Origin of the sequence: Enterobacter sp. C6 (genome assembly GCF_008122455.1) — a bacterium.
In the GTDB taxonomy this organism is placed as follows: domain Bacteria; phylum Pseudomonadota; class Gammaproteobacteria; order Enterobacterales; family Enterobacteriaceae; genus Enterobacter; species Enterobacter pseudoroggenkampii.
Genome location: NZ_QPFW01000225.1, coordinates 1 through 47,140, shown reverse-complemented (window position 1 = coordinate 47,140; position 47,140 = coordinate 1). Strand labels below are relative to the sequence as shown.

Annotated in this window: 47 protein-coding genes; 20 read left to right on the top strand and 27 right to left on the bottom strand. The window is 55.2% G+C overall.

Going from position 1 to position 47,140, the window contains the following annotated elements:
- Both DOU50_RS13425 and queC read left to right on the top strand, forming a co-directional pair.
- The coding region (locus DOU50_RS13425) for an SgrR family transcriptional regulator (protein ID WP_148769551.1) at positions 1–1,639 on the top strand (1,639 nt) is incomplete at its 5' end.
- Positions 1,640–1,705: 66 nt separating this feature from the next.
- Positions 1,706–2,401, top strand: coding sequence for a 7-cyano-7-deazaguanine synthase QueC (queC, locus tag DOU50_RS13420; protein ID WP_032646166.1), 696 nt, complete (start codon positions 1,706–1,708; stop codon positions 2,399–2,401).
- A gap of 2 nt (positions 2,402–2,403) precedes the next feature.
- Here the strand turns inward: queC and DOU50_RS13415 are convergent, their stop codons facing one another.
- From DOU50_RS13415 to bolA, 11 genes are all read right to left on the bottom strand, one after another.
- Complete coding sequence (locus DOU50_RS13415) at positions 2,404–2,733, bottom strand: addiction module antidote protein (RefSeq protein ID WP_024906824.1); 330 nt, start codon at positions 2,731–2,733, stop codon at positions 2,404–2,406.
- Positions 2,720–3,073: a type II toxin-antitoxin system RelE/ParE family toxin gene (locus DOU50_RS13410; protein WP_024906823.1), complete on the bottom strand. Its 354-nt coding sequence runs from the start codon at positions 3,071–3,073 to the stop codon at positions 2,720–2,722. Before DOU50_RS13410 ends, DOU50_RS13415 begins: the two co-directional genes overlap by 14 nt.
- A gap of 47 nt (positions 3,074–3,120) precedes the next feature.
- A complete protein-coding gene (locus DOU50_RS13405; protein ID WP_024906822.1) occupies positions 3,121–3,519 on the bottom strand; it encodes a YbgC/FadM family acyl-CoA thioesterase in 399 nt (132 codons plus the stop codon).
- Between the two features lie 99 nt (positions 3,520–3,618).
- Positions 3,619–3,999: a helix-hairpin-helix domain-containing protein gene (locus DOU50_RS13400; protein ID WP_148769550.1), complete on the bottom strand. Its 381-nt coding sequence runs from the start codon at positions 3,997–3,999 to the stop codon at positions 3,619–3,621.
- Positions 4,000–4,147: 148 nt separating this feature from the next.
- Complete coding sequence (gene ppiD, locus DOU50_RS13390; protein ID WP_148769549.1) at positions 4,148–6,019, bottom strand: peptidylprolyl isomerase; 1,872 nt, start codon at positions 6,017–6,019, stop codon at positions 4,148–4,150.
- A 212-nt stretch (positions 6,020–6,231) separates the two neighbouring features.
- A complete protein-coding gene (hupB, locus tag DOU50_RS13385; RefSeq protein WP_002444653.1) occupies positions 6,232–6,504 on the bottom strand; it encodes a nucleoid-associated protein HU-beta in 273 nt (90 codons plus the stop codon).
- Between the two features lie 210 nt (positions 6,505–6,714).
- On the bottom strand, positions 6,715–9,069 hold the full coding sequence (lon, locus tag DOU50_RS13380; RefSeq protein ID WP_023334706.1) for an endopeptidase La: 2,355 nt from the start codon (positions 9,067–9,069) through the stop codon (positions 6,715–6,717).
- A gap of 182 nt (positions 9,070–9,251) precedes the next feature.
- Positions 9,252–10,526, bottom strand: coding sequence for an ATP-dependent protease ATP-binding subunit ClpX (gene clpX / locus DOU50_RS13375; RefSeq protein WP_024906819.1), 1,275 nt, complete (start codon positions 10,524–10,526; stop codon positions 9,252–9,254).
- Positions 10,527–10,652: 126 nt separating this feature from the next.
- Entirely contained in the window at positions 10,653–11,276 is a 624-nt protein-coding gene (gene clpP / locus DOU50_RS13370; protein ID WP_010428105.1) for an ATP-dependent Clp endopeptidase proteolytic subunit ClpP, read from the bottom strand.
- A gap of 259 nt (positions 11,277–11,535) precedes the next feature.
- Positions 11,536–12,834, bottom strand: coding sequence for a trigger factor (tig, locus tag DOU50_RS13365; protein WP_024906818.1), 1,299 nt, complete (start codon positions 12,832–12,834; stop codon positions 11,536–11,538).
- A 330-nt stretch (positions 12,835–13,164) separates the two neighbouring features.
- On the bottom strand, positions 13,165–13,482 hold the full coding sequence (gene bolA / locus DOU50_RS13355; RefSeq protein WP_021241655.1) for a transcriptional regulator BolA: 318 nt from the start codon (positions 13,480–13,482) through the stop codon (positions 13,165–13,167).
- Between the two features lie 305 nt (positions 13,483–13,787).
- On the opposite strand from bolA, the gene DOU50_RS13350 reads away from it, so the two are divergent.
- From DOU50_RS13350 to DOU50_RS13315, 8 genes are all read left to right on the top strand, one after another.
- Entirely contained in the window at positions 13,788–14,366 is a 579-nt protein-coding gene (locus DOU50_RS13350) for a lipoprotein (RefSeq protein ID WP_023310568.1), read from the top strand.
- A gap of 46 nt (positions 14,367–14,412) precedes the next feature.
- Positions 14,413–15,888, top strand: coding sequence for a muropeptide MFS transporter AmpG (gene ampG / locus DOU50_RS13345; RefSeq protein ID WP_148769548.1), 1,476 nt, complete (start codon positions 14,413–14,415; stop codon positions 15,886–15,888).
- Positions 15,889–16,365: 477 nt separating this feature from the next.
- Positions 16,366–17,313 (top strand): cytochrome o ubiquinol oxidase subunit II, encoded by a 948-nt coding sequence (gene cyoA / locus DOU50_RS13340; RefSeq protein WP_014882770.1) that lies wholly within the window; start codon positions 16,366–16,368, stop codon positions 17,311–17,313.
- Positions 17,314–17,329: 16 nt separating this feature from the next.
- Complete coding sequence (gene cyoB, locus DOU50_RS13335; RefSeq protein WP_014168864.1) at positions 17,330–19,321, top strand: cytochrome o ubiquinol oxidase subunit I; 1,992 nt, start codon at positions 17,330–17,332, stop codon at positions 19,319–19,321.
- A complete protein-coding gene (locus DOU50_RS13330) occupies positions 19,311–19,925 on the top strand; it encodes a cytochrome o ubiquinol oxidase subunit III (RefSeq protein ID WP_023334703.1) in 615 nt (204 codons plus the stop codon). The genes cyoB and DOU50_RS13330 overlap by 11 nt, the downstream gene beginning before the upstream one ends.
- Positions 19,925–20,251, top strand: coding sequence for a cytochrome o ubiquinol oxidase subunit IV (locus tag DOU50_RS13325; RefSeq protein WP_006176899.1), 327 nt, complete (start codon positions 19,925–19,927; stop codon positions 20,249–20,251). Before DOU50_RS13330 ends, DOU50_RS13325 begins: the two co-directional genes overlap by 1 nt.
- 11 nt (positions 20,252–20,262) lie before the next feature.
- Positions 20,263–21,150 carry a heme o synthase gene (gene cyoE / locus DOU50_RS13320; RefSeq protein ID WP_013095848.1) on the top strand — a complete coding sequence of 296 codons (888 nt, stop codon included), beginning with the start codon at positions 20,263–20,265 and terminating at the stop codon, positions 21,148–21,150.
- Between the two features lie 149 nt (positions 21,151–21,299).
- On the top strand, positions 21,300–22,661 hold the full coding sequence (locus DOU50_RS13315; protein WP_148769547.1) for an MFS transporter: 1,362 nt from the start codon (positions 21,300–21,302) through the stop codon (positions 22,659–22,661).
- 31 nt (positions 22,662–22,692) lie between these two features.
- On the opposite strand, the gene DOU50_RS13310 is transcribed toward DOU50_RS13315, so the two are convergent.
- Entirely contained in the window at positions 22,693–23,184 is a 492-nt protein-coding gene (locus tag DOU50_RS13310) for a YajQ family cyclic di-GMP-binding protein (protein WP_023334701.1), read from the bottom strand.
- Positions 23,185–23,305: 121 nt separating this feature from the next.
- On the opposite strand from DOU50_RS13310, the gene panE reads away from it, so the two are divergent.
- The gene (gene panE / locus DOU50_RS13305) at positions 23,306–24,217 is read left to right on the top strand and encodes a 2-dehydropantoate 2-reductase (protein WP_148769546.1); all 912 of its coding nucleotides are present in this window, start codon (positions 23,306–23,308) and stop codon (positions 24,215–24,217) included.
- Positions 24,180–24,770, top strand: a complete 591-nt coding sequence (gene yajL / locus DOU50_RS13300) for a protein deglycase YajL (RefSeq protein ID WP_148769545.1) — start codon at positions 24,180–24,182, stop codon at positions 24,768–24,770. Before panE ends, yajL begins: the two co-directional genes overlap by 38 nt.
- Positions 24,771–24,839: 69 nt before the next feature.
- On the opposite strand, the gene thiI is transcribed toward yajL, so the two are convergent.
- Complete coding sequence (gene thiI, locus DOU50_RS13295) at positions 24,840–26,288, bottom strand: tRNA uracil 4-sulfurtransferase ThiI (RefSeq protein ID WP_024906813.1); 1,449 nt, start codon at positions 26,286–26,288, stop codon at positions 24,840–24,842.
- 191 nt (positions 26,289–26,479) lie between these two features.
- Here thiI and xseB point away from each other — a divergent pair, with 191 nt between their 5' ends.
- The 4 genes from xseB to DOU50_RS13275 all read left to right on the top strand — a co-directional run bounded on the left by xseB (position 26,480) and on the right by DOU50_RS13275 (position 30,548).
- The gene (gene xseB, locus DOU50_RS13290) at positions 26,480–26,722 is read left to right on the top strand and encodes an exodeoxyribonuclease VII small subunit (RefSeq protein ID WP_008503331.1); all 243 of its coding nucleotides are present in this window, start codon (positions 26,480–26,482) and stop codon (positions 26,720–26,722) included.
- The gene (gene ispA / locus DOU50_RS13285; protein ID WP_008503332.1) at positions 26,723–27,622 is read left to right on the top strand and encodes a (2E,6E)-farnesyl diphosphate synthase; all 900 of its coding nucleotides are present in this window, start codon (positions 26,723–26,725) and stop codon (positions 27,620–27,622) included.
- Positions 27,623–27,646: 24 nt separating this feature from the next.
- On the top strand, positions 27,647–29,509 hold the full coding sequence (dxs, locus tag DOU50_RS13280; protein ID WP_024906812.1) for a 1-deoxy-D-xylulose-5-phosphate synthase: 1,863 nt from the start codon (positions 27,647–27,649) through the stop codon (positions 29,507–29,509).
- Positions 29,510–29,573: 64 nt separating this feature from the next.
- Positions 29,574–30,548: an aldo/keto reductase gene (locus DOU50_RS13275; RefSeq protein ID WP_148769544.1), complete on the top strand. Its 975-nt coding sequence runs from the start codon at positions 29,574–29,576 to the stop codon at positions 30,546–30,548.
- Positions 30,549–30,602: 54 nt separating this feature from the next.
- Here DOU50_RS13275 and thiL read toward each other — a convergent pair whose 3' ends face one another.
- From thiL to nrdR, 5 genes are all read right to left on the bottom strand, one after another.
- A complete protein-coding gene (thiL, locus tag DOU50_RS13270; RefSeq protein ID WP_048992548.1) occupies positions 30,603–31,574 on the bottom strand; it encodes a thiamine-phosphate kinase in 972 nt (323 codons plus the stop codon).
- Positions 31,575–31,651: 77 nt separating this feature from the next.
- A complete protein-coding gene (gene nusB / locus DOU50_RS13265) occupies positions 31,652–32,071 on the bottom strand; it encodes a transcription antitermination factor NusB (RefSeq protein ID WP_024906809.1) in 420 nt (139 codons plus the stop codon).
- A gap of 21 nt (positions 32,072–32,092) precedes the next feature.
- A complete protein-coding gene (gene ribE, locus DOU50_RS13260; protein WP_006176874.1) occupies positions 32,093–32,563 on the bottom strand; it encodes a 6,7-dimethyl-8-ribityllumazine synthase in 471 nt (156 codons plus the stop codon).
- An 87-nt stretch (positions 32,564–32,650) separates the two neighbouring features.
- Positions 32,651–33,754, bottom strand: a complete 1,104-nt coding sequence (gene ribD / locus DOU50_RS13255; RefSeq protein WP_148769543.1) for a bifunctional diaminohydroxyphosphoribosylaminopyrimidine deaminase/5-amino-6-(5-phosphoribosylamino)uracil reductase RibD — start codon at positions 33,752–33,754, stop codon at positions 32,651–32,653.
- A 4-nt stretch (positions 33,755–33,758) separates the two neighbouring features.
- Complete coding sequence (gene nrdR, locus DOU50_RS13250; RefSeq protein WP_008503337.1) at positions 33,759–34,208, bottom strand: transcriptional regulator NrdR; 450 nt, start codon at positions 34,206–34,208, stop codon at positions 33,759–33,761.
- Between the two features lie 152 nt (positions 34,209–34,360).
- On the opposite strand from nrdR, the gene DOU50_RS13245 reads away from it, so the two are divergent.
- Together DOU50_RS13245 and DOU50_RS13240 are read left to right on the top strand one after the other, a co-directional pair.
- Positions 34,361–34,900: a DUF3251 domain-containing protein gene (locus DOU50_RS13245; RefSeq protein WP_024906807.1), complete on the top strand. Its 540-nt coding sequence runs from the start codon at positions 34,361–34,363 to the stop codon at positions 34,898–34,900.
- A 267-nt stretch (positions 34,901–35,167) separates the two neighbouring features.
- A complete protein-coding gene (locus DOU50_RS13240) occupies positions 35,168–36,031 on the top strand; it encodes a nucleoside-specific channel-forming protein Tsx (RefSeq protein WP_024906806.1) in 864 nt (287 codons plus the stop codon).
- 88 nt (positions 36,032–36,119) lie between these two features.
- Here DOU50_RS13240 and DOU50_RS13235 read toward each other — a convergent pair whose 3' ends face one another.
- From DOU50_RS13235 to queA, 7 genes are all read right to left on the bottom strand, one after another.
- Positions 36,120–36,800 (bottom strand): helix-turn-helix transcriptional regulator, encoded by a 681-nt coding sequence (locus DOU50_RS13235; RefSeq protein ID WP_048992545.1) that lies wholly within the window; start codon positions 36,798–36,800, stop codon positions 36,120–36,122.
- 14 nt (positions 36,801–36,814) lie between these two features.
- On the bottom strand, positions 36,815–37,180 hold the full coding sequence (locus DOU50_RS13230; RefSeq protein WP_032646150.1) for a VOC family protein: 366 nt from the start codon (positions 37,178–37,180) through the stop codon (positions 36,815–36,817).
- A 142-nt stretch (positions 37,181–37,322) separates the two neighbouring features.
- Complete coding sequence (gene secF, locus DOU50_RS13225) at positions 37,323–38,294, bottom strand: protein translocase subunit SecF (RefSeq protein ID WP_024906803.1); 972 nt, start codon at positions 38,292–38,294, stop codon at positions 37,323–37,325.
- Positions 38,295–38,304: 10 nt separating this feature from the next.
- Positions 38,305–40,152, bottom strand: coding sequence for a protein translocase subunit SecD (gene secD / locus DOU50_RS13220; RefSeq protein WP_071995326.1), 1,848 nt, complete (start codon positions 40,150–40,152; stop codon positions 38,305–38,307).
- A 27-nt stretch (positions 40,153–40,179) separates the two neighbouring features.
- Complete coding sequence (gene yajC / locus DOU50_RS13215) at positions 40,180–40,512, bottom strand: preprotein translocase subunit YajC (protein ID WP_003859109.1); 333 nt, start codon at positions 40,510–40,512, stop codon at positions 40,180–40,182.
- A gap of 22 nt (positions 40,513–40,534) precedes the next feature.
- Positions 40,535–41,662, bottom strand: a complete 1,128-nt coding sequence (gene tgt / locus DOU50_RS13210) for a tRNA guanosine(34) transglycosylase Tgt (protein ID WP_003859110.1) — start codon at positions 41,660–41,662, stop codon at positions 40,535–40,537.
- Positions 41,663–41,715: 53 nt separating this feature from the next.
- Positions 41,716–42,786 carry a tRNA preQ1(34) S-adenosylmethionine ribosyltransferase-isomerase QueA gene (gene queA, locus DOU50_RS13205; protein ID WP_148769542.1) on the bottom strand — a complete coding sequence of 357 codons (1,071 nt, stop codon included), beginning with the start codon at positions 42,784–42,786 and terminating at the stop codon, positions 41,716–41,718.
- Positions 42,787–42,878: 92 nt separating this feature from the next.
- Between queA and acpH the strand changes: the two genes are divergently transcribed.
- Both acpH and DOU50_RS13195 read left to right on the top strand, forming a co-directional pair.
- Entirely contained in the window at positions 42,879–43,460 is a 582-nt protein-coding gene (acpH, locus tag DOU50_RS13200) for an ACP phosphodiesterase (protein WP_024906800.1), read from the top strand.
- A 127-nt stretch (positions 43,461–43,587) separates the two neighbouring features.
- A complete protein-coding gene (locus DOU50_RS13195) occupies positions 43,588–44,190 on the top strand; it encodes a peroxiredoxin (RefSeq protein ID WP_014168840.1) in 603 nt (200 codons plus the stop codon).
- A 43-nt stretch (positions 44,191–44,233) separates the two neighbouring features.
- On the opposite strand, the gene DOU50_RS13190 is transcribed toward DOU50_RS13195, so the two are convergent.
- Positions 44,234–45,619, bottom strand: a complete 1,386-nt coding sequence (locus DOU50_RS13190; protein WP_148769541.1) for a DUF3999 domain-containing protein — start codon at positions 45,617–45,619, stop codon at positions 44,234–44,236.
- The coding region (locus DOU50_RS13185; protein WP_148769540.1) for a DUF2339 domain-containing protein at positions 45,616–47,140 on the bottom strand (1,525 nt) is incomplete at its 5' end. The genes DOU50_RS13190 and DOU50_RS13185, both read right to left, overlap by 4 nt.

Here is a 47,140-nt window from a genome sequence, read left to right as displayed (position 1 = left end):
GCAACAGGTCACCATCAGCGAGCTGGCCGCCCGCTGTTTTTGTAGCGAACGGCATGTCCGAACGCTGCTGCGTCAGGCCCAGGAGGCGGGCTGGCTGAGCTGGCGAGCGCAGTCTGGCCGCGGTAAGCGGGGTGAGCTTACGTTCCATGTCACGCCGGAGTCACTGCGCAATGCGATGATGGAGGAGGCGCTGAAGAGCGGGCAGCAGCATAACGCGCTGGAACTGGCCCAACTTGCCCCCGCAGAATTACGATCGTTGCTGCATCCGTTTTTAGGCGGGCAGTGGCAAAACGACACGCCGACGCTGCGCATCCCCTATTACCGCTCACTGGATCCGCTTCAGCCGGGTTTTTTACCCGGTCGGGCGGAGCAGCATCTTGCGGGACAGGTATTCTCCGGACTGACGCGATTTCACGGCGACAGCAGTGAACCCACGGGCGATCTCGCTCATCACTGGGAGGTGTCGACGGACGGTTTGCGCTGGCATTTTTATATACGTTCCACCTTACACTGGCATAACGGCGATAAGGTCGAAACCGGACAGCTTCAGCAAAGCCTGAATGCACTTTTTGCCTTACCCGCCCTGCGTAAACTGTTCCAGAGCGTCCTGCGCATTGACGTCACCCATCCCCAGTGTCTGACATTCACACTGCACCAGCCGGATTACTGGCTGGCACACCGCCTGGCCACCTACTGTAGCCGGCTTGCACATCCCGAACAGCCCCTGACGGGCTGCGGCCCCTTCAGACTCAGCGTGTATGAGCCGGATCTGGTTCGTCTGGAAAGCCACGACCAGTACCATCTCAGCCACCCGCTGCTTAAGGCTATCGAATACTGGATCACACCGTCGCTGTTTGACTATGGGCTGGGTACCAGCTGTCGCCATCCGGTGCAGATCGCCATTGGCGAGCCGGATGAGCTGGAGAGTCTGCGCCTGGTGACGAACAGCACCAGTCTGGGCTTTTGTTATCTCACCCTGAAGCAAAGCCCGCGTCTGAGTGAAATGCAGGCACGACGGCTCATTAACATCATTCATCTCTCATCGCTTCTGCACACGCTTCCGCTCAACGAAGGGCTGATTACCCCAACAGAGGAGTTACTGCCAGGATGGGCAATCCCTCAGTGGTCGGATTTAACTCATGTCTCTCTGCCGACTAAGTTAACCCTGATTTACCATTTACCGGTTGAGTTGCACACGATGGCGCGTCAGCTAAAACAGTATCTTGCGCAGCAGGGCTGCGAGCTAACGGTTATCTTTCACGACGCAAAAACCTGGGACGGATGCCAGCAACTGGCGGACGCGGACCTCATGATGGGTGACAGGCTGATTGGCGAAGCGCCGGAATATACGCTTGAACAGTGGCTGCGCTGTGATGCCCTATGGCCACATGTGCTTAGCGCACCGCAATATGCTCATCTGCAGGCCACCCTGGATGCCGTACAGACCCTGGCCGACGAGCAGGCCAGACATGCCGGGCTCAGGGCCATTTTCTCCCGGCTCATGGAAAAGGCGGTGATCACCCCACTGTTCAATTATCAATACCAGATCAGCGCCCCGCCGGGAGTTAACGGCATACGCCTCAATACCCGCGGCTGGTTTGACTTTACCGAAGCCTGGCTGCCCGCCCCTAAATCGTGAAGAAGCTGGTCGCCGTCGTGGTCTGACGGTAACATAACGTTTTTACCGTAACAGTTGAGATGATTTATGAAACGTGCCGTCGTCGTGTTCAGCGGAGGACAAGACTCTACTACCTGCCTGGTTCAGGCTCTTCATCAGTACGATGAAGTTCACTGTGTGACTTTCGATTATGGTCAGCGTCATCGCGCTGAAATCGACGTTGCCCGTGAACTTGCCCTGAAACTGGGCGCACGCGCGCACAAGGTGCTGGACGTTACGCTGTTAAATGAACTGGCCGTAAGCAGCCTCACCCGGGACAGTATTCCCGTCCCGGACTACGAACCTGATGCCAGCGGCATTCCGAATACCTTCGTGCCGGGTCGTAATATCCTCTTCCTGACCCTGACGGCGATCTACGCCTACCAGGTAAAAGCCGAAGCGGTGATCACAGGCGTGTGCGAGACCGACTTCTCCGGCTACCCGGACTGTCGTGATGAGTTCGTGAAAGCGTTAAACCACGCCGTCAATCTGGGGATGGCGAAAGAGACGCGCTTTGAAACCCCGCTGATGTGGCTGGATAAAGCCGAAACCTGGGCGCTGGCGGACTACTGGGGCAAGCTGGACCTCGTTCGCAGCGAAACGCTCACCTGCTATAACGGTATCAAAGGCGACGGTTGCGGCCAGTGCGCGGCCTGTAATCTTCGCGCTAACGGGCTGAACCACTATCTTGCCGATAAAGTCGGCGTGATGGCCGCGATGCAGAAAAAGACCGGGCTTAAATAGGGCTATTTGACCGTGCTGTCGAACAGTTTCACACCGGCAGCACGGGTGACTTTCATCAGCGTTGTCAGCGTTGGGTTGCCGTTGTCTGATAAGGTTCGGTATAGCTGCTGGCGGGACAGACCTGCTTTGGTAGAAATTTCTCCGATACCGCCTCGCGCTTCGATGACCTGACGGAGTGCAATGAGATAAGCAGGGATCCCCTGGTCTTCATAGATCTCTTCCAGGGCCGTTTGCAGATAACGCTGAGCGTAGGAAGGATTCTCTCGCAGCATTTTCACAACAGCATCATGGTGGTTAACGGAGCTCGAATATTTTCGTTCAGCGGCACTCATTGGAATGTCCTTTTGTTTGATGATCTTTCCAGTAATCTACTGCCAGTTGGATATCTGCTTTTTGGCTCTTTTTGTCACCACCGATCAGTAACAATAAAACCTGCCGATTCTCTACTGAAAAATAGATTCTGTAGCCGGGGCCACTGTCGACTCGCATCTCCCAAACACCTTCCCTGAGATACCTGTAATCGCCAAAATTACGTTTTATCGCACGGTTAATCCGCATAAGGATCCGGAAAACCATATCCGGATCCTTTCGATTCATTCTGGCTACCCACTCTTCAAACGGCACTTTTCCGTCACGGGTCCGGTAACGTTCAACAACGTAGTCCCTGTCCATTATTCTATCCCTGAAAAACCCTTTTGTCTTTTATAAAAGACAAATTCCTACGCGATCATCAACTCCAGCTTTTCCCGCAGTTCCCCTTCCAGCGGCAGCGCTTTCTGCGTTTTCAGATCGATACAGACAAAAGTAATCAGCGCATCAGCCACCACCTGCCCTTCAGGATCGAGCGTCACCACCTGGCTTAGCACCCCGCTTTTGCCGTTGATCTGCTGCACCTGGCTGGTCACCGTGAGCACATCGCCCAGCACGGCCGGACGCCGGTAGTTGATATTGATATTGACGACCACAAACGCGATGTTGTGCGCGGTCAGCCACTGAAAACTTTCGCTATTTTCCAGCCCGTCCCAGCGCGCTTCTTCAAGAAACTCAAGATAGCGAGCGTTGTTCACATGCTGGTAAACGTCGAGATGAAAACCGCGTACTTTGATTTTTGTCTGCATAGCGCAATTGCCTTTACTGTTATTGTAGGATGAGAGGTCATAACTGGTATGACCTCTTTATCCTGGCAAAATTTTGCCGCAGTGCAAGAAATTGCGTAATTACAGCGTCAGGTGTGAGAGGTTGCGCTCAACCAGTGCGCCCCCCATGCCCGGAACCTGTTTGAGATCGTCGACCGTTTTGAAAGGACCATACTCTTCGCGGTAGCTGACGATGGCCTGCGCTTTTTTCAGGCCGACGCCATTCATCACGCGGGCCAGATCTTCCGCCGAGGCCGAATTGATACTCACCCGCGTACCGTCATCATCCGCATTTTTACCGGCGTCAGTCGCTTTGGTTTGCCCTTGCACCGGCGTCGCTGCGTCGGATTTGCTCTGTGTCGTCTGTTGTTTGGCGGCAGGCGTCGCCGCCAGCGCCCCCGCGCTCATCCCGGTGGTGGCAATAGCCAGCGTAATTAACAGTGCTTTGATTCCACATTTCATGCTGTTATCTCCTTGTTTGTTGACAGCCACGTCACGATAGCCGCCAGATAAACCCGGCACAAACAGTAGATTGCAGAAATGGAAAAGGCCGCGAAAGCGGCCTTTAGTTATTGCAGAGCGTTACGAAAATCTGCGAGCAGACACGTAATTACTGCTGCTGAGTCATCACATCACCCAGCTTGATTTTGGCTTCTTTACGCAGGTTGCTCATCATGGCTTCGAAGGCAATCTGAGCATTGTTCTGGGTAATCCCCTGAACCATCGCTTTCTTCTGCGCGTCTGGCAGGGTGCCGGCTTTCACTTCATCCAGCGCCAGCAGAACGACGTTACCCTGCGCATCGGTGGTGGTACCGAAGCTTGGCTTATCCTTCGCAGGCAGAGTCAGAGCAAACGCGGCCTGGCTGATTGGGTCCTGGCCGGTACGGCTCAGCGTTTTCGCTTCACCGAAGCTCAGGCCAGCCGCTTTCAGCGCGTCTTCTTTACCCGCTTTCAAATCAGACAGAATCTTTTCAGCATCCAGTTTCGCCTGCTGTTCCGCTTTGTTGTGCTTAACCTGGGCAACGACCTGATCCTTCACGTCCGCCAGCGGTTTGACCGCTTCTGGCTTGTGCTCGCTGACGCGCAACACAAACGCACGATCGCCGTCGACGGTAATGATGTCAGAGTTACTGCCCGGCGTGCCGTTCTCGCCCACCAGACCACCATTGAAGATGGCATCGGAAACCGGTTTAAAGTTCAGCTCTTCCGGCAGGTTGTCACGACCAAACCAGCCCGTCTCAACCGCCTTCACACCCGCCGCCTGCTCAGCACCCGCCAGAGATTCGTTGTCGTTGCTGGCAGCATCGCTCACCTTCTGCTGCAGCGCGTAGTAGGCATCCAGCGCTTTTTCCTGTTTCACTTTCGCCGCGATATCGTCGCGAACCTCAGCCAGAGGCTTGGTTTTCGCCGCGGTGATGTCGTCCAGACGCACGACCAGGAAACCAACGGAAGACTTAATGACGCCAGAAAGTTGACCTTTCTCTTTCAGACCGGCATTTTTCAGCTCATCCGGTGTGGTCGCGTCTTCCAGCCATCCCATATCACCGCCGTTTTTCGCAGAGATAATGTCGGTGGATTTCGCTTTCGCAACGGTCGCGAAATCAGCGCCTTTATTCAGCTCTTCCAGTACCGCTTTGGCATCAGCCTCGGTCTTCGTCTGAATCACGCTGTAGCGGTTACGCTGCGGCTGAGTGAACTGATCCTGATGCTGGTCGTAGTAAGACTGGATTTCCGCATCAGACGCGGTTTCCTGCAGCGCGGCAGCATCCAGCTTGATGTAGCTCACACGGAACTGCTCTGGAGAAACAAAGGAATTCTTGTTCTGCTCGTAGTAAGCGTTAACGTCAGCGTCGCTCACCTGCTGTTTCGCCGCCAGGGCGTTCACATCAATAGTCGCTTCGCGTACAACGCGCTGCTGCGCCACCAGCGCGGCCAGTTCGTCCGTTTCACCTTTGAGCATGAAATCGGTGCCCACAACGGCATTGATGAGCTGCTGGGTGGTCAGCTGATTACGCAGAGCCTGCGCGTACTGATCGGCCGTCATCCCCATCTGGTTGACGATGCTGTTATAACGCGCGTTGTCGAATTTACCGTTAGACTGGAAAGCCTGGGTGGAGAAGATGGCTTTTTTCACCTGCTCATCGCTGATGCCAAGGCCCAGTTTTTTGGCATACTGATCCAGAAGCGCTTCGTCGATAAGACGGTTCAGTGTCTGTTGGCGCAGGGTCTTCATGTACCCTTCGTTCGCCGCCAGTTCAGAGAATTGGTCGCCCAGCTGTTGCTGCATACGGTTACGTTCACCGGCAAAAGCATTCTCGAACTGACCACGGCTGATCTCCTGGCCATTCACTTTTGCGGCATAGTTTGCGCCACCGCCAATAAGGTAACTGCTCACGCCGGTCAATATGAACGACACGATAATGATACCGAAAATAATCTTGAGCACGAGACTGTTAGCAGCCGTGCGTAAGCTGTCCATCATGGTGTAACAACACTCCGCTGTAGGTGACTGGTTACCTGACGCTGACGGAAAATCCTGCCCGTCGCGCGTGAAGGTGTATTGTGACAAGAAAACGGGGCGATTGTCAGCCCACAACTCGCATAAACTCGCACAAATCAGGTCTGGACAAACAAAAAAGGCACATCAAATGATGCGCCCTTGTACTTTCCGGCTTCCCTGAAACGGGAAAGCAATCAGTTTACTGCGTCTTTCAGCGCTTTACCTGCACGGAAACCCGGCACTTTAGCAGCAGCAATGGTGATCTCTTTACCGGTCTGAGGGTTGCGGCCAGTACGGGCAGCACGCTCTTTAACAGCAAAAGTACCGAAGCCTACCAGTGCAACGTCGTCCCCAGCCTGCAGAGATTCAGTAACAGAAGCAATTAATGCATCTAAGGCACGTCCAGCTGCAGCTTTAGAAATATCAGCACCAGCAGCAATTTTGTCAATCAGTTGAGATTTATTCACTGTTCTCTTCCTCTCTTTATAATTTATATCGCGCCTGAATCCTTCACAACGCGACCGCGCAGCAGTTATATCAGGCCTGCCATGACCTTACAACACCCGTTGTTGATGGCTGACCTAATCAGCAATCTAAATTAGCTATACAAAAAAAGGCTGGCAAGTGCGAAATGACTTACCAGCCTTGTTTTTATTGACGCTCTTTGCGCGAGGTCACTATTTTGCGGTTACAACCTGCATTCCGGAGGGTTCATTCTGCAGTGCGAGACTGAGAACTTCCTCAATTCGCTTCACAGGATGAATCTGCAGATCGGCAATCACGTTGTCCGGAATCTCTTCCAGATCGCGTTTATTTTCGTAAGGGATCAATACGGTTTTGATCCCACCGCGGTGCGCCGCCAGCAGTTTTTCTTTTAAACCACCAATCGGCAGAACCTGACCACGCAGCGTGATTTCACCGGTCATTGCCACATCAGCACGCACCGGGTTCCCTGTCAGACAGGAAACCAGAGCGGTACACATGGCAATACCCGCGCTTGGACCATCTTTCGGCGTCGCCCCTTCAGGTACGTGCACGTGGATGTCGCGTTTTTCGTAGAAATCAGGGTTGATACCCAGTTTCTCCGCACGCGCACGAACCACGGTCAACGCCGCCTGGATGGACTCCTGCATCACTTCACCCAGCGAGCCGGTGTAGGTCAGTTTGCCTTTACCTGGCACACAGGCGGTTTCGATGGTCAGCAGATCGCCACCCACTTCCGTCCATGCCAGGCCAGTCACCTGACCAACGCGGTTTTCGTTGTCCGCGCGACCGTAGTCGAAGCGCTGGACGCCCAGGTACGCATGCAGATTATCGCCGTTAATCACAATGTGTTTCAGGCTCTTATCCAGCAGCAGCTGTTTCACCGCCTTACGGCACAGTTTAGAGATTTCACGCTCAAGACTACGCACGCCCGCTTCACGGGTGTAGTAGCGAATGATGCCGATAATCGCGCTGTCCTCGACGGTCAGCTCGTTGGCTTTCAGCGCGTTACGCTCGATCTGTTTCGGCAGCAGGTGCTGCTTAGCAATGTTCAGCTTCTCATCTTCGGTATAACCGGAGAGACGGATCACTTCCATACGGTCCAGCAGCGGGGCCGGAATGTTCATAGAGTTGGAGGTCGCCACGAACATCACATCGCTCAGGTCGTAGTCCACTTCCAGGTAGTGATCGCTGAACGCCACGTTCTGTTCTGGATCAAGCACTTCCAGAAGTGCAGACGCTGGGTCGCCACGCATGTCCGACGACATCTTATCGATCTCATCAAGCAGGAACAGCGGGTTTTTAACCCCCACTTTCGCCATCTTCTGGATCAGTTTACCCGGCATAGAACCGATGTAGGTACGGCGGTGACCGCGGATTTCCGCCTCATCGCGTACGCCACCCAGCGCCATACGGATATACTTACGTCCGGTCGCTTTGGCGATGGACTGACCCAGAGAGGTTTTACCCACCCCCGGCGGTCCGACCAGGCACAGAATTGGACCTTTGATTTTGTTTACACGGCTCTGTACCGCGAGGTACTCAAGAATGCGGTCTTTCACGCGTTCCAGGCCGTAGTGGTCGGTATCCAGGATTTCCTGCGCCTGACGCAGGTCTTTTTTGACCTTGCTGCGGGCGTTCCACGGAACCTGCACCATCCACTCAATGTAGCCGCGTACAACGGTCGCTTCAGCCGACATTGGAGACATCATTTTCAGCTTCTGCAGTTCTGCTTCGGCTTTCTCTTTCGCCTCTTTCGGCATCTTCGCCGCGTCGATCTTACGCTTCAGCGCTTCGTTTTCGTCCGGCGCGTCGTCCATCTCGCCCAGCTCTTTCTGAATGGCCTTCATTTGCTCATTCAGATAGTACTCACGCTGGGATTTCTCCATCTGCTTTTTCACGCGGTTGCGAATACGCTTCTCAACCTGCAGCAGATCGATTTCGGACTCCATCATCGCCATCAGGTATTCCAGACGTTCGTTAACGTCGGACATTTCCAGCACGGACTGTTTGTCAGCCAGCTTCAGCGGCATATGGGCAGCGATGGTGTCCGCCAGACGTGCAGGATCGTCGATGCTGTTCAGCGACGTCAGCACTTCTGGTGGGATTTTCTTGTTCAGCTTGATATAGCCTTCAAACTGGCTAATCGCGGTGCGCACCAGCACTTCCTGCTCGCGCTCATCAAGCTCAGGCGAATCAAGGTACTCTGCCTTCGCAGAGAAGTGCTCGCCGTCGTCTGACAGAGTGGTAATACGCGCACGCTGCAGCCCTTCTACCAGCACCTTCACGGTGCCGTCAGGCAGCTTCAGCATCTGCAAAATAGAGGCCACGGTCCCGACGGTGAAAAGATCGTTTACACCCGGCTCATCCGTTGATGCTTCTTTCTGCGCCACCAGCATGATTTTTTTATCATGATCCATAGCGGCTTCGAGGCAACGGATAGATTTTTCCCGCCCTACAAATAAGGGTATGACCATGTGCGGATAAACCACCACATCGCGCAACGGCAATACGGGGATTTCAATGCGTTCAGAACGCTCAGGATTCATAGAGCTCTCTCTTAGTTAGTGTCCGCCAGGTAAGCTGGTCATGTCACTGTGCTTCACATAACCATTAACATGTATCCAGTATATGGGGATGTTTCCCACACATTCAACGCTATGAATACGGAAAAAGTAAAGGGGAGATAAAATCCCCCCTTTTTGATTAACTGCTTGTATGATTTGGTGAATTATTCGCCAGATGCCTGCTGTGCTTCCGGTTTGCCGTAAATCAGCAGCGGCTTGGTTTGACCGCTGATGACGGACTCGTCAATCACCACTTTCTCAACGTCTTCCATCGATGGCAGATCGTACATGGTGTCGAGCAGTGCCGCTTCAACGATAGAACGCAGGCCACGGGCACCGGTTTTACGGATCATCGCTTTCTTGGCAATGGCATCCAGCGCTTCGTCGCGGAATTCCAGGTCAACGCCTTCCAGATTGAACAGCGCCTGATACTGCTTGGTCAGCGCATTTTTTGGCTCTTTCAGGATCTGGATCAGCGCGTCTTCACTCAGCTCATTCAGCGTTGCCACAACCGGCAGACGGCCGATGAATTCAGGGATCAGACCGAATTTGATCAGATCTTCTGGTTCAACCTGAGACAGCAGTTCACCTTCGTTTGGTTTTTCCGACGTCGATTTCACCGTTGCGCCAAAACCAATGCCAGAGCCGGTTTCAACACGGTGGGAGATGACTTTATCCAGACCAGCAAACGCACCGCCACAGATGAACAGGATCTTAGAGGTATCAACCTGCAGGAACTCCTGCTGAGGATGTTTACGACCCCCCTGTGGCGGAACAGCGGCAACCGTACCTTCGATCAGCTTCAGCAGTGCCTGCTGTACGCCTTCACCCGATACGTCACGGGTAATGGACGGGTTGTCGGATTTACGGGAGATCTTGTCGATCTCATCGATGTAAACAATCCCGCGCTGGGCTTTCTGTACGTCGTAATCGCATTTCTGCAGCAGTTTCTGGATGATGTTTTCAACATCCTCACCCACATAACCGGCCTCGGTCAGGGTGGTGGCATCCGCCATCGTGAACGGAACATCAAGCAGACGCGCCAGGGTTTCAGCCAGCAGCGTTTTACCGGAACCGGTTGGGCCGATCAGCAGAATGTTACTTTTACCCAGTTCTACGCCATTGCTGGTGTCGCCGTTACGCAGACGTTTGTAGTGATTATAGACCGCTACCGCCAGCACTTTCTTGGCCTGCTCCTGCCCGATGACGTAGTCGTCAAGGTGATGACGAATTTCATGCGGCGTTGGCAGCGCGCTGCGCTCACGGTGCGGTGCGACTTCTTTAATCTCTTCGCGAATGATGTCGTTACATAAATCGACACATTCGTCGCAGATATACACGGACGGCCCGGCAATCAGTTTACGCACTTCATGCTGGCTTTTGCCGCAAAAAGAGCAGTACAGCAGTTTGCCCGAACCATCTTTGCGTTTATCTGTCATGAGTCCAAACCTCTTTTTAAGTTCTTTGTGCCGCACATGACGACGCAAATGCCAATCTAAGACGCAAGCTGCAATAAGCAGCGTGCCGCCCTACCTTAGTATAGCGGCACACTCGCGTCGCGGGCATCAATTACGATGGGTCAACACGGAGTCGACTAAGCCGTACTCAACTGCCTCTGGTGCAGAGAGGAAGCGATCGCGCTCGGTATCGCGCTCGATCTGCTCGAGTGGTTGACCCGTATGCTGCGCCATAAGTTCATTCATGCGCGCTTTTACTTTCAGAATTTCGCGGGCGTGGATTTCGATATCCGTCGCCTGCCCCTGGTAACCGCCCAGCGGCTGGTGAATCATCACGCGGGAATTTGGCAAGCAGAAACGCTTCCCTTTCGCCCCTGCTGTTAACAGGAACGCGCCCATAGATGCAGCCTGACCCATACAGATAGTGCTGACATCTGGCTTGATGAATTGCATGGTGTCATAAATGGACATCCCCGCTGTAATCACGCCCCCCGGGGAGTTGATGTACAGGTAAATGTCCTTTTCCGGGTTTTCCGCTTCCAGAAACAGCATCTGCGCCACGATCAGGTTAGCCATGTGGTCTTCCACCTGGCCGGTCAGAAAGATAACGCGTTCCTTGAGCAGACGGGAATAGATATCAAAAGATCGCTCACCACGTGAGGTCTGTTCAATAACCATTGGCACCAGAGCCATATGGGGTGCAAAGTTATCTCGTTCGCCACTGTATGACATTTCCGTCTCCTGGATCTAAATTGAAAACACCTGCTGTACTGATTGTAACCTTATGGACGGATTATCAGCCAGTCTCATTCATCGTGATTACGTACTTATGGGGTTCACAGTGCCCTATTTCAAGCATAACAACCTTTTGTTGTTACGCTAACACTGAAAGGGCGTTTTAGCACTCTTCCTGGGCTATTGGTGTGATAAAAAAAACCCGTCACCAAAAGGCAACGGGTTTTTGTTCAAACTTTAAACCGTTGGGGCGAAATTACGCCTGCTGGTTCATCAGTTCGTTGAAAGAGGTCGCTTTTTCGGACACTTTCGCTTTCGCCAGTACCGCTTCAACAGCCTGCTCTTCCAGGGCGACGTTGCGCATGTTGTCCATCAGCTCTTTGTTCTTACCGTAGAACTCGATCACTTCTGATGGATCTTCGTATGCAGAAGCCATCTCTTCGATCAGGCCTTTCACACGCTCTTCGTCAGCTTTCAGCTCGTGGGTACGAATCACTTCACCCAGCAGCAGGCCAACAACTACGCGGCGTTTCGCTTGCTCTTCGAACAGCTCGCGTGGCAGTTCCATCGCTTGCTGCTGGTTGCCACCGAAACGCTGTGCAGCCTGACGGCGCAGAACGTCGATTTCGCTGTCGATCAGGGCAGCTGGAACGTCGATGTCGTTGGCTTTCACCAGACCTTCGATCGCCTGAGATTTCACACGGTTACGCACCGCGCCGTTCAGTTCGCGTTCCATGTTCTTACGCACTTCGGTACGCAGACCCGCTACGGAACCATCTTCCACGCCGAAACGCTTGATGAATTCTTCAGTCAGTTCTGGCAGTTCGCGCTCTTCAACTTTCTTCAGGTTGATAGCGAACTTCGCTGCTTTCCCTTTCAGGTTTTCAGCGTGGTATTCTTCCGGGAAGGTCACGTCGATGGTGAACTCTTCGCCAGCCTTGTGGCCTTTGATACCGTCTTCGAAGCCTGGGATCATACGACCCTGGCCCATTGCCAGTACGAAGTCAGACGCTTTACCGCCTTCGAACTCTTCGCCGTCTACAGAACCGGTGAAGTCGATGGTGACACGGTCTTCAGCGTCAACAGCGCCTTCTTTCTCTTTCCAGTTCGCCTGCTGCTTGCGCAGGGTATCCAGCATGCCGTCAACGTCTTCGTCAGTCACGGAAACAACTGGTTTTTCAACTTCGATAGATTCCAGACCTTTCAGCTCAACTTCCGGGTACACTTCGAACTCTACGGAGTAGGTGAAGTCTTCGCCCAGTTTGTATTCGCCTGGAACGTAATTCGGCGCGCCGGCCGGATTGATTTTTTCTTTGATGATCGCATCAATAAAGTTACGGCTCATCAGTTCACCCAGCACATCCTGACGCACGGAAGCGCCATAACGCTGAGCAACAACATTCATTGGTACTTTGCCCTTGCGGAAGCCGTCAATACGTACTTTTTTTGCTACGTTGACCAGCTCGCTTTTCACAGCAGTTTCGATGCTGTCAGCAGCGATAGTAATCGTTACACGGCGGCCAAGGCCTTGAGTGGTTTCAACTGAAACTTGCATCTTGTTACCTCAAAAAAATCACAGTGCTCGGTCAACTCTGAATCTGTCTGTTATACCGGGATGCTCTCTTAGTGCAGATTCACATTCCCTGTCGCCAGAATCATCCCGAAGACATTCAATAAGACGCGGCATTATAGCGGCATCACTTAGGTGAGTCGAGAACGGTTGGGGCATGTTGCTGCGGCTTTTTTCACACTTTAAGGCTATTTTTAGCCTTAAAATCGCACCATCCGCTCAAAACTCAGACAAAACAAAACGGCCCGGAGGCCGTTTTGAGGAAATCTGTAAGCAACATACTGGAAAAGCTCCAGCCGTTGCAAATCCGATTTATCAGGCGATTGTGCCTGCTCCGCGACAGGGCGGTGATGCAAAAACCGTATCCTGCAAGCCTTCCCATTCCTTAATGGTATAGGTATGCAGTGCCAGCGCATGTACGGTCGTGGAGAGTTCTTCCGTCAAGGTGCTGTAGATCAAGCGATGCCGATTCAGGAAACGTTCTCCCGTGAAGCGATCGCTAACCAGAACCACTTTGAAGTGGCTTTCAGAACCTGCCGGCACGTTATGACGATAGCTTTCGTCGACGACTTCGAGGAACACAGGGTTGAACGCCGCCCTTAATTTATCTTCTATATGCTCACGTATCATCATGAAATTACTCCTCCGACAACGCCAGGATGTCACCCATCCCTTTAAATGTTAGCCGCTTTTACCGTTTCCATTACACCTTGACAACAAATATTTAGCTTTCGTCTGATTTTCTCATTCAAACGAATGAAGTTCACTGTGAGACTCATACGTTTTGTCATACACGGATTGGGAAAAACGGTGAACTGGTCAGTTTTCGGACAAGGCGATGAATTTACATGCGTTGACCACTTCCCCTCGCCGTTGGCGATGTTATGATGGCGGCAATTTTTCTCTTTATATGCTTACGATTCGTTGAGAACCCGAAAATGTTAAAAAAACTCTTCTTTCCGTTGGTAGCCCTTTTTATGCTGGCAGGCTGCGCTACCCCGCCTACCACTATTGATGTCTCACCAAAAATCACCCTGCCTCAGCAGGACCCAAGCCTGATGGGCGTCACCGTGAGCATTAACGGTGCCGATCAGCGTCAGGATCAGGCGCTGGCAAAAGTGACCCGCGATAACCAGCAGGTTACCCTCACCGCGTCCCGCGACCTGCGCTTCCTGCTCCAGGAAGTGCTGGAGAAACAGATGACCGCTCGCGGCTACATGATTGGCCCAAGCGGCGCGGTTGATCTGCAGATCATCGTGAACAACCTGTATGCTGACGTGTCTCAGGGCAACGTGCGCTACAACATCGCGACCAAAGCGGATATCGCCATCATTGCCACCGCGAAGAATGGCAACAAGATGACCAAAAACTACCGCGCCAGCTACTCTGTTGAAGGTGCGTTCCAGGCCTCCAACCAGAACATTGCTAACGCCGTTAATAGCGTGCTGACCGATACCATCGCCGATATGGCGCAGGACACCAGCATTCACGACTTCATCAAGCAGAACGCGCGTTAATCCCGCTCGCTGACCCGGTGTATCACCGGGTCAGTTTTATAAGAACATGTCCAGCCATTACTTACGCATTTTCCAGCAACCGAAATCAGCGATTCTGCTGATCCTCGGCTTTGCCTCGGGTTTACCCCTCGCACTCACTTCCGGCACGCTTCAGGCGTGGATGACGGTCGAGAACATCGATCTGAAAACCATTGGCTTCTTCTCGCTTGTGGGCCAGGCCTACGTCTTTAAGTTCCTGTGGTCTCCGGTCATGGATCGCTACACGCCGCCTTTCCTCGGGCGTCGTCGCGGCTGGCTGGTGATGACGCAAATCCTACTGCTGCTGACCATTGCGGCGATGGGTTTTCTTGAGCCCACCACGCAGCTTCGCTGGATGGCGGCGCTTGCGGTGGTGATTGCCTTCTGTTCCGCCTCTCAGGATATCGTGTTCGACGCTTGGAAGACGGACGTGTTACCTGCGGAAGAGCGCGGCGCCGGTGCGGCAATCAGCGTGCTGGGCTATCGCCTCGGGATGCTGGTCTCTGGTGGGCTGGCGCTGTGGCTTGCCGACCGTTACCTCGGCTGGCAGGGTATGTACTGGCTGATGGCCGCCCTGCTGATCCCCTGCATTATCGCGACCTTATTGGCGCCCGAACCGAGTGACGTTATCCCGGTTCCCCGCTCGCTGGAGCAGGCCGTCGCCGAACCGCTTCGTGACTTCTTTGGCCGCAACAACGCCTGGCTGATCCTGTTGCTCATCGTCCTTTATAAGCTGGGCGATGCCTTTGCCATGAGCCTGACCACCACCTTCCTGATCCGCGGTGTCGGTTTTGACGCCGGCGAAGTGGGTGTGGTGAATAAAACGCTGGGGCTGTTTGCGACCATTGTCGGGGCATTATACGGTGGCGTGCTGATGCAGCGCCTGACGCTGTTCCGCGCGCTGCTGATTTTCGGCATCCTTCAGGGCGCCTCTAACGCAGGCTACTGGCTGCTGTCGATTACCGATAAACATACGATCAGCATGGCCGCGGCGGTGTTCTTCGAAAACCTCTGCGCCGGTATGGGCACAGCGGCGTTTGTCGCCCTGCTGATGACCCTGTGCAACAAGTCATTTTCCGCCACGCAGTTCGCTCTGCTCTCGGCGCTCTCTGCCGTAGGCCGCGTGTACGTTGGCCCGATTGCCGGCTGGTTCGTGGAAGCCCACGGTTGGCCAACATTTTATCTCTTTTCTGTCGTGGCCGCCGTGCCGGGGATTTTATTGTTGCTGGTGTGTCGCCAGACGCTGGAATATACCCAGCGGACAGAACACTTTATGCCGCGCACCGAATATCACCGCGCCTACCGTTTTGCGTTACGTCTGTTAATGGTGGGCTGCCTTGCTCTGGCACTGTGGCTGGTGGTGCTCATTATTAATGCCAGCACGTCACTGGCACTCCCCTTCGAAGCCCTTCTGCTGGACGCAGGCGCCCTGCTGGCTATCGCCGGGATCCTGACCGGGGGCCTGCTCGATTTCATGGCCTTGCGTAAAACGCAGATGACCTGAAGAAAAATGCGAAAGGTTATTTTCCGTTGTAATCACTAACCGAAATTATAACGGCGAAATAGCCATCAACCGCAAAAAAAATATTTGTTGTTTTGTGCGGGATAGGATTTGGAAATTATTGGCTCCCATTCCAAAACGCTATTTTTCATTAAACGATTCAGCATGCGAGAGTTTGATTTTTCGTTTTTTAGATGTCTTTTTATTGATAATTAATTGTTAATTTTTTGTTTATTTTCAACAATGGTTATACCAATTGCCCCTTTTAGGGTATGCTTGGGGGTCCTTTCGTTATAAAGCCCATGCCATGCGGCTTCGGTCATAAGAACCGACATAATTTGCAACACTTGTGACACGTGCGGCAGAACCCGGTAACACCTTCCTGACACAGGCCTAATGATGTTTACAGTAATGTAACCTTCCCGTAAAATGCCCGCACACTTTAAACGCCACCAGACTCCGTGGAATTGAGGTCGTTAAATGAGACTCGGGAAATACAATAAAAGTTTGGGATGGTTGTCATTATTCGCGGGCACTGTATTACTCAGTGGCTGCGATTCTGCACTACTAGACCCCAAAGGACAGATTGGACTGGAACAACGTTCACTGATATTGACGGCTTTTGGCCTGATGTTGATTGTGGTTATTCCTGCCATTTTGATGGCTGTTGGTTTCGCCTGGAAGTATCGTGCGAGCAATAAAGATGCGAAGTATAGCCCTAACTGGTCACACTCCAATAAAGTGGAAGCTGTGGTCTGGACGGTACCTATTCTGATCATCCTGTTCCTTGCCGTACTGACCTGGAAAACCACTCACGCACTTGAGCCAAGCAAACCGCTGGTTCACGATGAGAAACCTATTACCATTGAAGTGGTCTCCATGGACTGGAAATGGTTCTTCATCTATCCAGAGCAGGGTATTGCTACCGTGAATGAAATCGCCTTCCCGGCGAACACTCCGGTTCAGTTCAAAGTGACCTCCAACTCCGTAATGAACTCCTTCTTCATCCCACGTCTGGGTAGCCAGATTTACGCGATGGCCGGTATGCAGACCAATCTGCACCTGATCGCGAATGAAGCAGGCACCTATGATGGTATCTCCGCCAGCTATAGCGGCCCGGGCTTCTCAGGTATGAAGTTCAAAGCTATTGCGACGCCGGACCGTGCCGCTTTCGACCAGTGGGTTGAAAAAGCGAAGCAGTCTCCAAACACCATGTCTGACATGGCGGCGTTCGAAAAAGTGGCTGCACCTAGCGAATACAACAAGGTGGAGTACTTCTCTAATGTGAAACCAGATTTGTTCAAAGACGTTATTGGCAAATTTATGGATCACGGCAAGAGCATGGACATGACCCAGCCTGAAGGCGAGCACAGCGCGCATGAAGGTATGGAAGGCATGGACATGAGCCACGCGGAAACCGCTCACTAAGGGGCCGAGGAAGAAAATGTTCGGAAAATTGACACTGGATGCAGTGCCCTACCATGAACCGATTATCGTGGTTACGGTGGCTGCAATTATCATTGGTGGCGCGGCCTTACTGGCCCTGATCACTTACTTCGGTAAGTGGAGCTACCTGTGGAACGAGTGGCTGACTTCGGTTGACCACAAAAAACTCGGTATCATGTACTGCATCGTCGGTATCGTCATGTTAATTCGTGGCTTTGCGGATGCGATCATGATGCGTAGCCAGCAGGCACTCGCTTCAGCGGGTGAAGCCGGCTTCCTGCCGCCGCACCACTACGATCAGATCTTTACCGCTCACGGCGTTATCATGATCTTCTTCGTGGCGATGCCGCTGGTTATCGGTCTGATGAACGTTGTCGTTCCGCTGCAAATCGGCGCGCGCGACGTGGCGTTCCCGTTCCTGAACAACCTGAGCTTCTGGTTCACGGTTGTCGGCGTTATTCTGGTTAACCTGTCACTGGGTGTGGGCGAATTCGCGCAGACCGGCTGGCTGGCTTACCCGCCGCTGTCAGGAATTGAGTACAGTCCGGGCGTTGGCGTCGACTACTGGATTTGGGCGCTTCAGCTCTCCGGTGTCGGTACTACCCTGACCGGTATCAACTTCTTCGTGACCATTATCAAGATGCGTGCCCCTGGCATGACCATGTTCAAGATGCCGGTATTTACCTGGGCATCTCTGTGCGCCAACATCCTGATTATTGCCTCCTTCCCAATTCTGACCGTCACCATCGCGCTGCTGACCCTGGACCGCTACCTGGGCACCCATTTCTTCACGAATGATATGGGTGGCAACATGATGATGTACATCAACCTGATTTGGGCCTGGGGTCACCCGGAAGTGTACATTCTGGTTCTGCCTGTGTTCGGTGTGTTCTCCGAAATCGCGGCAACCTTCTCGCGTAAACGTCTGTTTGGTTACACCTCTCTGGTGTGGGCAACCGTGTGTATTACCGTTCTGTCGTTCATCGTTTGGCTGCACCACTTCTTCACCATGGGTGCGGGCGCGAACGTAAACGCCTTCTTCGGTATCACCACTATGATTATCGCCATCCCTACCGGGGTGAAGATCTTCAACTGGCTGTTCACCATGTACCAGGGCCGTATCGTGTTCCACTCAGCGATGCTGTGGACCATCGGCTTCATCGTGACCTTCTCCGTAGGTGGGATGACCGGCGTACTGCTGGCGGTACCAGGTGCTGACTTCGTTCTGCACAACAGTCTGTTCCTGATTGCGCACTTCCATAACGTTATCATCGGTGGCGTGGTCTTCGGCTGCTTCGCTGGCGTAACCTACTGGTGGCCAAAAGCGTTCGGCTTCACGCTGAACGAAAAATGGGGTAAACGCGCGTTCTGGTTCTGGATCATCGGCTTCTTCGTGGCATTTATGCCGCTGTACGTGCTGGGCTTCATGGGTATGACCCGTCGTCTGAGCCAGCAGATCGATCCGCAGTTCCACCCAATGCTGATGGTTGCAGCGGGCGGTGCCGTGCTGATTGCCTGTGGTATCGCGTCTCAGCTGATTCAGTTCTACGTGTCTATTCGCGACCGCGACCAGAACCGTGACCTGACCGGTGACCCATGGGGTGGCCGTACGCTGGAGTGGGCAACCTCTTCTCCACCGCCTTTCTATAACTTTGCCATCGTGCCGCAGGTTCATGAACGCGACGCATTCTGGGAAATGAAAGAAAAAGGTGAAGCGTACAAGCAACCTGCTCATTACGAAGAGATCCACATGCCGAAAAACAGCGGTGCGGGCATCGTGATTGCCGCCTTCGCAACGGTATTTGGTTTCGCAATGATCTGGCACATCTGGTGGATGGCGATTGTTGGCTTCGCCGGCATCGTAATCAGCTGGATTGTGAAGAGCTTTGACGAGGACGTGGACTACTACGTACCAGTCCGTGAAGTTGAGAAGCTGGAAAATCAGCATTTCGACGAGATTTCTAAAGCGGGGCTGAAAAATGGCAACTGATACTCTGGCGCACTCAACTGCCCACGCGCATGAACATGCGCACCACGATACAGGACCGACCAAAGTCTTCGGTTTCTGGATCTACCTGATGAGCGACTGCATTCTGTTCTGCTGTCTGTTCGCGACCTATGCCGTTCTGGTGAACGGCACGGCGGGCGGCCCGGCTGGCAAGGATATCTTTGAACTGCCGTTCGTTCTGGTTGAAACCGCACTGCTGTTATTCAGCTCCATCACCTACGGCATGGCGGCTATCGCCATGTACAAAAACAACAAGAGCCAGGTTGTGTCCTGGCTGGCGTTGACCTGGTTGTTTGGTGCTGGATTTATCGGGATGGAAATCTATGAATTCCATCACCTGATTCTGGAAGGTTTCGGTCCGGATCGCAGTGGCTTCCTGTCCGCGTTCTTCGCGCTGGTAGGTACCCACGGTCTGCACGTCACCTCTGGTCTGATCTGGATGGCGGTACTGATGTTCCAGGTATCCCGTCGCGGCCTGACCAGCACTAACCGTACCCGTATTATGTGCCTGAGCCTGTTCTGGCACTTCCTGGACGTGGTGTGGATCTGTGTGTTCTCTGTTGTATATCTGATGGGGGCGATGTAATGAGTCATTCAAACGATCATGGCGCTTCCCACGGTAGCGTAAAAACCTACATGACAGGTTTCATCCTGTCGATCATCCTGACGGTGATCCCGTTCTGGATGGTGATGAGCGGTTCTGCGTCTAAGCCGGTTATTCTGGGTGCAATCCTGGTGACCGCGGTGATTCAGATTCTGGTGCATCTGGTTTGCTTCCTGCACATGAACACCAAGTCCGATGAAGGCTGGAATATGACCGCCTTTATCTTTACCGTGATTATCATCGCTATCCTGGTAGTCGGTTCCATCTGGATTATGTGGAACCTCAACTACAACATGATGGTTCACTAAGAGCGGCGAGTATGTTTAAGCAATACCTGCAAGTAACGAAACCAGGCATCATCTTTGGCAACCTGATCTCCGTGATCGGAGGGTTCCTGCTGGCCTCTAAGGGCAGCATTGATTACACCCTCTTTATCTACACGCTGGTCGGTGTGTCACTGGTTGTTGCGTCCGGTTGTGTATTTAACAACTACATCGACATGGATATCGACAAGAAGATGGAAAGGACCAAAAATCGGGTGCTGGTGAAAGGCCTGATCGCCCCTTCCGTCTCGCTGGTGTACGCCACCTTGCTGGGTATTGCTGGCTTTATGCTGCTGTGGTTTGGTGCTAACCCGCTGGCCTGCTGGCTGGGGGTGATGGGGTTCGTGGTGTATGTGGGCGTCTACAGCCTGTATATGAAACGCCACTCCGTCTACGGCACGCTGATTGGTTCTCTCTCCGGCGCTGCGCCGCCGGTGATTGGCTACTGCGCGGTCACGAACGAGTTCGACAGCGGTGCGCTGATCCTGCTGGCTATCTTTAGCCTGTGGCAGATGCCGCACTCTTATGCCATCGCGATTTTCCGCTTTAAGGATTATCAGGCAGCGAACATCCCGGTTCTGCCGGTCGTGAAAGGCATTTCGGTTGCCAAGAACCACATCACGCTGTACATCATCGCCTTTGCCGTGGCAACGCTGATGCTCTCTCTGGGTGGTTACGCTGGATATAAATATCTGGCGGTAGCGGCTGCGGTGAGCGTCTGGTGGCTCGGTATGGCGCTGCGCGGTTACAAAGTGGAAGATGACAAAGTCTGGGCGCGCAAACTGTTTGTGTTCTCGATTGTGGCCATCACCTCGCTGTCCGTGATGATGTCCGTGGACTTCATGGTGCCGGATTCACACAACCTGCTGACTTACGTCTGGTAAGCCACAACAGGTGAATAAAGGGGTGCTTCGGCACCCTTTTTTATTCACGGAATTTATTAATAACGCATGTAATATTTGTTAAATAACCCTTTATTTACCCCGCCCCTTCCCCGCACTACACTATGGCCTGCTTTTGAACTGAGGTGGTAATGAACGATTATAAAATGACGCCAGGCGAGCTTCGCGCGACCTGGGGCTTAGGGACTGTCTTCTCGCTACGGATGCTTGGCATGTTTATGGTCCTGCCTGTTCTGACCACGTACGGTATGGCGCTGCAGGGGGCCAGCGAGGCGCTGATTGGGCTCGCAATCGGCATCTACGGTCTGGCGCAGGCGGTGTTCCAGATCCCGTTTGGCCTGCTCTCTGACCGGGTGGGCCGAAAGCCGCTGATCGTTGGTGGGCTGCTGGTCTTTATGCTCGGGAGCGTCATTGCCGCCCTCTCCCACTCCATCTGGGGAATTATTCTCGGCCGCGCCCTGCAGGGTTCCGGCGCGATTGCCGCTGCGGTGATGGCGCTGCTGTCAGACTTAACCCGCGAGCAGAACCGCACTAAAGCGATGGCATTCATCGGCGTGAGCTTTGGCGTGACGTTTGCGATTGCGATGGTGCTGGGCCCCATCATTACGCACACATTGGGTCTGCACGCGCTGTTCTGGATGATTGCAGTGCTGGCGACCATCGGTATTGCCTTAACCCTGTGGGTGGTTCCGGACAGCAAAAACCACGTCCTCAACCGTGAGTCGGGGATGGTAAAAGGCTGCTTCAGCAAAGTGATCGTCGAGCCGCGCCTGCTGAAGCTGAATTTTGGCATTATGTGTTTGCACATCCTGCTGATGTCGACCTTTGTTGCCCTGCCCGGCCAGCTTGCCGCAGCGGGTTTTCCGGCTGCTGAGCACTGGAAAATCTATCTGGTCACGATGCTGATTTCGTTTGTCTCCGTCGTGCCGTTCATCATCTACGCCGAAGTGAAGCGCAAAATGAAGCGCGTCTTCGTGGGCTGCGTGGCGATACTGCTGATTGCCGAGATCGTGCTCTGGGGGGCCGGCCCGCACTTCTGGGAGCTGATTGCCGGCGTGCAGCTGTTCTTCCTGGCCTTTAACCTGATGGAAGCGTTGCTCCCGTCGCTTATCAGCAAAGAGTCCCCCGCCGGTTACAAAGGCACGGCAATGGGCATTTATTCCACCAGCCAGTTTCTCGGCGTGGCAATCGGCGGCTCGCTTGGCGGCTGGGTGGACGGCCTGTTTGATTCACAAACCGTGTTTCTCGCCGGTGCGCTGTTGGCGACAGTCTGGCTGCTGGTCGCCAGCACCATGAAAGAGCCGCGCTACGTGAGCAGCCTGCGCGTGGAAATCCCGAATGACGTTGAGATTAGCGATGCGCTGAAACAGCGTCTGGAAGCAAAAGAAGGCGTGACAGAAGTGCTGATTGTCCCCGAAGAGCGCAGCGCTTACGTCAAAATAGACAGTAAAATGACCAACCGCTTCGAAGTTGAGCAGGCGCTCAAAGCGTGAAAAAAAGCCCGGTTAAACCGGGCTTTTTATATTAATCGCGGAAGTTTTTAAACTGGAACGGCTGCCCCAGATCGCCGCCGCGCACCAGCGCCATCACCGACTGGAGGTCATCACGGGATTTCCCGGTGACGCGAATCTCTTCGCCCTGGATCTGCGCCTGCACCTTCAGCTTGCTGTCTTTGATGAGCTTCACAATCTTCTTCTGCACCGCGCTCTCGATGCCCTGCTTCAGCTTAGCTTCAACAAACCAGTTCTTACCGCTGTGCACAAACTCTTCCGGTACATCCAGAGACGTCCCTTCGATGCCGCGCTTTAACAGCTTGGCGCGCAGAATGTCGAGCAGCTGATTTACCTGGAAATCAGACTCGCTCAACACCTTGATGGTCTTATTTGCATCGTTCAGCTCAAACGACGCCTCAACGCCACGAAAATCGAAACGTGACTCAACTTCGCGGGTTGCGTTCTCAACGCCGTTGCGAACTTCCTGGATATCAACTTCGGAAACAATATCGAAAGATGGCATCTTTTCTTCTCCCTTCACTTTTGTTGCGTTGCATAATACCCGCTACGAGGCATAACTCAACAGAAGCTTAGCTGTATAATTAAGCTGTAACACCTGGCGCAGTTGCAGGTGAGGAGGAACAATGAAAATTACAGTGCTCGGATGTGGAGCCCTTGGTCAGCTGTGGCTGACCGCGCTGTGCAAGCACGGACATGAGGTTCAGGGCTGGCTGCGCGTGCCCCAGCCCTATTGCAGTGTAAACCTGATTGGTGAAGACGGAAGCATCTTTAACGAATCCCTCACCGCGAACGATCCTGATTTCCTGGCGCAAAGTGACCTTTTACTGGTGACGCTCAAAGCGTGGCAGGTCTCAGACGCGGTAAAGACGCTGTCCGCCCAGCTCCCCCCCACTTCGCCCATACTGCTGCTGCATAACGGCATGGGGACCCTTGACGAGCTGAAAAGCGTTCCGCAGCCCCTGCTGATGGCGTCGACCACGCACGCTGCCCGTCGCGACGGTAACATCATCGTGCATGTCGCCAGCGGGGTGACGCACATTGGACCCGCCAGAACGCAGGATGGCGACTATAGCTATCTGGCCGATGTGCTGCAGAAGGTGCTGCCGGACGTGGCCTGGCATAACCATATTCGTCCTCAGCTCTGGCGCAAGCTGGCCGTAAACTGCGTGATCAATCCGCTGACGGCGCTGTGGAACTGTCCGAACGGAGAGCTGAAAAATCATCCACAGGACGTTGCGGTGCTGTGTGCAGAAATCGCGGCGGTCGTTGAGCGGGAAGGCCTGCACACGTCGGCGGACGATTTGCGCTGCTACGTCGAGCAGGTTATTGAAAGCACGGCAGAAAACATCTCCTCGATGCTGCAGGACGTTCGGGCATTACGCCACACGGAGATCGACTATATCACCGGTTATCTGCTAAAACGCGCCCGCGCGCACGGCATCGCGGTGCCGGAAAACGCCCGTCTGTATGACCTGGTTAAACGTAAGGAGAGTGAATATGAGCGCGTCAGCCCTGATCTGCCTCGCCCCTGGTAGCGAAGAGATGGAAGCGGTCACCACCATTGATTTGATGGTGCGCGGTGGCATTAAGGTGACAACCGCCAGCGTCGCCAGCGACGGCAGCCTGGCGATTACCTGCTCGCGCGGCGTGAAGCTGCTCGCGGATGCCCCGCTCGTGCAGGTAGCCGACGGGGATTACGATATCATCGTTTTGCCCGGTGGCCTGAAAGGCGCGGAATGTTTTCGCGACAGCCCGCTGCTGGTCGAGACCGTGCGTCAGTTTCATTTATCCGGCCGTATCGTCGCCGCTATCTGTGCCGCCGCCGGCACGGTGCTGATTCCGCACGATATCTTCCCTATCGGCAACATGACCGGCTTCCTGGGGCTTAAGGATACGATCCCGGATGAGCATTGGGTGGATAAACGCGTCGTCTGGGACCCGCGCGTCAACCTGCTGACCAGCCAGGGACCCGGCACCGCAATTGATTTTGGCTTAAAGATTATTGACCTGCTGGTCGGGCGAGAAAAGGCGTACGAAGTGGCATCGTCGCTGGTGATGCCGGCGGGGATTTATAATTATTACGAATAGGTGTTTTCTCCCTCTCCCTGTGGGAGAGGGCCGGGGTGAGGGCATCAGGCCGCACTCCCCGGCGAGAAACTACGGGCGATACACCTTCACATTCGCAAAGCCCTGCTCGCGCAGATACAGCGCCTGCAGGCGGCTCATCACCCCGCGCTCACACCACAGCAGGTACGTTTTGCTCTGGTCGAGATCGCCAAACTTCGTGCTCAGCTTGTAGAACGGCAGAGAAACCACGTCGACGCCTTCAACCTGCAGCGGCTTGTCATCCTGCTCGTCAATAGAGCGGATATCCAGAATCGCATCGTTAGCGCCGAAACCGCTCACGGTTTCCACTTCTACCACTTCCTGCTCGGTCTGCTGGGCAATCTCGCGGATATCAATGTTGGACGCTTCCGCCACCACTTTTTCCAGAATGCTGAAATCGAAGTGCTCTTCTTCCGCTTCGATCTTCGCCTTCACCGCTTTCACCGTTGGGCTTTTTGAGATCACGCCGCAGTATTCCGGCATGGTGCGGGCAAAATCTTCGGTGCCGATTTCGCGCGCCAGATCGATGATGTGTTCTTTATCGTGAGAGATCAGCGGACGCAGGATCAGCGTATCAGACACGTTGTCGATAAGACGCAGGTTGGTCAGCGTCTGGCTGGAAACCTGGCCCAGCGCTTCGCCGGTGACCAGCGCCTGCACGCCGTAGCGTTCAGCCACTTTGGACGCCGCGCGCACCATCATGCGCTTCAGGATGACGCCCATCTGGCCGTCGTCCACTTTCTCCAGAATCTCGCCGACCACCGGTTCGAAATTAATTGCCACGAAACGCACGCGGTGGGAGCTGCCGAAGCGGTTCCACAGGTAATGCGCGACCTGACGAACGCCGATCTCGTGCGCCGCGCCGCCCAGGTTGAAGAAGCAGTAGTGTACGCGGCAGCCGCGGCGCATCAGCATATAGCTGGAGACGCCGGAGTCGAAGCCGCCGGAGATCAGGGACAATACGTCTTCCTGGGTGCCAATCGGGAAGCCGCCGATACCTTCATAGCGCCCTTTCACCAGCAGCAGGCGATCGTTTTCGATCTCCAGATTGACGGTTACGTCAGGGTTGGTCAGGCGCACGCGCGCAGACTCGACGTGCTGGTTCAGACCGCCGCCGACGTAACGTTCCACTTCAATGGAGCTGAACTCGTGCTTGCCGCGACGCTTTACGCGCACGCAGAAGGTTTTGCCTTCGATCTGGTCGCGGTACTGGACCAGCGCTTTCTCGAAGATGTCGTGCATATCGCTGAACGGGACATCTTCCACTTCCAGGATATGGTGGATACCCGGAATACGGGTCAGGGCGTCGCGAATATCCTGACGTTTGTTTTCGTCTTTGGCACGGACCTCAACGTGGTCCCAGTGGCGCACCACGGCGAGGGTTTCGTCGTAGTGCTTTAATACGTTTCGAATGTTCCCGGTGAGAATTTTAATAAAGCGCAAACGCACAGATTGGCTTTTGATGGTGATTTCAGGGAACAATTTAATGATAAACTTCATGGCGGCAATGTTTCTTAGGCAAGCGTATTAAGGCTTGTAATGGAAAAGAGTACAGCAGCCCACACCCGTGGCTGCATCCAGGCGCGCAAGTATACCACCATCGCGCCGCTCCTGTGCACATTGCGCGTTATTTGATAATTGCCCTGAGTCCGTTACCATGTCGGGGCTGAGAATATAAGAGTCAATTCACTATGCCGAAGAAGAACGACGCACCGGCCAGTTTCGAAACTGCGCTGAGTGAACTGGAGCAAATTGTTACCCGCCTTGAGAGCGGCGATCTCCCGCTGGAAGAGGCGCTCAACGAATTCGAGCGTGGCGTGCAGCTGGCGCGCCAGGGGCAGGTCAAGCTGCAGCAGGCCGAGCAGCGCGTGCAGATCCTGCTTTCCGACAGCGAAGACGCGAAAACCACGCCTTTCACACCGGACGCCGAGTAAATGGATTTTGCCAATGAGCTTCAGGCGCGTGTCGTACGCGCCAACGACGCCCTGCGCCGTTTTATCGCGCCACAGCCTTTTCAGAACACTCCACTGGTTGAAGCCATGCACTATGGCGCACTCTTGGGTGGAAAGCGCCTGCGCCCGTTCCTGGTGTACGCCACGGGCAATATGTTTGGCATCAGCGATAACACGCTGGACGCCCCGGCAGCCGCCGTTGAGTGCATCCATGCCTACTCGCTGATCCACGACGATCTCCCGGCCATGGACGACGACGATTTACGTCGGGGTCAACCCACCTGCCATATCAAGTTTGGCGAGGCGAATGCCATTCTGGCGGGTGATGCCCTGCAAACGCTGGCGTTCTCGATTTTGAGCGACGCGCCGATGGCGGAAGTGGCTGACCGTGACCGCCTGGCGATGATCTCCGAGCTGGCAATGGCCAGCGGCGTAGCCGGCATGTGCGGCGGACAGGCGCTGGATCTTGAAGCTGAAGGACGTCAGGTTAATCTGGAACAGCTGGAGCGTATTCATCGCCATAAAACAGGGGCGTTGATCCGTTCCGCCGTTCGCCTGGGCGCGCTGAGCGCGGGTGAACAAGGGCGCAAAGCCCTGCCGATTCTGGACAGATACGCAGAAAGTATCGGTCTGGCATTCCAGGTTCAGGATGACATTCTGGATGTGGTGGGCGATACTGCAACATTGGGTAAACGTCAGGGTGCGGACCAGCAGCTTGGCAAAAGTACCTACCCCGCCCTGCTGGGCCTTGAGCAAGCCCAACGTAAAGCCCGGGATCTGATTGACGATGCCCGCCAGTCGCTAAATGAACTGGCCGCGCAATCGCTGGATACCTCGGCACTGGAAGCGCTAGCGGACTATATAATCCAGCGTGATAAATAAACTATATATCTCGATGAGCCTTTGATGAGTTTTGATATTGCCAAATACCCGACACTGGCGTTAGTTGACTCCACCCAGGAGTTACGTCTGCTGCCGAAAGAGAGCCTGCCGAAGCTGTGCGACGAGCTGCGTCGCTACCTGCTCGACAGCGTTAGCCGCTCCAGCGGCCATTTCGCCTCCGGGCTTGGCACGGTAGAGCTGACCGTGGCGCTGCACTATGTCTATAACACGCCGTTCGATCAGCTCATCTGGGACGTGGGCCACCAGGCTTATCCGCACAAAATTCTGACCGGACGTCGCGATAAAATTGGCACCATTCGTCAGAAAGGCGGCCTGCACCCGTTCCCGTGGCGCGGTGAGAGCGAGTACGATGTGCTGAGCGTCGGCCACTCCTCTACCTCCATTTCGGCGGGCATCGGGATTGCCGTTGCCGCCGAAAAAGAGAACAAGCAGCGCCGCACCGTCTGCGTGATTGGCGACGGTGCCATCACCGCCGGTATGGCCTTTGAGGCCATGAACCATGCGGGCGACATCAAGCCGGACATGCTGGTTATCCTTAACGATAACGAAATGTCGATTTCCGAGAACGTCGGCGCGCTGAACAACCATCTGGCGCAGCTGCTCTCCGGCAAGCTTTACTCCTCGCTGCGTGAAGGCGGCAAGAAAGTCTTCTCCGGCGTGCCGCCAATCAAAGAGCTGCTCAAGCGTACCGAAGAGCACATTAAAGGCATGGTCGTGCCGGGCACCCTGTTTGAAGAGCTGGGCTTTAACTATATCGGCCCGGTTGACGGCCATGACGTGCTCGGTCTGGTGACCACGCTCAAGAACATGCGCGACCTGAAAGGCCCGCAGTTCCTGCACATCATGACCAAAAAAGGGCGTGGCTACGAACCGGCGGAAAAAGATCCGATCACCTTCCACGCGGTACCGAAATTTGACCCGTCCAGCGGCTGTCTGCCAAAAAGCAGCGGCGGCATGCCGAGCTATTCAAAAATCTTCGGCGACTGGCTGTGCGAAACCGCCGCGAAAGACAACAAGCTGATGGCGATCACCCCGGCCATGCGTGAAGGCTCCGGCATGGTGGAGTTCTCCAGAAAATACCCTGACCAGTATTTTGACGTTGCCATTGCCGAACAGCATGCGGTGACGTTTGCGGCGGGCCTTGCCATTGGCGGCTACAAGCCGGTTGTCGCGATCTATTCCACCTTCCTGCAGCGCGCCTACGATCAGGTCATCCACGACGTGGCGATTCAGAAGCTGCCGGTGCTGTTTGCTATCGATCGTGCAGGCATCGTCGGTGCCGACGGCCAGACGCACCAGGGCGCGTTTGACCTGTCGTTCCTGCGCTGTATTCCGGACATGGTCGTCATGACGCCAAGCGACGAGAACGAATGTCGTCAGATGCTGTTTACCGGCTACCACTATCAGGATGGCCCAAGCGCCGTTCGCTACCCGCGCGGCAATGCGGTGGGCGTTGAGCTCCAGCCGCTGGAAAAACTGCCGATCGGTAAAGGTCTGGTGAAGCGTCGCGGTGAAAAAGTGGCGATCCTGAACTTCGGCACGCTGATGCCAGAGGCGGCGAAAGCGGCTGAAGCGCTGAATGCCACCCTGGTGGACATGCGCTTTGTGAAACCGCTCGACGAATCGCTGATCCTGAGTATGGCGGAGACGCATGACGTGCTGGTCACGCTGGAAGAAAACGCCATTATGGGCGGCGCGGGCAGCGGCGTGAACGAGGTGCTGATGGCAAATCGTAAAGCCGTGCCGGTGCTAAACCTCGGCCTGCCGGATCATTTCATTCCTCAGGGTACCCAGGATGAAGCCCGTGCGGCGATTGGCCTGGACGCTGCCGGTATCGAAGCTAAAATCCGCCGCTGGCTGGACTGACCCCTTCCCCCTTTTCCGCTCCTGCTATGCTTAAACCTGGTGTTTAAACAGCAGGAGCGGAACCGTGCAATACACAACATTAGGAAAAACGGACCTTAAGGTTTCCCGACTTTGTCTGGGATGCATGACCTTTGGCGAACCCGATCGGGGAAACCACGCCTGGACGCTGCCGGAAGAGAGCAGCCGTCCGATTATCAAACGCGCCATCGAGGGCGGCATTAACTTCTTTGACACCGCCAACAGCTACTCCGACGGCAGCAGCGAGGAGATTGTTGGCCGCGCCCTGCGCGATTTTGCCCGTCGTGATGACATCGTCGTCGCCACCAAGGTCTACTATCCGGTAGGCGACCTGGCTGAGGGCCTTTCTCGCGCACAGATCCTGCGCTCCATTGATGACAGCCTCAGACGCCTGAACATGGATTACGTAGACCTGCTGCAAATTCACCGCTGGGATTACAACACGCCAGTCGAGGAGACGCTTGAAGCGCTGAACGACGTGGTCAAAGCCGGTAAAGCACGCTACATCGGCGCGTCGTCTATGCACGCGTCGCAGTTTGCTCAGGCGCTGGATCTCCAGGCGCAGCACGGCTGGGCGCGCTTCGTCACCATGCAGGATCACTACAACTTGATCTATCGTGAAGAAGAGCGCGAGATGTTGCCGCTGTGCCATCAGGAGGGCGTGGCGGTGATCCCGTGGAGCCCGCTGGCGCGCGGTCGTCTGACCCGTCCGTGGGGAGAAACCACGGCCCGTCTGGTATCGGATGAAGTGGGAAAAAATCTGTATGGCGGTACAGAAGCCAGCGATGCGCTAATTGCCGAACGCTTAGCCGGAATTGCCGACGATACCGGGGCAACCCGCGCCCAGGTGGCGCTGGCCTGGCTGCTGGGTAAACGCGGCGTCGCGGCGCCGATTATCGGCACATCCCGGCAAGAGCAGCTTGACGAACTGCTAAATGCGGTGGATATCACGCTGACGCCGGAGCAGGTTGCCGAGCTGGAGACGCCGTATCAGCAGCATCCGGTGGTAGGATTTAAGTAAGCACGTAGGCCGGGTAAGGCGGAGCCGCCACCCGGCAATACAGAGCGCACAACATCACGCGAAGTGATCGTACCCTTTCCAGTCCAGCGTAACCGGCTCACCGTCTTTCACAAACTTCAACCCTTCACTCTCCGGCATGATCTGACCGATGCAGGTAAATTTCGCGCCGAGATGCGCTAATGCCACGTCGAGCGTTCCGCGGTTCAGCTCCGGAACGGTAAAACACAGCTCATAATCTTCGCCACCGGACAGCGCCCAGCGCAGTGCCTGCTCAGGTTCGACATGACGAAGCAGTTCCTCTGACAGCGGGAACAGATCCAGGTCAACGCGCGCGCCGACACCGCTGGCCTTCAGAATATGGCCGAGGTCCGAGATCAGCCCGTCAGAGAGATCGATAGCCGAGCTCGCCCGTTCACGCAGCGCCTGGCCGTGCAAGATACGCGGTGTTGGCCGCAGATGGCGTTTCACCAGATATGCCGCATCATCAGCATCTTCAACCGTTAAACGGTTCTGAAGGATCGCCAGCCCTGCTGCGCTGTCGCCCGGCGTACCGGTCACGTAGATCCAGTCACCGGGTTTTGCGCCTGAGCGCTTCAGCGCGCGGCCAAGCGGCACGTAGCCGTGGATCGCCAGCGTCATCGACAGCGGACCGGCAGTGGTATCACCGCCAATCAGCTGCATATCATAGTAGCTAAGCTGCTCAAACAGCGCATCACTAAAGGCTTCCAGCCAGGCTTCATCCACCTCTGGCAGGGTCAAAGCCAGCGTCAGCCACGCAGGATCGGCACCCATCGCCGCCAGATCGCTGACGTTCACCGCCAGCGCTTTATACGCCAGATCGGCAGGATCGATATCCGGTAAGAAATGACGGCCGCACACTAAGGTGTCGGTGCTGATTGCCAGCGTCTGTTTTTCGGGAATATTGAGAAGTGCACAGTCATCGCCAATGCCGGTTTCAACATCAAGACGAGAGGTTCTGACACGGTCGAAATAACGGGCAATCAGGGAGAATTCGCCGCATGCCATACGTTATGCCTCAGCAAATAAAAGAAAAAACCGGAGCCGCACTGCCCGTCAGGCAATGCAGGACTCCGGTTTGCGGATCACTTTTTGTGGGGACGGATCGCAGGTGCTGCTTTATCAAGTACGCCGTTTACAAACTTGTGGCTGTCTTCAGCGCCGAAGGTTTTCGCCAGTTCGATCGCTTCGTTGATGGCCACTTTATACGGCACATCATCACGTTTAGACAGCTCAAACAGCGCAATACGCAACACTGCTTTTTCTACCTGGCCCAGCTCTTCGAGCAGACGGGACAGGTAAGGCTTCATCAGACCATCGAGATACGCGCTATTAGTCGCCACTCCCGACAGCAGTTCACGGAAGTACAGAACGTCAACGTCTTTCACGTCCTGTTCTGACAGGAACTGGTATTCAACATCAGAGATGTCGTTCTGGGACAACTGCCAGGAGTAAAGTGCCTGGACGGCACATTCACGGGCGCGGCGACGAGCAGCAGGTTTCACGGAATTCCCCTTACAAAAAAATCAGGCCTTGATGGCTTTCAATACATTGATCATTTCAAGCGCGGTCAGTGCAGCTTCTGCACCTTTGTTACCGGCTTTGGTGCCAGCACGTTCGATGGCTTGTTCAATACTTTCGGTGGTCAGCACGCCGAACGCGACAGGAATTTCAGCATCCTGCGCAACGTGTGCCAGACCGTTGCTTGCACCGCCCGCAACGTATTCGAAGTGCGCAGTGCCGCCACGAATAACGGTACCCAGTGCAATCACCGCGTCATATTTACCGGTTTTCGCCAGCGCGCCCGCCGCCAGTGGCAGTTCGTAAGCGCCTGGAACCCAAACAACGGTAATATTGTCATCTTTAACCTGGCCGATACGTTTCAGGGCGTCAATAGCACCTTCCAGCAGGCTGTCGTTGATGAAGTTGTTGAAACGCGCAATGGTGATGGCGACGCGAGCGTCCGGGGTAGCTACAGCAGCTTCAATAATGTTCATACTCTTCCTTTACGGGTTCATTTGGCCCCGCAGGGGGGCGGATTTTATCATAATACTTTGCGCACTGCTTCCCTATTTCAGGAGCAATTACGCTGTCGTTAAGTGGAGGCAGACATCCGGACCTACCGGACGAATCTCGCTAAATTTGAGTTGCGGTGCGTCGGCCAGTTTTTCAAGGCCGGGCAGCACAAACAGGCCGCGCGCATCGTGACCTAACAGTTTAGGCGCAACGTAAACAATCAGTTCATCCACCAGTCCGGCCTGTAATAGCGCACCGGCGAGCGTTGGCCCGGCTTCGACCCAGATGCTGTTCACCTGCTGCTTGCCGAGCAGCATCATCAGCACCACCAGATCCAGATGACCGTTATGCTCCGGCACCATAATGCTGCGCACGCCTTCCGGCCATTCGCGCGTATCTTCTTTGGTGCGGGCAATCAAGGTTTCACCCGGCTGCTGGACGATGCGGTGCTCCGGCGTCACCCGGTTCTGGCTATCAATGACAATACGCAGCGGCTGACGCAGGTTCTCCTGCGGGTAAAGCGCCTGGGTATCGGCATTCAGTTCGTCCCAGCGCACGGTCATAGCCGGATCGTCAGCCAGAACGGTTTCACTGCTGGTGAGAATAGCATGGCTTTGCGCGCGCAGACGTTGCACATCGCGCCTTGCCTGTGGCGACGTGATCCACTGGCTTTCGCCGTTTGCCATCGCCGTACGACCGTCCAGCGAGGCGCCCAGCTTGAGCTGAATATACGGGAACCCCGTGCGCATGCGCTTCAGAAAGCCTTTGTTGAGCGCTTCCGCGTCCTGCATCATCAGGCCATGGCTGACCTCAATGCCTTCCTGCTGCAGACGATACAGACCGCGTCCGGCTACCTGCGGATTCGGATCCTGCATCGATGCGACCACGCGCGAAACACCTGCCGCGATAAGCGCTTCGCAGCACGGCGGCGTACGCCCGTGATGGCTGCAGGGCTCCAGCGTGACGTAGGCCGTAGCACCGCGCGCCTTCTCGCCGGCCATGCGAAGCGCATGAACCTCAGCATGCGGTTCGCCGGCACGATAGTGAAACCCCTCCCCCACGATCTCGCCATCTTTGACGATAACGCACCCGACGTTCGGGTTAGGATGGGTAGTAAAACGACCGCGCTGCGCCAGCTTCATGGCTCTCGCCATGTAAATCTCATCCTGCATGAGCTTAATCCTGTAAGCGGGCGATCTCTTCGCCAAACTCTTTGATATCTTCGAAACTGCGGTAGACCGAGGCGAAGCGGATATAGGCGACCTTATCGAGCTTTTTCAGCTGCTCCATCACCAGGTTGCCGATCATTTTGCTCGGCACTTCACGCTCACCCAAACCACGAAGGTAAGATTTTATGTGGTTTAACGCCATTTCAACGTCGTCCGCGCTGACGGGACGTTTTTCCAGGGCCTTCAGCATCCCACTGCGCAGTTTCTCTTCGTTAAACGGCTCGCGCACGTCGTTGCTTTTTACCACGCGCGGCATTACCAGCTCAGCAACCTCAAAGGTCGTGAAACGCTCGTTGCACACCAGACATTGCCGACGACGGCGTACGGATGACCCTTCGCCCACAAGACGAGAGTCGATGACTTTGGTATCCACAGCGGAGCAGAATGGGCAATGCATACGGTATCCCTGTTATCCGGTTAACTAATTTTCATTTTACCCTGATCTGGCCTGACAACAAAGGAAGAGCTTTTTGAGACAAAGGATCTATGTCTGACACGATGATGCTGACTACCATTAGGACGATCCGTTATTTCAAGGAAATAAACGCAATGACAAGACGTTACCTGAAAATTTTGCTGGTGGGGAGCCTCTTCACCCTTAGCGCCTGTGCACAGCAAACCGAAGTCCGTCAGATGAAACAGAGCGTGAATACGCTCAATACGGCGATGGACAAACTGAACAAAGAAACGGTGAAGATCACCCAGCAAAACGCGCTGAATGCTAAATCCAGCAGCGGGGTTTATCTGCTACCGGGGGCGAATACGCCCGCGCGGCTCAATAGTCAGATTGGCACGCTGAAAATGTCTCTGGTGAACGTGGCGGCGAATGCAAATGGTACTCGCGCAACATTACGCATCCAGGGAGAATCCAACGATCCGTTGCCAGCCTTCAGCGGCACCGTCGAATGGGGACAGATCCAGGGCACCACGGAGAGCTACCAGGAGGTGAATGTTAATCGTCAGCTGTTCACCGCACCGGCCAGCGTGCTGGCTCCGAGCGATGTTGACATTCCACTGCAGCTTAACGGACTGACTCCGGATCAGTTAGGTTTCATCCGTATTCACGATATCCAGCCCGCCGCTCAGTAACCCCTCTTTTAGCGGAGTGAAATGTCACTCCGCTAACATTTACATTTCGTATGGATTGGCAACATAAATGATTGCCGCTACAATCCCGGCCGTTTAAAGTACGCAAACGTGAACGCAATCGATTACGCGTGTGAGAGATATGTGAAACAACACATATTTTTGTGAGCAGGGATTCCTATAATAGGCACCGCAGAAACACGAAATATTTAGAAACGCAATTCGCGCATTTTTCACTCCCGGAAGGGAATTTCAATCAGTGGCATGATTATGAAAAAAACATTACTCGCAGCTGGCGCCGTGCTGGCACTTTCTTCCTCTTTCACTGTTAACGCAGCGGAAAACGATAAACCACAATACCTCTCCGACTGGTGGCACCAGAGCGTTAACGTGGTCGGCAGCTACCACACGCGCTTTTCTCCGAAGCTGAACAACGACGTTTATCTGGAATACGAAGCGTTTGCTAAAAAAGACTGGTTTGATTTCTATGGCTATATCGATATTCCTAAGACCTTTGACTGGGGTAACGGTAACGACAAAGGTATCTGGTCCGACGGTTCCCCGCTGTTCATGGAAATCGAACCGCGTTTCTCTATTGATAAACTGACGGGTACCGACCTGAGCTTTGGTCCGTTCAAAGAATGGTATTTCGCCAACAACTATATCTACGATATGGGCGATAACAAAGGCAGCCGTCAGAGCACCTGGTACATGGGTCTGGGTACAGATATCGATACCGGTCTGCCAATGGGCCTGTCTCTGAACGTGTATGCTAAATACCAGTGGCAGAACTATGGCGCTTCAAACGAAAACGAGTGGGATGGCTACCGTTTCAAAGTAAAATACTTTGTGCCAATCACTCAGGTTTGGGGTGGCCAGCTGACCTACATCGGCTTCACCAACTTCGACTGGGGCTCAGATCTGGGTGATGACAAGAACCGTACCAGTAACTCTATCGCGTCCAGCCACGTTCTGGCCCTGAACTACGATCACTGGCACTACTCTGTCGTCGCGCGTTATTTCCATAACGGCGGCCAGTGGAAAGGTGGGGATACCGTTAACTGGGGTGAGGGTGACTTCACGTCTAAATCAACCGGTTGGGGTGGCTACCTGGTTGTAGGTTACAACTTCTAATCAGTGTGGGTTTCGCCCGGTGGCGCTACGCTTACCGGGCCAACGATCCGAATGCAGGCCGGGTAAGGCGTAGCCGCCACCCGGCTTTTTACTGCTTAACCTTCCGCAAAAAATCTGCCAGAGACCTGTCCGCACTTTCGCTAAACCGCCTTTCCGTAGTCACAATATTGAGGCATCTGTCGAGCCGGAAACAGCGATAGTCATCGCGCCGTTCACACCACGCCGCCAGCAGCCAGCGCTCTCCCCAGAAGAACAGCCCCAGCGGCTGAACCTCACGATTAGACAGCTGTCCTGCTTCATCACGGTAATGCAGCGCCAGCACCTGTTGGGCGGAAATCGCCTGATGAATCCTGTCAAAATCGCTGCGGGAGTGGCTTTGCATGCAAAAATCCGGGGCGTAGATCCGCGTCTGCTCCGCCTTTCGACGACTCTCCTCGGGCAGGATAGCCAATACCTTTTCCTGAGCCGACTCCAGCTCGCGCGACAGCGATTCCCCTCCCCAGGTTTTGAGCAGGCGAATCGCGACGATCAGCGCCTCGGATTCCTTATTTGTCAGCATCAGCGGCGGCAGGTCAAAGCCCGACATCAGCCGATATCCGCTCCCCGCTTCACCTTCCACCGGCACGCCGGAAAGCGACAGGTCGCGGATATCGCGGTAGACCGTGCGCTCGGACACGCCAAGCCGGTCCGCCAGATGCGCTGCCGTTGTCAGACGCCTGCCCCGCAGGATCTGCACAATCTGAAACAAACGGTCAGCGCGTCGGGTCATATCTTATTCCGCTCTCAGGCAGGTTGATGGAGGCCGACGCGGTTACCCTCGCTGTCGGTAAACAATGCGATAGTGCCAATGCCATGCGGCAGTTCCAGCGGGCCAAACACGCACTCGCCGCCCGCAGAGGCGATGCGATCGAGCGTGGCCGCCAGATTGTCAGTATGCAGGTAAATAATAGCGCCCTGCAAAGACGGTGTAACGCCGTCAAATTTTGCCAGAGCCCCGCCGGTACCCGGATCCTCATGTGGGAAAACGGCCAGCTCAGCGCAGTCCATTTTCTCGCGACGCAGCGCGAGCTGCATCACTGGCTCATAAAATTTGATAGCGCGATCCATATCCGTGACCGGAATTTCAAACCAGTTAATTACGCTTTTCATACATCCTCCTGACTCTTGTTTGGGTTCGAAAAGAGTCTACGACAGGGCTCCTGACAGCATACTGTCAGGAGTGTTTGTCAGGAGCAGATAAAAAAAATCCCGGTCAACAGACCGGGATTTCGATAACACGCTAAACGTCGCTTTACGGCAGAATGGACGGCTGATCCGCCCCTTCTTTCTCAACTTTCTGCTGGAGCAGGTGCTCGCGCTTCATGCCGAGTTTCAGAGCCAGTGCAGACGCAACGTAGATAGACGATGCCGTACCGATGGTGACACCAATCAGCATGGTCAGCGAGAAGCCTTCCAGTACCGGACCACCGAAGAGGAACAGCATCAGGATCACCATCAATGTGGTACCGGATGTGATCAAGGTACGGTGCAGCGTCTGGGTCAACGACACGTTAAAGATTTCGTACGGCGTACCGCGACGGATCTTACGGAAGTTTTCACGGATACGGTCAGATACCACGATACTGTCGTTCAGTGAGTAACCGATAACGGACATCAGGGATGCCACAATCGTCAGGTCAATCTCAATGTGGAACAGCGACAGTATGCCCATGGTGATCACCACGTCGTGCGCCAGGGCGATAACCACACCGGCCGCCAGTCGCCACTCAAAGCGGAAACCGACGTATACCAGGATGGAGATCAGCGCCACCAGCAGCGCCATCGCGCCGGTCTGGGCCAGGTCAGCCCCCACGCTTGGGCCGACGAACTCAATACGCTTAACCGCCGCGTTCTGGCTGGTTGTTTCGTTAATCACGCTAACAACCTTACTGCCCAGCTCCTGGCTGCCGTTAGCATCGTGCACCGGCGGCATACGCACCATGATGTCGCGGCTGCTGCCGAAGTTCTGCAGCAGCGGCTCTTCAAAGCCCGCTTTCTGCAGAGACAGGCGCATCTGGTCCATATCGACCGGTTTTTCCAGGGAGATCTCGATAACCGTACCACCGGTGAAATCGAGACCCCAGTTAAAGCCTTTTACGCCCATAATGACGATGGACAGAATCAGCAGGAAACCTGAAATGCCGAAGGCCCAGTAGTCCCAGCGCATAAAGTCCCAGACTTTACGGCCGTGGTTCAATTGTTCAACAGTATATTCCTGTGCCACAACGCACTCCTCAGATAGACAGCTTTTTGACGCGCTTGCCGCCGTACAGCAGGTTCACGATGGCACGGGTGCCGACAATAGCGGTAAACATTGACGTTGCGACACCGATACCGGTTGTAATCGCAAAGCCTTTGATCGCGCCAGTACCCACTGCATACAGGATAAGAACCTTAATCAGTGTTGTTACGTTCGCATCGAAGATGGAGCTGAACGCCCCTTTATAGCCTTCGTCAATCGCCTGCTGAATAGAGCGACCGTTGCTCAACTCTTCTTTGATACGTTCGTTAATCAGTACGTTGGCGTCGACCGCCACCGCAAGGGTCAGGACGATACCCGCAATACCCGGCATGGTCAGCGTCGCCCCCGGCAGCAGGGACATAATGCCGATGATCAGCACCAGGTTGGCGATCAGCGCGGAGGTCGCAATCAGACCAAACTTCTTATAGAAGAAGATCATGAAGAGGATAGAGACCACCAGACCGGCCAGACACGCTTCCAGGCCCTGCTGGATGTTTTGCATCCCCAGAGTTGGACCAATGGTACGCTCTTCAACAATCTGAATTGGCGCAATCAGCGCACCGGCACGCAGCAGCAGGGAGAGCTGACGCGCTTCGTTCGGGTTGCTAATACCGGTAATGCGGAAGCTGTTACCCAGACGAGACTGGATGTTGGCGATGTTAATCACCTCTTCCTCTTTCACCAGCACCGCACGACCATTTGCATCTTTCTTACCGCTGTCTTTGTACTCCACGAATAGGGTCGCCATCGGTTTACCGATGTTGTCCTTGGTGAAGTTAGACATGATGTTACCACCCGCGCTATCGAGCGAGATGTTAACCTGCGGCTGGTTGTATTCGTCCTGGCTCGACGTGGAGTCGGTGATGTGATCACCGGTCAGAATCACGCGTTTGTACAGCACAACTGGCTGACCTTCGCGAGTCTGTTTCACTTCGGAGTCACCCGGAATACGCCCTGCGGCTGCAGCGGACTGATCGACGTTAGAGTTCACCAGACGGAATTCCAGGGTTGCGGTCGCACCCAGAATTTCTTTTGCACGCGCAGTGTCCTGGATACCCGGCAGTTCAACCACGATACGGTCAGCACCCTGACGCTGTACCAGCGGCTCAGCCACGCCCAGTTGGTTTACACGGTTACGCAGAATGTTGATGTTCTGCTGAACGGCATATTCACGCGCTTCTTTCAGACGCGCATCGGTCATCACCGCGCGCAGCTGGTTGCTGCCCTGAGAGGTGATGACCAGGTCACGGTGACGTTGGGTCAGGTAATCTACAGCCTGATCGCGCGCCGCACTGTCGCGGAACGTGATGCTCATGCCGTAATTATCTTCTTTACGCACGGTGGTGTAAGCGATGCCTTTATCACGCAGATCGCTGCGCAGGCTGTCGATATTCTGTTCCTGCAGCTTGCCAAGCGCGGTATCCATATCCACTTCCATCAGGAAGTGAACGCCGCCACGCAGGTCAAGACCGAGTTTCATTGGCTCTGCTTTCATCGCAGCCAGCCAACGCGGGGTTGCAGGGGCAAGGTTAAGCGCCACGACGTATTTGTCACCCAGCACGCCCATCAGCGCTTCGCGAGCGCGGAGCTGCGTGTCGGTGGTGTCGAAGCGAGCAAGAATTGCCCCCTCTTCCAGAGCCACAGACTTAGCGGTAATTTTTTCTTCTTGTAACGTTTTCTGGACCTGGATCAGCGTTTGCTCACTGGCGGCGACACCGCGCGCGCCAGTGATTTGAACAGCCGGATCCTCACCATACAGGTTGGGAAGCGCGTACAGCAGGCCGACGAGAATCACGACGACCAGCATGATGTACTTCCACAAAGGATAACGGTTTAACACGGCAGTTCCCTTTGGGAAAAGTTGGGATTACAGCGCCTTCATGGTGCCTTTCGGCAGAACGGCAGCTACGAAGTCACGTTTGATGACCACTTCAGTGGTGTCGTTCAGGGCGATAGCAATGTAGCCGTTTTCAGCCACTTTGGTTACGCGACCGACCAGACCACCGTTAGTCAGTACTTCATCGCCTTTCGCAATGGAGTTCATCAGGTTTTTGTGCTCTTTGGTGCGCTTCTGCTGTGGACGCAGGATCATGAAGTAGAAGATCAGACCGAACACAACCAGCATCAGAATCAGAGACATCGGGCTGCCCTGCGCTGGAGCACCTGTTGCCGCTACCGCATCAGAAATAAAAAAGCTCATTCAAATTCCCTCATTATTAAAATTAATCAACGTTCAACGGTGGAACATCCCGCCCCTGACGTTGGTAGAAATCGGTCACGAAGCTCTCTAATTTACCCTCTTCGATAGCCTTACGTAAACCAGCCATTAAGCGCTGATAATAACGAAGATTATGAATGGTATTGAGACGCGCGCCCAAAATCTCGTTACAACGATCGAGATGATGCAGATACGCGCGAGAATAATTGCGACAGGTATAGCAATCGCACTCGGAATCGAGCGGGCTGGTGTCACTCTTATGCTTCGCGTTACGGATTTTCACCACGCCATCGGTAACGAACAAGTGGCCGTTACGCGCGTTGCGGGTTGGCATGACGCAGTCAAACATATCAATGCCGCGGCGTACGCCTTCAACCAGATCTTCTGGTTTACCCACGCCCATCAGGTATCGTGGTTTATCCGCCGGGATTTGCGGGCAGACATGTTCCAGAATACGGTGCATGTCTTCCTTCGGCTCACCCACAGCCAAACCGCCGACAGCGTAGCCATCAAAACCTATCTCTACCAGACCTTTAACAGAGATATCGCGTAAATCTTCGTAAACGCTGCCCTGGATAATGCCGAACAGCGCATTTTTGTTCTGCAGAGAGTCAAAACGGTCACGGCTACGCTTTGCCCAGCGCAGGGACATCTCCATGGAGCGTTTTGCGTAGTCCCAGTCCGCCGGGTACGGCGTACATTCGTCGAAGATCATCACAATGTCAGAGCCGAGATCGTACTGAATCTCCATCGACTTTTCGGGATCGAGGAAAATCGGATCGCCGTTGATCGGGTTACGGAAGTGTACGCCCTGCTCGGTGATCTTGCGGATATCGCCCAGGCTGAAGACCTGGAAGCCACCGGAATCGGTCAGGATGGGGCCTTTCCACTGCATGAAATCGTGCAGATCGCCGTGGAGCTTCATGATCTCCTGACCCGGACGCAGCCACAGGTGGAAGGTGTTGCCGAGGATAATCTGTGCGCCAGTGGCTTCTACTTCTTCCGGCGTCATCCCTTTTACGGTGCCGTACGTGCCCACAGGCATAAACGCGGGGGTTTCCACCACGCCGCGATCAAACACCAGGCGACCGCGACGCGCGCGACCGTCGGTGGTATCGAGTTCAAATTTCATTTTTTCTCCGACGTCAGAAAAACAGTCCAACGTTGTAAAACGGTGCCGCGGACTTATTCCCCGACACGCTCATTCAAAGCCAGCGGATTGTACGTGATAAACATCGCGTCCCCGTAGCTAAAAAAGCGATATTTTTGTTCTACCGCAGACTTGTAGGCATTCATCGTATGCTGGTAGCCCGCGAACGCGGAAACCAGCATAATCAGCGTCGATTCAGGCAGATGGAAGTTGGTCACCAGCGCGTCAATCACTTTGTACTGATAGCCCGGGTAGATAAAGATCTGCGTATCGCCAAAGAACGGCTCGATAAGACCGTTTTTCGCCGCCTGCGCGGCGCTCTCCAGCGAGCGCACAGACGTCGTCCCGACCGCCACGACGCGGCTGCCGCGCGCTTTCGCCGCCAGCACCGCGTCCACCACGTCCTGAGGCACTTCGGCATACTCAGAGTGCATGATGTGGTCTTCAATGCTGTCCACGCGTACCGGCTGGAAGGTCCCCGCGCCGACGTGCAGCGTCACGAACGCCATCTCCACGCCCTTCGCACGCAGTTTTTCCAGCAGCGGCTCATCAAAATGCAGGCCCGCGGTCGGCGCAGCGACGGCACCCGGTTTCTGGCTGTAGACGGTCTGGTACAGCTCGCGGTCGGCCTCTTCGTCCGGACGCTCAATATACGGCGGCAGCGGCATGTGGCCGATGGCGTTCAGGATATCAAGCACCGTGCGCTCGTCGTTGAACTCCACCTCGAACAGCGCGTCGTGGCGCGCGGTCATGGTCGCCTTGATGCTCTCATCATCACCCAGCAGCAGCTCCGCGCCCGGCTTCGGCGCCTTAGAAGCGCGAATATGTGCCAGAATACGTTTATCATCGAGCATACGTTCGACCAGCACTTCAATCTTACCGCCGCTGGCTTTACGGCCAAACAGGCGCGCCGGGATCACGCGGGTATTGTTAAAAACCAGCAGATCGCCAGGGTTGAGCTTGTCGAGCAAATCGGTGAAAGTACCGTGCGTCAGCTCGCCCGTTGGCCCATCCAGTGACAGTAAGCGACAGCTGCTGCGCTCAGGCATGGGATAGTGAGCAATCAGGGATTCAGGTAGTTCAAAGGAGAAATCGGCGACGCGCATGACGTATACTCGTGACTTAAAAACAGGCGGCATAGTCTAGTGCTCACACCCTTTTGCTGCAACAACTAGCCGCCCCCGGACAAATAAAACGCATGAATTTTCTCGCTCACCTGCATCTCGCGCACCTTGCTGACAGCTCCCTCTCGGGCAATTTGCTGGCCGATTTCGTACGCGGTAATCCCGCAGAAGACTACTCCCCTGAGGTTGTCGACGGGATTTTTATGCACCGCCGCATCGACGTGCTGACGGATAAGCTGCCGGAAGTGACGGAAGCCAAAGCCTGGTTCCGCCCGGAAACGCGCCGCGTTGCCCCGATCACGCTCGACGTGATGTGGGATCACTTCCTGTCGCGCCACTGGGAACAGCTGTCACCGGAGATGCCGCTGCCGGCGTTTGTGCGCTATGCCCACCAGCAGGTGTCGATTATTCTGCCCGACTCGCCGCCGCGCTTTGTGAATCTGAATAACTACCTGTGGTCGGAACGCTGGCTGGAGCGCTATCGCGAGATGGACTTCATCCAGAACGTGTTGAATGGGATGGCGAGCCGCCGCCCGCGCCTGGATGCGCTGCGCGACTCCTGGTATGACCTGGATGAACATTACGATGCGCTGGAGACCCGATTCTGGCAGTTTTACCCGCGCATGATGGCGCAGGCGAAAAACAAACAACTTTAATGGAGATTGGATTGATAGGTAAAAGCTGGCGGAACGATTGTCACCACCTCTTTGTCTTATCCATGAACACTCTCTATACTGGCTCGCGTTGCGTTCCAAATAACCTTAGTATCTACAGGAGAATCATATGGTTCTGGTAACTCGTCCGGCTCCGGATTTTACAGCTGCAGCAGTTCTGGGCAACGGTGAAATCGTTGAAAACTTCAACTTCAAACAGCACACCAACGGTAAAGCGACCGTTCTGTTCTTCTGGCCAATGGACTTCACTTTCGTTTGCCCGTCTGAGCTGATCGCTTTCGACAAACGTTATGAAGAATTCCAGAAGCGTGGCGTGGAAGTTGTTGGCGTCTCCTTCGACTCTGAATTTGTACACAACGCATGGCGTAACACCCCTGTCGACAAAGGCGGCATCGGTGCGGTGAAATACGCAATGGTTGCGGACATCAAACGCGAAATCCAGCAGGCTTACGGTATCGAACATCCGGACGCTGGCGTTGCGCTGCGCGGTTCCTTCCTGATCGACGCAAACGGCATCGTTCGTCACCAGGTTGTGAACGATCTGCCGCTGGGTCGTAACATCGACGAAATGCTGCGCATGGTTGACGCGCTGCAGTTCCACGAAGAGCACGGCGAAGTGTGCCCGGCTCAGTGGGAAAAAGGTAAAGAAGGCATGAACGCGTCTCCAGACGGCGTGGCTAAATACCTGTCTGAGAACGTATCCAGCCTGTAATCGGCACGGTTTACGAAAAAGGCCCGCTTATGCGGGCCTTTTTTTATGCCTTACGCTGCGTCTCTCGCCAGATGCGCCAGGCCATGCCCGCCAGCAGGATCACGCCCGCAATCAGTACGCCCCACACCAGCAGGGTGTTCATCCTGCTCTCTCGCTCGGCCGCAGAGGTGGCGGTCAGACGCCCCTCGCCGCCTAACGCAACATTATCCACAATGTCGGCCTGCGGCAGGTTCGCCATAGCATAGGTCTTGCGCAGGTCGGCTGGGATCAGCATGCCGGGCTCCACGCTGGCAGGCTTTGCGGCGCCGTTACCCCAGGCGAGCACGTACGGCGCTTTCCCCTGGGCGTTGAACACCAGATCGTAGCGGTCGCGATGTCCCGTGACGCTCGGCAGGTATTCTGGCAGACGCGCATTCAGCGTCGTGATTTTCACTGCCTGCACCAGGCCCCCGTTAAGCGAAACCGGTGGCGACGTTTTTCCCTCAAGACGGTAAAGGACCTCTTTTTTCAGGGGGTGCCATGCGTCTTTTTCCGTACTCCGCCACGCTATCTCCACGGGAAGGACGCCATCGCCATTCAGCGAGATGCTGACAGCACTCAGCGGCTGCGGGCGCGCCCAGCGCCACTGCGCTGCGCTTGTCGATAGCTGCTCCCCTTCCCCCTCAAGCTCGACCGCTTCCGGGGTCGCCTGGGCAGGTGCGATGATTGCGTTAACGCCGGTCAAGGTTATCCCCTGGCTCTGCGCGTTCAGCACCACCATGAGATAGCGATTCGCATCGGGAGATAAAACCGTATCGGTATCGATCCGATCGAGCTTAAGACGATCCTGGCCGCTGACGGCGTCAAGCAATGGCATATCCTCGCGCAGGGTATACCAGCGCTTAAGATCCTCGCTGTAATAGACCGACGCCGTTCCCTGCCACGGCGTCTGAGGAGAATTCCAGAGCAGCTGCAGCTGGGATATGGCCATCTCCCCCGTAGCCTGCTCCGGCAGGGTCAGCAGATAATGTTGCCCGGCTGCGGCGGCTTTTTGCCCCTCCAGCACAATCTCAACGCCGTTTCCGGAGCGGAGCAGGATCTTATCGCTATCACCGGATCCTTGCGAAGCCGCAAGCGGCGAGGCATCCAGCGGGAAGAGGCGCAGCGCCGTGGATTGCACTGACGCCTGCGGACGCGTCGCGCTGACCAGGCTGAAGGGAACCGGCTCGCCCGACTGGTTAAAGACGCGGACATCATGCAGATCTGGCGACGTGCTTTGCTCATAGACGGCGAGCGGCAGCATCACCCGATACCACTGGGAAGGAACAGACGTATCAAGTGAAAGACCAAAAGCATAGTCCCGGGGCGATTCCGTTTGTCCCTCGTCGCAAAACGCCGGGCCGGAAAGCGCCAGCAGCGCGGTACACGCTACCGCTTTCATCCATTTCATTTTTCATCTCCTGTTTTGGGCGGTAGCGGTGAGAAATACCCCACAATCAGAACCAGTATCGCCACGCCGATAAACGCTACCGCACGCGACAAACCGCCTCCGCCCGCGCTGTCCACCAGCATCAGTTTAACCATTACCACACCCAGCAGCGCGGCACCGCAGAGCCACTCCTGCCGGGAAGCCCGACGGGTGGCATGGATCATGACCACCAGCGCGCTCAGCATCCAGAACAGGGCAAAACTGGTCTGGATAAGCCGCGAATCCCACAGCGATGCCATATTCCAGGCCACGTCGCCGTACCAGGCCAGGGCGCGCATCAGCGCACCGTTAAGCCACCAGAAGCCAAACGCCATGAGCGCGACGGCAAGCCACGGGCGCGCTTGCGCAAGCCACGCCGGGTAGTAGCGATCCACCGCCCGATAAAAGACGACCAGCCCCAGCAACGCGAACGCAGCACCTTCCTCAAGCGGGTTCACCAGCGGCAGCCAGGTCTGACGATAGACCACGCCGTCCTGGAAATTGGTCACCACCAGCAATACCAGCAGCGCCACGACTACAGGAATCGGTGCCAGGCAGGCGTAGAGCGCAGGCCACTCCCGGAATGGCCACACGCGACGCCGTACCGCAGCAGAGAGCGCCATAATCACCCCGCCGCCTGCGGCCATCGCTAAACCGCTACCCCAGGCCGCCATGCCCCAGGGCAGAGACCGGGCAAACCAGTAAAGCTCGGCGGCCAGCGCCAGTAAAATCATCCAGAAGAGCGACAAATGCAGCCCCATTGCGATGCGTGGCAGGAGTCTTTCACCGTCGCGCCGCAGCAGTACCAGCGCGGCAGGAAGCGCAACGCACCAGGCCAGATTTGACCAGCCGGCGGAGACGATCTGCTGGTGCCAGAGTTGATAGCCCACCATCAGCAGCATAACCGGCCACAGCAGCCATTTGCTGGCGTCCAGCTCTCGCCACGCCAGACGAGCGGCCACCTGCCGCCAGCCCCAGACCGACGCCGCCGTCAGCGCCAGCACGCCCGCCAGAATCGGTAATTCCTGCGTCAGCGCCAGCCGCGCTGCGCCCAATAGCGCCACGAGCCAGAACAGCAGCCCGCCAGCCAGCAGCGCCCAGCTGACCGGCAGGAAGAGAGTCCGCCACAGCCAGCCAGCCGCCAGCCAGCAAAGGCTGAGGATGGCGAAGATAAGGAGCAGACTCAGCGGCGTAACGCCGTTCGTTTGTGCCCACAGCGCGCTGCCGAGCGCCAGCACCAGCAGCGCCGTCCCGCTATAGCTCATACGACGCTGGTGCTGCTGCACGCCCAGCCAGAGGATACCCAACCCTTCCAGCGCCCAGGCCATCGCCGTCCAGCGCGCTGACAGCGCCAGCGGAATGGCGAGCGTCGCGAACCCGCCGCCGATGGCCAGCGCCGCCATGACCAGCGGTCGTCCGAGGGAGGGATAGCGCCGCAGCGCAAGGAACGCGAGGGTAAGATAAAATGCGCCGTATCCCAGCGCACTCAGGGCCGGACCATAT

Excerpts from the sequence above, each read along its gene's own strand:
- ispA (WP_008503332.1), top strand. The coding sequence starts at position 26,723 with ATGGATTTTGCCAATGAGCTTCAGGCGCGTGTCGTACGCGCCAACGAC.
- yajC (WP_003859109.1), bottom strand. The coding sequence starts at position 40,512 with ATGAGCTTTTTTATTTCTGATGCGGTAGCGGCAACAGGTGCTCCAGCG.
- DOU50_RS13230 (WP_032646150.1), bottom strand. The coding sequence starts at position 37,180 with ATGAAAAGCGTAATTAACTGGTTTGAAATTCCGGTCACGGATATGGAT.
- tig (WP_024906818.1), bottom strand. The coding sequence starts at position 12,834 with ATGCAAGTTTCAGTTGAAACCACTCAAGGCCTTGGCCGCCGTGTAACG.
- clpP (WP_010428105.1), bottom strand. The coding sequence starts at position 11,276 with ATGTCATACAGTGGCGAACGAGATAACTTTGCACCCCATATGGCTCTG.
- clpX (WP_024906819.1), bottom strand. The coding sequence starts at position 10,526 with ATGACAGATAAACGCAAAGATGGTTCGGGCAAACTGCTGTACTGCTCT.
- yajL (WP_148769545.1), top strand. The coding sequence starts at position 24,180 with ATGAGCGCGTCAGCCCTGATCTGCCTCGCCCCTGGTAGCGAAGAGATG.
- DOU50_RS13410 (WP_024906823.1), bottom strand. The coding sequence starts at position 3,073 with ATGGACAGGGACTACGTTGTTGAACGTTACCGGACCCGTGACGGAAAA.
- ampG (WP_148769548.1), top strand. The coding sequence starts at position 14,413 with ATGTCCAGCCATTACTTACGCATTTTCCAGCAACCGAAATCAGCGATT.
- DOU50_RS13405 (WP_024906822.1), bottom strand. The coding sequence starts at position 3,519 with ATGCAGACAAAAATCAAAGTACGCGGTTTTCATCTCGACGTTTACCAG.
- ppiD (WP_148769549.1), bottom strand. The coding sequence starts at position 6,019 with ATGATGGACAGCTTACGCACGGCTGCTAACAGTCTCGTGCTCAAGATT.
- panE (WP_148769546.1), top strand. The coding sequence starts at position 23,306 with ATGAAAATTACAGTGCTCGGATGTGGAGCCCTTGGTCAGCTGTGGCTG.
- xseB (WP_008503331.1), top strand. The coding sequence starts at position 26,480 with ATGCCGAAGAAGAACGACGCACCGGCCAGTTTCGAAACTGCGCTGAGT.
- bolA (WP_021241655.1), bottom strand. The coding sequence starts at position 13,482 with ATGATGATACGTGAGCATATAGAAGATAAATTAAGGGCGGCGTTCAAC.
- DOU50_RS13245 (WP_024906807.1), top strand. The coding sequence starts at position 34,361 with ATGACAAGACGTTACCTGAAAATTTTGCTGGTGGGGAGCCTCTTCACC.
- DOU50_RS13240 (WP_024906806.1), top strand. The coding sequence starts at position 35,168 with ATGAAAAAAACATTACTCGCAGCTGGCGCCGTGCTGGCACTTTCTTCC.
- DOU50_RS13325 (WP_006176899.1), top strand. The coding sequence starts at position 19,925 with ATGAGTCATTCAAACGATCATGGCGCTTCCCACGGTAGCGTAAAAACC.
- DOU50_RS13315 (WP_148769547.1), top strand. The coding sequence starts at position 21,300 with ATGAACGATTATAAAATGACGCCAGGCGAGCTTCGCGCGACCTGGGGC.
- cyoB (WP_014168864.1), top strand. The coding sequence starts at position 17,330 with ATGTTCGGAAAATTGACACTGGATGCAGTGCCCTACCATGAACCGATT.
- acpH (WP_024906800.1), top strand. The coding sequence starts at position 42,879 with ATGAATTTTCTCGCTCACCTGCATCTCGCGCACCTTGCTGACAGCTCC.
- lon (WP_023334706.1), bottom strand. The coding sequence starts at position 9,069 with ATGAATCCTGAGCGTTCTGAACGCATTGAAATCCCCGTATTGCCGTTG.
- DOU50_RS13415 (WP_024906824.1), bottom strand. The coding sequence starts at position 2,733 with ATGAGTGCCGCTGAACGAAAATATTCGAGCTCCGTTAACCACCATGAT.
- DOU50_RS13190 (WP_148769541.1), bottom strand. The coding sequence starts at position 45,619 with ATGAAATGGATGAAAGCGGTAGCGTGTACCGCGCTGCTGGCGCTTTCC.
- cyoE (WP_013095848.1), top strand. The coding sequence starts at position 20,263 with ATGTTTAAGCAATACCTGCAAGTAACGAAACCAGGCATCATCTTTGGC.
- DOU50_RS13310 (WP_023334701.1), bottom strand. The coding sequence starts at position 23,184 with ATGCCATCTTTCGATATTGTTTCCGAAGTTGATATCCAGGAAGTTCGC.
- queC (WP_032646166.1), top strand. The coding sequence starts at position 1,706 with ATGAAACGTGCCGTCGTCGTGTTCAGCGGAGGACAAGACTCTACTACC.
- DOU50_RS13195 (WP_014168840.1), top strand. The coding sequence starts at position 43,588 with ATGGTTCTGGTAACTCGTCCGGCTCCGGATTTTACAGCTGCAGCAGTT.
- dxs (WP_024906812.1), top strand. The coding sequence starts at position 27,647 with ATGAGTTTTGATATTGCCAAATACCCGACACTGGCGTTAGTTGACTCC.
- thiI (WP_024906813.1), bottom strand. The coding sequence starts at position 26,288 with ATGAAGTTTATCATTAAATTGTTCCCTGAAATCACCATCAAAAGCCAA.
- DOU50_RS13350 (WP_023310568.1), top strand. The coding sequence starts at position 13,788 with ATGTTAAAAAAACTCTTCTTTCCGTTGGTAGCCCTTTTTATGCTGGCA.
- ribE (WP_006176874.1), bottom strand. The coding sequence starts at position 32,563 with ATGAACATTATTGAAGCTGCTGTAGCTACCCCGGACGCTCGCGTCGCC.
- DOU50_RS13330 (WP_023334703.1), top strand. The coding sequence starts at position 19,311 with ATGGCAACTGATACTCTGGCGCACTCAACTGCCCACGCGCATGAACAT.
- tgt (WP_003859110.1), bottom strand. The coding sequence starts at position 41,662 with ATGAAATTTGAACTCGATACCACCGACGGTCGCGCGCGTCGCGGTCGC.
- thiL (WP_048992548.1), bottom strand. The coding sequence starts at position 31,574 with ATGGCATGCGGCGAATTCTCCCTGATTGCCCGTTATTTCGACCGTGTC.
- ribD (WP_148769543.1), bottom strand. The coding sequence starts at position 33,754 with ATGCAGGATGAGATTTACATGGCGAGAGCCATGAAGCTGGCGCAGCGC.
- DOU50_RS13400 (WP_148769550.1), bottom strand. The coding sequence starts at position 3,999 with ATGAAATGTGGAATCAAAGCACTGTTAATTACGCTGGCTATTGCCACC.
- nrdR (WP_008503337.1), bottom strand. The coding sequence starts at position 34,208 with ATGCATTGCCCATTCTGCTCCGCTGTGGATACCAAAGTCATCGACTCT.
- cyoA (WP_014882770.1), top strand. The coding sequence starts at position 16,366 with ATGAGACTCGGGAAATACAATAAAAGTTTGGGATGGTTGTCATTATTC.
- DOU50_RS13235 (WP_048992545.1), bottom strand. The coding sequence starts at position 36,800 with ATGACCCGACGCGCTGACCGTTTGTTTCAGATTGTGCAGATCCTGCGG.
- queA (WP_148769542.1), bottom strand. The coding sequence starts at position 42,786 with ATGCGCGTCGCCGATTTCTCCTTTGAACTACCTGAATCCCTGATTGCT.